We start from the raw sequence: 57,671 nt of genomic DNA on the forward strand, positions 1-57,671 counted from the left end.
TTCAGGAAATAAAGAATATTCTCGTCCACCTTGTCAACAATTCCTTGGCCCATGGGTTCTCACTTAGCCCAGAACCCGAATCACAGCTTCAAGATGACATTATTTCAATACAGATCGAACGCTTAAGTAATAGCGTCAAGCTCGTTTACCAAGATAATGGCAAAGGCATCAATCGACAGTTCATCCAGCTCAAGGCGCAGCAGCAGGGCTTGTTGGAGGAAGGAACCTTTCCTAGCGACCAAGACCTTTTAGAAGTACTGTTCAAACCGGGATTTTCTTCTGCGGATAGCTTGAGCCATCTCGCTGGTCGAGGGATTGGTATGTCAGCAATGAAGGATATAGCTGAGAAAATTGGAGCTACACTGAATATTCACACGACCAGCAGCACCAATCAGGCCATCTATTTTGCTATCCATATCAGACTAGCGAGGGATCACTACATCGATCGCGCTTCTCGGCAAATATCAGCTTGAATATAGCTCTAAACTGGTAGCTCAGCCTTTTGCAGATAGACGGTAATTTCGGTGCCAGAATCGTCACCGTACTGATCCTTGGGCCGGCTTTGGAAGTCATATCGACCAAGAAACGACTGGATCGAACGTAGTGCGATTTGGAGGCCAAAGCCTGTTCCTTTTTCGCCGTTAGTCCCTATGGTAGAACTAAGCTTTTGATTCTCATTGAGGTTCTGTAAAAGCTCTTCAGGGATTCCAATCCCCGTGTCTTTTATTGTTATTACTGCACGGGAGGCTGTTTCTTGCCAGCTAAGCTGTATGCTACTGCCTGGGTCGGTAAACTTGATTGCGTTGCTAACAAAGTTACCTAAGACCTCATTGACGAGAGTCGACTCAACGGCCTTCACGCAGATGTTAGGTCCACCGGAGATATCCAGTTCAACACCTTTTTCCTTAGCACGCTCAGCAAAAAGAAAGCGGATTTCCTCAGCAACCTTTTGCAGAGAAACGCTCTCTAAATCTACTGTCTCGTTACGATCGAGGTGAAGCTCATAATCTTTTACACCACTGATAATGCTTTCAATGATACCAGCACCCTTCAGTATTTTTCCTAAGAGGAAGTTTTCCGGGTCCCGTCTTTGCGCAGCGAAAGCTGCTCCTGAAACAAGAGATAAAGCATTGTTAATATCATGAGAGATAATTCTAAAAAGATGTCTTAGCTCTTCTGCAGTTTTTCTTCTAACCGATGCCTCGATCTCAGCGGCACGCCGCAAATGGTCAATCTCCTTAATGCGTGCCGCCAGGGCAAAAGCCATCATGATGAGTTGAGTGCAAAGCCCAATCATTATGAACAACTGGGTCCACTCGTTGAAGACAATTCCACCTTGCAGGGTGACAAGATATAGGAAAGCGAACCCGAAAAAGCTAATTTGTGATACTAGGTAGTAGAATGCGGAACGAGACCCTTGATAGGTTCGCATTGCCGACAATAGGATAAGTAGAACCAACCCCAAAAGAAACAAGCCATCAAGGCTGGCACGAACAAAACTTTGCCAAGGTGATACGGCGTAGAGAAGCGGTGTTATAAGTAAAAGCCCACAATAACCGAGTAAGGCTTTCCCAAACCAAGAATTGTTACCTGTAGTCCCCGTTAACATATCATAGGCAAACAGAAAAGCGGTCAGGGGAAAAATAAACCTAAAATATGGCAGATAGTATAAGGTGTCCGGCCCTAGGAAGTGGAGCGTTCCAATGGGAAAGTTAACGATCATCAATGCTGAGAAGGTATTGGTAGAAACGTAAAAAACATAAAAAAGATAGAGGCGATCCCCAAGACTCAGCCATAGAAACATTTTATATAGAGTCAAGGCAAACAGGATACCAAGCATCATCGCTATAAGTATAAGCGTACGTTGCTCCTTGTCCCTGAATGCATCCGACTTATCGGCAAGAAACCTCACTCCCATGGAGCTAAGGCTAGCTTGGCGGATGAGATACTCTCTAAAGCCTTCCTTGAGCTCAAATGCTGGGACACGGCTTTCCAGTACGTCGACTCGCTTAAAACCACCGTTCGGCTCTCGCACAAACACATCGAAGCGATCTAGGGCATTGTAGACACTGGCGACAGTCCAGGACTTGCTGTCTTGATTATCAACAGTCAATGAGACCCACACCCCGTGATCAAAATATTGGGGAGGAAGCCCTGGCTCCTGGAGCCCGACAAAGCGACCTTCATTTAAGGCGACTACGGCAGCATCTAATGAGAGAGACTTGGTTTCGATAAGATACCGAACCCCTTGCCCAATCTCGATGGAAGCCACACCAGATTCAGATATGACTACTTGTCCACGAGCTAATGTTGTCCAAACAGCTAATAAGCTGATGAAAAAGAACCTATGCATAATCGTCCGTAACTTGGCTGATCTTTGTGCCACAACGCACATTTGCGATTCGAAATGGAAGAATTATGCCAAAAAAACGAAATCGCCAGATTCAGCCGGGGTGTGCAAAGCCTTTTTGAGCTTATCGATTATGATTATCGCAATCCGAGTTATTTCGCAAGGAGAGGTCAAGGTCGAAGTGTTTTTTTGAAGGTAACGTTTAGACGAAGGAGATTGCGCGACCACAGGTCGCGCAACGTTAATTAAAATGAGATGGTTGCAAACTTCTTTTTCATAATGGGAACCTCCTGAGTTATCTTGTACTAGACTCTTCGCGTTGCCTCGGGCACCACCTTAGAAACTTTTTCTAAAAAGTAGAAACCCTCTACAAACCCAGCTATTGCACCTCACCTATTCAGGGGACTTTCCAAGGAACCACAAGAACGTGCCTATGGTGTTCTTTCCAGCTACCTCACAAAGTTCTTTCGAGTGGTAAGAGTCTTTGGCTCCCCGAAGGCACATTTGTACTTTTTAATAAAAAACCCTGGCCAGCCTCAGAGTCATTCACAAGTATTTCCAATAATTTGGCCTGATACCAGAAAAACGATTCACGATTTACGGCGCAGACACGATAGCAGCAAATATGTTTCTGAACTGGCGTTGACAGCCATCTCGCTTCGGAAACTGACCGTCTCTAATCCTTAAAAAAGACGGATGATATATCATTAACTGGTTCAGGAGGTCCGATGAAGCAGCTCCTTTCAGTCAAGCGGGAAGTCGAATCTTTCTTGACTCACATGAAATCGAAGAACCCATTGTACCATGCGCTGTTTTACCAGCCAGTATCATTAGAAACCTTGTCCGTCTTTACCACTAATCTGCAACGTCTAGTAGAACACACGCCCGTTCATTTAAAGCTTGCTATCGAAACTAGCGCGTCTCAAAACCGTGAGCCACTCCAATCCTTCTTTAGGGATAAGTTTCTTGAGGAGCAGGGCCACGACCAATGGGCTGCCAATGATCTTAAGCGCCAACAGACACTCGGCAGCAAGGCTCGTAATATTCCCATCCTGCCAAGCATGCAGGAGCTGATCGACTTCAATAGCGAAACGATCCTGAGTGACCCCGGCTGCTACTTGGCCTATATCTTCCTGGCTGAATATATGACCGTTCTGGGAACCCCGGATATGCTTAAATCACTGCAAGAAAATTCAAAAATCCCTCCCGACGCACTCACAATCCTTGGCAATCATGCTGAGCTTGATCAGAACCATGTGTTGAACTGGGAAAGTGAAATTGCAAATCTTGTTGATCTAAATCAATATGAGCCGCTTTTCTTAGACACAATCCGACGGGCGGCAAGCCGATACGAGCAGTTTTGCACAGATTGCTACGAGGTGAGCTATGACATTGCAGTTTAAAAAGGTTTTGCATTCCCAGCTTGCAGAGTGGACACTTGAGCCGCCCTTCGTTGAAACGGCGACGGTGTGCAATCTCAAGATCTTTGGAGTTGGGATGATAGCGAGCCATCCCAAGTTTGGCCAGGCTATAGGTGCAGCAGCCTCATTGCTTGAAACCCCAAGCAATCGCGCCTGGTTTGAGCTTTGCGAAAGAGCGGCGATACTTGAAGGCCTAGCCAAGGGTCCTGATGGGATTTTCCCCATTCGAGACATAGACGGGCATCTTCGTGAGATGCGCAGAGGCCGACTTGTTTTTGGTGACGATACCTACAACCAACAGAGCTTGAGCTTAAAAAAATCGAAATCAAATGGAGTCGCACTTTATAGCAATTGGCCTGAAGCTTGTCTGAGGGCAAGTTTAGAGCTTATGGAGCGCCATCACATTTTAGAATCTTGGCGGGGCCAGACGCTCCCTAAAAGGTGTATCCCTTCCTCTCTTGGTTCGCTGCACCCACTGCACGAGATATACGATCCGCACTACTATCTTCTAGGGCAAGATCATCTCACGACCACAGGCTCAATCGTTTGTACGGTGATGGTTTACTTCAAACCGAAGCCTTCATACAAATTTAAAGCCCCTTGTCTTTACGCCTTCGATTGCAGTGAATCCCTAGAACTTAGTTTTCAACATGCGGAACAAGAGCTACTCCAAAGACTCATTTTCTTATGGGGTGAACCGTTACCAAAAGAAGCTCCTCTCGTTTCCCCGGATGCTCAATTTCATCAAGACTACTATCTGTATCCTGAAAACACCTCGATCCTGGATGCGTGGCTAGCTGGTGAGTTTCTTACGGTCAAGACTGAAACTAAACCTGATTCATTCAACATGATTTTTGCCGATCTATCCAGTACATCCACCCCTGAATACCATGTGGCAAAAGCCATTTGCCCCGAAACCCACGAGCTCTACTTCGGGCTTTCAGAAAATTTTCCCCAGATCTACCGTAACAAGGCTCAGATGGTTCATCCCATCCCTTGATATATGGTTGATATTATGATCTTTTCGTCTTAGCTCCGGCGAGGACCTTGACCTTTGCATAAGGATTCAGGGTCCTTGCTTTTCTTCGTTTGCGTCTGCCGAAGGCCACCGATAGCTTTAATAGTACTCGGAGGCAGATTCACCCAGGAGATAAGATATGAATTTTAAAATCGTCGCATCGATTTCTCTATACCTGTCCTTCACACCTACTGGCCACTCGTCAGAGTCGTCTCTCCTGGATCAGGACTTCCTACAAGACAACGATAACATTGGCAATTTGGACAACCCAGATGCGGACATCGCGGCTAGAATCGTGGAGCAGGGAGCTGACTCAGTGACCCTGGAAGTCACCCTTAATGCCCCCTCAGATTGGCATAAGGCTAAGACTATCGGCCAGGCCGCGTGGGAGCTAACAAGCCTTCATTACAGTGACGTGGTCCTCAGCTTGGAAGACTCTCCGAAGCCCCACATCAAAACAGTTAGGGCCAAGCAAGGGGATCTGAATGCTATCTTCCGCGCTCTTGAGCAAGCGGAACTCTCTGTCTATCAAAACCAGGATCTCATCGCTCGATCAAATCTTAGCCCCACATGGAGATACTATCGCGTTTATGTGGACTCGCTCACAGCTTACGGGCCAGCTCGCATTCAGGAGATACAGTTTAAAGACGGCGGCTATTACCAAAGCAACCAGATGATTAACAACCGCACAGGAGTAGTCGCCGGCTACCGAGCGAAACTGAGCGCTTCGAATCACTCCATGAAGGAGTTGGCTTGGCAAGCGTTCGATGGTGTGGAGTCTCGTGGTGGCTGGGCCGCTCAGCCGGAATCTTTCCAAAAGCAAGCGCCTCACAACCAGATAAAACCAGTGTGGGTTCAAGTCGATTTTGGTGACGAGGGAGCAAATGTCAAAGGGATCGCCATCCGCTGTGCCTTTGATCAAGGCAGCAGCTGCGATGGCATTCATGTAGAAACTTCGAATGATGGGAAAAACTGGACTCGCTTACCTGGAGCCCAGTTTGAAAACATAGACGCGACTGATCTCTACCTCGCTAGCTTTGGCAGCTAAACTAAGCGTTTTCAATCGCTAAGGCTTCCCCTTTGATACCACCTTGGGGCTTACTTTTCGGCCCCTCGCTGTTGTACCACTTGGCGACAGCGATAAACAGAACCGACGCCACAAACATAGTTCCCGCAAAGAACAGGTAGTAGTCTGCACCAGCCAGCTTACTCGTTCCATCTTCGTTCTGAATGAAAAAGTTCACAGCCATCACAAACAAGTTACCAAGTGCGACTGATACTAGGTAAAGAGACATAATAAAGGATTTCATGGATTTTGGAGCTTGAGCGTAAGAAAACTCCAAGCACGTGATTGAAACGAATACTTCAGCCAGGGTGATCACTAGATAGGCTAGAAGCTGCCAGGCTATGCTAGGGGTTTGGCCAGCGGTGATCCATGATTCGATCAGAGCCGAGATCAAAAACGCAGCCACTGTCAAAAAGAAACCGATGCCCATGCGAGTCAAATAACCAAGTGGAATTATAGTCCGTAGAAAGGGATAGAGGCCATAGGTCACGAGAGGCGTTAGGGTGAGAATCAGAATTGGGTTCACAGCTTGAATCTGCGAAGGTAGCCACTCGATTCCCATAAAGTAGCGATCCATGTTGTCTGCTTGCAGAACCCAAGCAGATGCTGTTTGGTCGTAGAGAGCCCAGAACATCGCTACGAAACAGTAGATCACAGCTAAGCGAAGGATAATCTTCATGCCATCGACACTAAAAGTTTCTTTGAAAAACTGATTGCCGCTAGCAGGAACGTGGATGAAGGTCTTGCGTCCAGCATAGAAAAGCCAGGTAGCCAAAAGCATCAGGGCGCCAGGGACACCGAAGGCCAAATGCGGACCGTAGTATTCAAGTAGAAGTGGAGTAGAAAGCGTCGAAAGGAAGGCACCAACATTAATAGAAAGATAGAACCAACTAAATACTTTATCCATCAGGTGCTTGTTGTTCTTGCCGAACTGATCCCCAACGTGAGCGGAAACACAAGGTTTGATACCACCTGAGCCAATGGCAATAAGGGTGAGGCCGATACCAAGGCCTAAGCGCGTTTCGTCGATGGCAAGGGCGAGATGGCCAAGGCAGTAGACTATGGAAAGCCAGAGAATGGTTCTGTATTTGCCAAGCAACCAATCAGCCAGAATTGCGCCCAAAAGTGGAAATAAGTAGACTCCAGAATTAAAAAGATGGAAGTAGGCTTTGGCCTCTTCGGGAGACATCAAGTCCTTTGCACCACTAGAGTCCATCATGTACTTGGTCATGAAAACGACCAAGATTGTTCTCATGCCGTAGTAACTAAAACGCTCGGCTGCCTCATTCGCAATAATGAAAGGGATGCCCCGGGGAGCCTTGTGACTATCGTCGGGTACACTAGAATAACTTGACATGTTGACCCCATTCTCCTTGAGTGTGATTCCAAATAGCTCGCCAATATAGCTATATTTCCAGCGTCAATCAAGTTGTGGCAGGGAAAATGACCAGGTGTGTCATAAGAGTCAAGGGAAAGGTTAGCAAGGGCTTGAGAAAGCCCTTGTAATTAGGATAGCTTACTTTTCAAGATTCACCGTAACAGCTGCCAAGTGAGCTTTCAGCTCTGCCAATTCAGCTGTCATTTTTGCATAGTTGTCCTTTGAAGGCTTCTTTTTGGCAAGTACGACAACTGTTGCCGGATGTACCAGGAGATCTTTGGCATGGTAACAGCGGCTCTCTGCCTTTGGCAAAGCCTTGTCCTGGTGGTAGTCGGCTTCGATTTTATCAAGGTCCATGGACGTCAGTTTATCAGCAACCTTGAGAACAACTCCAAGATACTCTTCACACTGGTTATATTTCTTTGCAAACTTCTTCAAAATCGGCTGAGATTCATCCACTAGGTCTTGTGCAGCCTTTTTAATATCGTTGTGATCCGCTTTTTTCTGGATCAAAGTCATCGTCGCATCAAGCTTTTTTCCATAGCTGTCTGCCGCAGCCAAACTTTGAGAAGTAAATATAGACCACAGGGCAAAGCTCATTAGGGCTCTTAACATATTCCACGTTCCTTTCGTATTACAGCAACTCGCGGCTATAATTGGCCGCATGACTATCCGCTACCTTACTCCCAGTTAAACAAGAATTCAAAACATTCGTGAAGCCTTTTTGATCGTATGGTCGCGTCAAAAAATCAATCCTAAAGCAACCCACACCGGCCGCTTGGAGTCGCTCACGATAGTGACTGATGCTATAAGCCTGCTTTCCATAGACGATCGATTTACAGCTTTCATGGGCAATAAGAAACTGCTCGCCCTCATCATTTTCGACCTCTAGCGTACGATATCCGCAAACTTTTGCAGTCGGACAGCCGTGATGTAAGGCTGTTAAGGAACATGCTTCAGCAATGAAAAGCGGCGTATCCTTGTAAAGGATCACCTCGGCCTGTACCCCTATCTCTGGCCAAGACTGAAGCTTGGTCATTATGCTTGTTTCGTCATCTTCCACCGACAAACACACTCGCTTTAAGCCAAGAGCACCAAGCTCCTCGACCGCTGCCGTGTTAAGGCTATAGAGGGTAAAATCAGAGACCATGTCGCTAGTTTCGTAACCCCAAGCCTGGAGAGCACTCTTCGCCCCCACATTTCCCAGATCAAAAGCTCGACCACCCAGCTCCCAGTAAGCTGACACATAACGCTTGACAACTGCCTCATCCCAAGCCCTAAGAACGGTCGGAATAGCCAAGCGCAGGGTCGTACCCAGATGCTGCGCCTTCAGCCAAAGCTCCTTCATCAAGTCTTGAGGCTTACCGCTCAAGAAGGCTCGTTTGGGTTCAAATATAATTTCGGCGGGTGAGAACCCTGTGTCTAGTTTGTACTGGACTAGAAAATCCATATACTCCATACGGTCAATTTTAACTGTATAGCTTTCATCAAGAGCAGGGGGCAGCGAGCTTCGTTGCCTGCTCATAGCAAGGCGGCCCCCTTGAATCGAGCGTCGCGTATAGGTCTCTATACCCTTCTGGATCACAGTCCCTAAGTCCTGCTTCAATCGCTTGACTTGACTTCTTGGTAAAAACCAGTTTAGGTCACCCTCGACGGAAAGATTTGCATGCAAGTTAAAATCCCCAAAGAGGCTTAGAGATCGCTTTAAATCGTCTTCCAAGGTAGCAGCCTTTTTAGGTCTCTCTGCGGGCCAGGAAAACTGATGGGTCGCAAGTTCTTGACCGCGAAGGTGAGCTTTGAATCTTAACGTGGTTTCTCCATCGTGACTATCAGCAAATATATCAAGGTCAATTTCTTTCAAGGCCATGAGACGAGCTTCACGGGGTTTGGCTAAGGCTTCAGTAACTCGCTTCAGCTCGTTGGATCGGGTTTTAAAAATCGGATCGCCAACTTTAGGAAGGGGAACCTCATCGGGAAGGCTGATCGTCAGTCGCTGCCTTTTCTGGCCACGTGGAGCCTTCTTACCATTGATGTACATATCACGAACCGAGAATTGGCAAATTTTGTTTTCATACTTACGAGTTGCTTCACCCATATGGCCCTGCACCTGGGAGCCGTGCTGAGGCTTGGCGTGGAATGTCGCTGCTACAGGGTCAATGCGCAGGCCATCAAAACGCTCGATAGGCTCCATAGTGTCAAACACCACTTGCCGCCCCTTCACCTGGCTCACCTTGCCAACCTCTAGGCCACGATGAGTAGGGTTAGACAGATCAATAACGTTCTCATGATAGCGGCCATTCATAAAAAATGATGTGGTATCGCGATGAAAGCTAAAGGCCATATCTTTTTTAAAATCTCTCATGTAACTGCGATCCTGAGGAGCTGTATTGCGACCAAAAATCTCGTTTAGGCGCTTGCGATACATCCCCACCACCGTAGCCACGTACTGCGCATCCTTTTTACGACCTTCGATCTTGAGCGTGTCTACCTGAGCTTCAACCAGTCGCTCTAGATCTTGATTGCTATTAAGATCTTTCATGCTGAAAAGAAAACCATGGCCCGGCTCGTTCAGAATTTTGTAGGGTTTACGACAGGTGTAGGCACACTCGCCGCGGTTACCACTGCGGGCATCTTCCGCCCCTGAGAAGAAGCAAAGGCCGCTGTAGCTGTAGCAAAGGCTGCCATGGCAAAAAGCTTCGATCTCGACAGGTGTCTCAGCAAGCTCCTTGTGAATCAGTTTTAACTCTTGAATTGTAAGTTCGCGGGCTACAACGACTCTCTGAAAGCCCATAGCCTTCGCTTGGCGGACCCCATGAACGTTATGCACAGCCATCTGAGTCGAGGCGTGCATTCTTAGAGAAGGAAAATAGTCACGAACGATCCGCGCGACCCCTAAATCTTGAATGATAACTGCATGGATACCAACCCATTGAAGTTGGGATAGCCGTTCGATCAACCGATCAAACTCTATATCTTTTAGCAAGATGTTCAGGGTCACTAAAACTTTCATCCCCTGATCTTTGGCAAGGGGCACCAGCTCCTCAAGATCTTCTATACTGAAGTTTTCAGCACGGCCACGGGCATTGAATTCTTTAAGCCCCAAATAGACCGCATCAGCACCAGCATTTAAGGCTGCAAAGAACTGCGCACGGCCCCCTGCAGGGGCTAGTATCTCGGGCACTTTTCCTATTTGAACTGCCTTAGGTTCGTTTCTTTGCGTCACGATATGGTCCCTTTGCATTGATAAAGAAAGCACTGATGAGGTCTCCTGCTTTTAAAGTCAGGAGGAACAGTTTGCCCCGATATATCTTTAAACCCCTTAACAGTGGGGGCCATCTCGAAGCGAGCGTGATTGGTTGAAAAATATAAGGATCCCTCAGCAGAAAGCAGAGCCTGAACCTTTTCAAGAAGCCAAGGGTGATCCCGTTGAATATCAAATTCAAAGGCGTTTTTTCTTGTAGAAAACGAAGGGGGATCGAGAATGATGAGATCCCAGGTTCTCCCGTCTGCAATAGCATCATCCAAAAAAGCGAGAACATCAGCGACCAGAAATTGATGTTGGGGCGCTGTCAGCTCATTCAGGGCAAGGTTGTCTTGCGCCCACTGAATATACTTTGAGGATAGATCAACGGTCAGGCTATTGGTGGCTTCACCCTGCGCCCCATAGCAGGTAAACGATCCGGTATATGCAAATAGATTAAGTATCGACTTGCCTCTGGCCTGGTCGCGGACCATGGCGCGGGTTTGCCGATGGTCGAGAAACAAGCCAGTGTCGAGGTAGTCTCTTAGGTTCACGATAAAACGGAGCCCTTGTTCCGCAACTATGACTTGATGCTGGCTCTGGTCAAGCCGCTCGTAGCGCCTGGCCCAAGTGCCGGGGCGAGTCTGCCTTTTTTTAAGGAAGACCTTGTCTTCAGCCACACCTAAGGCTTCAGCTACGTAGCCAGCGACGGTTTCAAGCCAAGGAATTCCCTCGGTTTGTTGGCGCACATACTCGGCAACGACTAGGTTGCCGTCATACCAATCAACGACGGCACGTACCTCGGGGATATCCCAGTCATAAAGACGAAAAGCATCGGTTCCTTGCTTCTTAAAAAGCTTGCGGCGATGCTTAAAATTCTTGAGAACACGGTTGGCAAGCCACTTACCTTGCTTTTCCATGTCACTTCGACTATAAAATTCAGTCATGGAGGATGTCTCTAGTTGTCAGCGGGAAAGCACTTATTTACGAAGCGTATATATGAAGGATCTGCGCGGCGTTGGCAACGGCTTTCCGTTCTGGAAGAGGGGGCATGAAAACCCCAAGTTAGCCATGGATTCAAGGTAAGAGTTTTAAGCCCTATTTCGTCCAACCTCTATTCATAGCTAACCAGGGGAGGCTAAGAACCAAACTCCTTTTGATCCTTAAGCCAGTCGGGACTCGCTTATGAAGCTTGTACTTGTCCGAGTTCGTTCTTTTTATCTTGCAGCTCCTGCTGCAGATCCTGAAGCTGATCCTGCTTCTGATCTAGCTCATTTTCCTTCTGAGAGATGACTCCCTGCAAGTCCTTGAGCTTTACATTTTGAGCTTCAATTTTCGCTTGAACTGCTGCTAACTGACGATTCGCTTCACTCAGACCATCCTTTTCTGTGTTTAAGCTCGTCTCCAATTCCGCTCTTGTTCCCGTGAGTTCAGCAAGGCGCGCAGTCAGCTCATCAATCTTAGCTCGGGCAGCTTCAAGTTCCTTGCGTAGTTTATCATTTTCCGCAGTCAGTTTATCAACTTCACCTTGAACCTTAGTATTTTCAGCAGTTAGTTTACTAATTTCTTGATCTAAAGCAGCATTATCACTTTCAAGCTTATTCGCCTTAGCACAGGCAGCATTGTACTTCGTTGTGATATCTCCCAACTGCCCTTTCAGCTTCAAGATATTGGTGTCAGATTGCTTTTTGATACGATCAAGTTCAGCTTTGGCGGCTGCGATTTCCTTCGCTCGCACCGTCTTACGATCTTCAAGCTGCTTTTTCTCAGCCTCTAGCATTTGCTTTTGCTCGCCATTTTGCTCGTTATCGATTTGCACCTGAAGGCTAGCGATATCAGCCTCAACTTCGTTAAATTCATCTTCCTTGTCGCTTACCTGTCCCTCATAGACATTCTTGATGTCATTATTCATAACTTCTAGAGCATCAATCTGGCCTGCAAGTAGATCAATCTGCTGATTGGCTGTCGAGATACTGTCAGAAATCTCCGCCTTCTCCTCTGAGATGGCGCTTAATTTAAACCCAATACCTGTACTTTCAGGTAGTTCTGCTTTTGGAGCTCCACAGGCAGCCAAGAAAGCAATTGAAAGGGAAAGTGCTATATATTTCATCGTAAAAATCCTCGTTATCGTTTTTAAGAGTTCAGTTTCAATCTAACTACTAGGCACCCTGGTTTGCAGCTTGTTCCGCAGCTGCTTTTTCAGCGGCGGCTTTCTCAGCAGCAGCTCGTTCAGCAGCAGCCTTTGCAGCTTTTTCAGCGGCAATTTGCTGTTCAACTTGGTTGATTTCCTGCTGGGTCTGGCTGATCTTATTGTCGACAGAATCAATTCGACCATCAAGCTCATTGACTCGCTGTTCCATCTGCTCGATGATTCCTGCGATAGTTTCTGAAGTTGCTTCCGCAGCAGCCAATGCTGTTTTTACTTGGCTAAGAGCACTTTGGGTTGTAGCAATTTGATCTCTTAAAGCAGAGTTTTGAGTTTCGATTTGAGCAACTTGGCTTTCCAAGTTTGCAACTTCTTCCTTGGCCTTAGCTAGCTCAGCCTGAAGTTTTTCATTTTCAGTTCTGAGTGCAGCTGCTTTGGCTTTTATTTCAGCGTTAGCACGCTTAAGGTTATCTACTTTAGTCAGTAGCTCTTTGTTCCTAGTTTCAAGTTTAGTCACTCGCTGAGTTTCTGCATTGTAGCTTGTCATCATTGACTGGATCTGGGTATTGAGCTTTGAAACTTCAATATTTGCAGTCTGCTGGGCTTGATCTCTTTGAGCTTTTAGGTTTTTTAGCTCAGTTAACGCTGCTTTTTCGTCTTGCTTGAGGGCATCGACTTCTGATTGCAAACCAGCACGATTGTTAGTTGCATCCTGCAACTGCTGCTCAAGACGAGCAATCTCTGCCTGGGCTTGCTCAATTTCCTGCCCTTTAGTTGCAAGGTCGGTCTCATAAGCTGTTTTAAGCTCTGATTGGCTCGTTTCTAAAATTGATAACTGACTTTGCAATAGTTCAATGTTCTGAGTTGTCGTTTGGAGTTGCTGAATGGCATCTTCTTTTTCTCGTCTTAATTCATCCATATCACCCGATAGATCTACTGTTTTATCAGGTGATGTGGGATTGTTCCGACCACACGCGATTGCAAGAAGAGCAGTCAACGCAATACATATCATAGTTCTCATCATCAATTTCCTCGTCCCTTAGTTTGTCATTGCACCTTGCGTAATTGCAATGACTAGGCCAAGGCTGTAAGTCCTCGAAATAACAGGATGTCGATCGACGAGCAAAAGATCGCGACGGCAAAATTTTGAGTAATAAACTTATTAATATTAGTAGGTTGAAAGAATAATGACCTTTTTGTGAAGATATGACGTCATGTTTGGACCAGCGGCCAGTCAGCGACTTGCGAGAAGCTGCTCTGCAAATGAAAAATGTGAGCATATAATTTCCTACGCTTAACCGGTTCCGCTAGATTTCTTATTGGCGTTTTATATTTAAATCGGGTATCCCTCACCTTACACGGAGTTCTACATGATAGGTACGGGCCAACAACTACAACTCCAAGACTGCCATGGTAAAAAGGATGTTTAGCATGAAACTAATACTTAACATATTGCTTCTGATATCCGCATCGTCTGGCTTAGCGGGCAACGGCTCGACCGTGCACGATCCGTCAGCGAAAAAATCTTGGAAGATACCGCCAGAGAGACTAGATGATATCAAGGAGTCAATCGATAACGGCTGGGATTTATACATCGATGGACGAGCTATCAAACCGGAGCGTTTGGAAGGTAAGTTAAAACGCTTTAAGCTTGATGGATTATACCGTGATTGCAATTGTAGAGATCAGATTTCAATCCGCGTTAAGGCTAAGTAAATTATTTTACGTACGAAATCGTATGATGTCGGTTTCGATCAAGTAGCGAGAACCAAAAGGGATTCGAATTGGCAGCGGATTGCCTCTGCTCGAATCCCTTTTTTAGTGAGCATCGTACCATGTACGCCCTTGCCCCTGCTCTACAATGAGTGGAACCGGAAACTTCACAGCCTCCTCCATTCCCACTTTGATAATCGCTGCTACCTTGTCAGCATCATCCTGGTGACATTCAACTATCAATTCATCGTGAACCTGCATGATGAGATAGGCCTTCAATCGCTCTCGCTCTAGATCTGCGTGAATACGAATCATAGCTATCTTAATAATATCGGCAGCGCTCCCTTGAATCGGTGAGTTTACAGCAATATTTTCAGCCCGAGCTGCCACTGCCCGATTGCCATCAGCCAAGCCGGGGACGGGGCGACGACGACCAGTGATAGTGGTCGTATAACCATGAGTTTTTGCAGACTGAATCAAACCATCTGTGAAGCTTTTGATCCCTGGATAGGCAGCAAAGTACTTTTGAATAAAGTCCTTGGCCTCAGTCAGAGAAACCCCCGTTTCCTGAGCAAGCCTCTGGGGACCCATTCCGTAAAGAATTCCAAAGTTTACAGCTTTCGCTCGTGAACGGATGTTCACATCAACGTCTTCAGGTGCGATACCAAAGATCTTTGCAGCAGTGGCGGTATGAATATCCTCGCCGTTTTTAAAGGCTTCGATCAGATGGCTTTCATTCGCCATGCCCGCCAACAAGCGGATTTCCACCTGGGAGTAATCTGCTGAAAGTAACAAATACCCCTTCGAAGCAACAAAAGCCTTGCGGATCAGGCGTCCTTCATCAGTGCGCATAGGAATATTCTGTAGATTAGGTTTATCAGAACTTAAGCGCCCAGTCGCCGCCACTGTTTGATGGAAGCTTGCATGAACGCGATCAGACTGACTGTCTATATGCTGGGGAAGAGAGTCGATCCAAGTAGATTTAAGCTTGGTCAGCATTCGGTACTCAAGCACGAGCTTTGGTAGGGGATGAGCGGAAAGACTCGTCAGAACAGACTCATCAGTGGAATATCCCGTCTTGGTTTTTTTAATCTTTTTAACACCAAGCTCCTCATGGATCGCCAGATCGTCGAACATAATTTCGGCGAGCTGTTTGGTGGAGTTGATATTGAATTCCTGACCCGCCTCCTTATAGATTCTTTTCTCTAAACTTCGAACCTTCTTGTTTAGGTCTCTTGAGTAATCCATCAGATAAGACGCATCAATGGCTACTCCTCGAAACTCCATCTTGGCGAGTACAGGAAGGAGAGGCATTTCAATTTCATCTAAAACGCTCTCAAGATTCATCCGTCTAAGATGGCTCATCATCTCATTGTAAAGCCGAAGCAGTTGAGACGACTCCTGCCCTGACTCTGGAAGAACACCAAGATAGCGATCCAGAAGATGTTCCCATGACTGACGATTTTCGTTAGGATCAATGAGATATGCAACGACCTGTATATCAACAATCGGCAGCTCAAAGGACAAGTCTTCATTGTAGAGGGCTTGAGCGACTCGTTTCAAATCGTAGCCAACCTTTATATGATTACGATCACCAAATAAGGTGCTGATATAGGTCATCGATATGAGGCGTTCATCGCTATCTTGCGGTACTTCATAGCATAGATTCTGTTTCAGGTGACTGATCCAAATCTTTCGTAACCTTCGCGACGGCATGGTGTCACCATCAAATTCGACCCAGACACTAATTGGGCTTCCTTCTTGTAAGTTTGAAAGAAAATCAGCCATCTGATCATCAGTTACTGTGACTACTTTTGCAGATCTGCTAGCACGAGGTAAGCTCTTGTTCCTGTCGTCAACCTCCTTTCCTGTGCCCTCCTCGGGAGCAACTGCCTTAGTGATTTTCCGTGCTAGCCCTTTAAATTCCATACTTTCATAGAAATTCAAAATCTCGGGTCGATGAGCAACAGTCATGGCATCGCAAGCAAAATCTTTTAGTTTAAATGGAATGGGAACCTTTCGATCAATCGTGACAAGCTCCTTGGATAAGAAAGCATCACCCCGATAGTTCTCCAAACCGTTTCGCTGCCTTTTAGCAGTGATCTTCTCCAGGTTTTCATAAATCCCTTCAAGGCTACCGTAAGCCTCAATCAATTGCGCAGCGCCCTTTTCACCAATGCCTTTAACTCCTGGAACGTTGTCCGACGAATCGCCAATCAAGGCAAGGCAGTCGATCACCTGCTCTGGAGTGCACGAGAATTTTTTATAGACACCTTCAATATCAACAATTTCAATCCGATCGTTGCGTTTAGGAGCATAGAGAAAAACACGGTCGCTTACTAGCTGATAGAAATCCTTATCGCCCGAAACGATGTAGATATGAACTTTCTCAGATGCGAACTTACTAGCAAAGGTTCCGATCAGATCGTCAGCTTCGTAGCCTTTTTCTTGAATGGCATCAAAACCAAACCGCGTAATGAGATCGAAGATGTGGGGAATTTGGGCTTTTAAATCCGCTGGCGCTTCATCCCGATGGGCTTTGTAGTCCTTATAGATCTCGTGCCTGAAGGTGGGGCCAGGAGCATCACTCACGAATGCAAGATAATCTGGTTGCTCCTCCTGAAGCAGCTTGTTAAGGAACATGGCGCTGCCATAGATCGCACCAGTGGGCAATCCATCCTTACGAGATAGCTGGCTACTCCCCAGAGCAAAGAAGGTACGATAGGCCATTGCCATAACATCAACTATAAAAAAACGCTTGATTTTCGCCATGCTCATCCCTCCGAAATATATGACACTATTGTACCTTATTTGCCTTGCCTACGGGGATTCTAACCAATAATCAAATTTTGAATTATTACATCTAGATCATCTTCACTTTGGCTAGCTTCAGCCAGATAGGGGCTTCCCGACAACGGAGTAGGGAGGTTGCATCATGATTAAAAGTCTAAAAGTTGGGGTTTCAGGCTGGACCTACGATGGCTGGAAAGGCAGCTTTTACCCCCAAAGTTTAAAGCCAAAGGACCAACTTTCCTGGGCCAGTCGCAAGGTAAAAACCATCGAAATCAATGGGACTTTCTATCGCCTACAGAAGCCTTCAGACTACGAAAATTGGTACGATGATACCCCAGACGGCTTTATATTTGCGATCAAAGCCCCACGATATATTACTCATGTCTGTGGCCTAAAAGACTGCAAGACTCCGGTGGCGAACTTTCTCGCAAACGGCCTGTTTTGCCTTGAAGATAAATTGGGGCCCATCCTTTGGCAACTGCCACCTCAAGGTCATTTTGGCCCTCACGTTCTCGAATTTATGAAACATTTGCCGCAAGATGCTGAGCAAGCTCTTGCGCTAGCTCGGAAACACGATGACAAGGTAGCTGATCGAAATTATCTCACCATCTCGAACAAGGTCACCATCCGCCATGCCATTGAGATTCGCAACCCTAGTTTTATGAAGGACTCGTTGCTAGAGTGTGCAGTGGCAAACAATATCGCAATAGTTTATACAGAATCTGCGGAGCGTTGGCCGAACCCTGCCATCAGCACCGCTGATTTCGTCTATGCTCGTTTTCACGCTCCTGAAAGCCTCTACCCTGAAGGCTACGAACCAGATGATCTACTCGCCTTGAAGAAGGAGTTGACTAGTCTGGCAGAGACCAGGAAAGCTTCCGAAGCATTTGTTTTTTTTGATAACGGATTTAAGGACTCTGCGCCGCGGGATGCCCAGTCCTTTGCAAGGCTCTGGCACGATGAAAACCGGCAGGTCGTTTAACCTTGCCTTCCACTGGATTAGAGAACTAGGCCCCCCTTCGGAGGACCTAGGAAGAAACGTATGAGCGCCAGCAGCGCCTGCCCACTCCTTACGCTTGTATAAGAGGGTTTATGGTTAGGCTTTCACCATAATGGGCTTATCTTTTCGACCATCAAACTCAATCCCTAGAGCCTGAGCTACTGCACTGTAGATATCTTTTTCGTGATACTGAATCGCAGTATCTGGAGCACCTGTGGTGGGATCGAAGCCATGAGTCAAGCCTGTAGCAGGATCAACTGCTCCGTAGGCCCGGTTGCCATTGATCATTGGGGAGATAATCACGCTACCATTGTTGAGGTGGTGTCCACTACCACCACCAGCGACCTTATCCCGACCGAATTCGGTGGCGATATAGATAAGAGACTTATCCCACATCTTACCTTTGGCCGGATCTCCATCAATATCGGTCACCTTAAGAAGGTCAATCAAGCCATCGATGCTCTTCAGCATGTAGCTCCACATCGCATTTTGAGCACCTCGATGATCCACATGGGACCAGTCGAAGGCAATCGGCGAGTTTGGTGTTCCTGCAGCCGTTATCAATGGCGACTGGCTCGGTGAGATACTGAATGCATTCGACATTCCATTTTTTGCAGCAAGAAAGGCGAGGGCCATTTTTGCTTCGTAGGGATCGGTGTTCATGCCAGGAAATTTCTCTAGAACAACCTGCATATCCGCAGACACTTCAAAACCGAACTGACCCAGATTGTTGGCGGCAGGGTCCAGTAACATCAGCTTGCTGACCATATTGCCTTTTTCTAGATTAGTTACAATTTCATCTCGGTTTTTACGATAAGCATCAAGCACAGGATTGCCTTTGAAATCGCCATAGAATCGCGATACAGATTCAAGCTGCCCCCGTAGAGTTCGAGCACCAAGGACTTGCTGATCATTCAAGCTACTGATGCCCTTAAAGCCGTGAGTTGCAAAAGCAAACATTAATGGATCTGTAATAGGTTCACCCCGGGCAATGGCTGGGATGGTATCATCGTCACCATGGAGTGCGTAGCCACCACCGGATAGAGCTAGGTTCGGCAGAATACAGCTTTTGCCAAATTGCATGGCCGCTGCTTCCATAATCGTACGGCCACCGTTAACATTATCTCCTGTTACAGCACGCTTCGCAGCGATGATATGGTTCACACTCGATACTTCGTGGGCCATAACAGCAGTATCAGCGCCGTGCTTCTGCAAGAATGTAACCTGAGAGTAACCATTCCCTAAAGGAATCACCCCTTGAATTGAGTTATCAAGAGGGGCCACCCCAACCAGGCCTGAGCCGTTTGGTTGCACTGTAGTATGAGCAGCCACCCCCGAGTTAGGCGCTAAAAATGAATCGATAACGCTTGCTCCGCCTGTTGCACACACAACGAACACAAATTTTTTATCACCTGCAGCTTGGCCTCGAACACCCATGGGCAAAGCCATCGACCCAAGCGCAGCGGCGCTACTGGTTTTGATAAGAGATCGTCTTGAAAGTTTATTCTTAGTCATTTTGTTGTTCCTCAGCCCCAGTGTTATAAAAAGATGTTTTCTGAATGAGTGCCGATGGCGTAGCAAAGTGCTAGGGCAGCTTGCTCACCGTTACCAGCTGAACTCACAAAATTTGCGATCACATCGAGTTCTTCCTTACTTGGATCACGAGCCAAGAAGCGCTGGTAAAGCTCTGTCCCCTGGGCACGAGCTTGCTCAGCGGTAACACTTGCGCTACTAAGAGCAAAGTGCTTGAAAACCTCTGCTGTTCCTGCCTTATCCATGGCAATGCGAGTATTGCAGGCTGAAATGATCACACGATCTACGGCAAGAGCGGTTAGAACCGACGGTGCATCGGCACGTTCATACTGGCCATTGTCAAAAGGCTCGTTACCACCCAAAACTGTCAGATGAACCTTATCGATACAAGAGTGCTGCCCTGCTTCCACGCAGAGCTGTTCCTTAGGAACATTCAAAGCCGCTGCCACTCCAGATTCGAGCGAGCGATACCGCTTCCAAACCAAGGTTGACTTTGCCATGACTTTACGTTCTTCTGATGTTGTTTCGCTTTCACTATTTTGCGGGTCCCCTGCTGCTGCAGGCTCATTTTTTGCGGTTCGATTTCCTAGGCTGAACTTGCCTTTGGTACATGCTCCTAGAGACAGCCCTAGAAACAAAGCTGTTACAATTATTCTCATTTTACAACCCTCCCACCAAAGGCTTTGGTATCAACAAATTTGTGGATCATCTTATTCACTGAATATGCATCTTCTGGAAGACCTTCCCATAGAGCTTTGAACTCATCCGCTTCATGAGCAAATGGGTCACGAGAGAGTGCATAGTGAAAGATGTCTTTGACAAGATTTTTCTTAAACGCATCGGAATTTCTAGCGACTTCAGCCCACTCAAGGAGGTCATTCACTGGCTGGCCAAAGATCGCACCATCTGATTCCCAAGGCTGGCGACCTGCATTGTAGGTACCTATTGAGTTGAACAAGAACGCATTGACCGGGTCAATTCCGTTATAAGTTGAATATGCATAAGCAAGTGGATCTAGAGTACTGTGACAGACGGCACAGGCTGGCTGCGCGATATTCTTGTTATCCACATCCCTTGGTTCTCCTGGAACCGGTGTCAAGCCTTCACCCTTGGCTATATCAAGCCCAAGATAAGCCCGATAAACCTGAGAGGCGGTATTTCTTGGCAACTCCGCAAACATGGTGAAGTTAGAAATAAACCACTGGGTTGTCATCATACCTGCACGACGGTTCGCAGCAAGGGGCTGGCCACCAGCAATGACGATGCGCTCACCGAGGGTTGCACCTTCTTCTCGCCTTACGTTGCCTTCAATCTTTTCACCAGTTCGGCCATCTATGTGGTAGGTTGCAGAAAGTAGCTCGCGGGCATCGCGATCGCCAGTCATCACGTAAGAATAGAGCCAATAGTCCCAACGATAGTCACCGATCACAACATTGCCGCCGTAGCCGATGGTAGCAAGCGGCTGAATCTTCGCATCAGCAATTCGATGCAAGGCCTCATCCTTCCAGTAGGCACCTTCCAAACACTGAGTTAATTCATTATGGAGGAATGTTGCACCTTCTGCTTCCAACTGCTTCATATCTTGGTAGCTAGCTGAGGTTCCGCAAAACACAGACTTCATCCGCTTGTATGCTAATGCAATATCATACTCGACATTGATTTCACCAGCGGGCTGCACAGATTTATTTCCTGGCTCGCCGCCGTTTAGAATTTCGTCGATGTTGGTAGCCCCGTCTTGATCGCTATCACCGTCTTCGAGCTTATCTAGAGCAACAAGCAGGGATTCAGTAATGGTGCCGTCAAGCTCCATTTTGATGTTCTGACCGAAGTCATTAAGTGATGGTGGTCCGGCATGGCAAACACCACAGGACGTTGGTTTGTCAGCACAGGCTGTTGCTTTTGGATACTTCTGACAGAAAAGATCTGTTGCTTCGGTTGTAGCATACACCGATCCCGATGCCACGACGAAGCTGGTGGATAGCAGAAACCTCAAAACTTTTAACATTGTATTCCCCTCAAATCTCACTTGGCGCGCTCTACTTCGGTTGAAACAGGTGAAATCTTAAGCGAATAAAATCTCAGCCCAACCGCAAGGACGCAGTCCCAGATTAAGAAATCGGAGAAGATGTACGAGAGTTAGCTTTTGTCAAGTTCCATCCTAGAACCTAATCAATATATTACTTTTTAATAGTAACCTAATTTTATCTATCGACTGCTGTTACCACTGTTCTCCTCTTGATCGAAAAGCTGATCAAGGAAGTCAATGTCAAAGTCGAGTTCGAACTTATCCAGCTTGCCTGCATCGCTAGCCACCAGGCCGAAAACTTCGTCCTGTTGCTGCTGCGGAAACCCTCCGCCATGGCCTCCACCACCTGAGCTTTTCTTAGCAAAGGCAAAGGCTGCATAGGTGTTGCGTTCTTCAATCACAAACTCTAGAGCTACTGGCTCTGCTTCGTAGCTTATAGAAACTACGATGCCATTACCCCTCTGCTCTTCGGGAACAAAAAGCTGAAAGCTTCCTCCTGCCACCACAGGGGACGAAGCCAAACGCACAGCTGTTGCTGCAGCGCCATCATCTAGAATTCCATTCTTGCTATCAATAAAGTCTTCATCAAGTTCCCAAGCCACCACAAAAATAGGCTTCTGAGACTTGCTCATGATGGTGTTATTCGGTGCTGTGAAAAGAGTACCATCACCGTCGGTATCGGCATCGATCTGGCTCGGATCAACTAGATAGCCAGGGATTCCCTCATCATCATCAGAGGCCTTGCCATTGTCAGCCTGCAGCTCTTCTTTTTCGGGAATTACAATACTAGAGTCCTGGCTTTTTTTAGTAACCGGAGCCTGATCGCTAATCGCGAAGGAACTCTTGATAGTGTCTGCTGAATTCTGGGAACACCCAGCTAGCGTCATGATCCCGTAGAGACCGAGTACGACGAGTAAGTTCTGCATTTTATAACCCCCTCAGCCCTTACTATCGGCTATCACTTATAAAACCTTTAGTTGAGATTGACTGAAAAAAATTACTTCATAAAAATCCAACACTTGACTTCAAATGATTAAAAATTTTCTATAGAAAGTCGATGAAAATAGAAGCTTTCACTGGGTCGACAGGTCGAAAAATGGCAAAAGGACGCCGGATTGAGTGGCAAAGTAAAAATATTGATCACACCAAAAAGTTGATCAAAACCCATCTCGATCATGTAACAAATGAGCAAGGAACCCGCGGGCGATTTGAAGCCATCATGCGGGGTATTCGAGAACGAGAAGCCTCTAGCGATCCGAAAGACCTTTTGGAACTATATGTCTATATCATGTCAGCCCTGGTGCACCACAAAAATTGGGGTGGCTTGAGCCAACAGCAAATCAAAAAGATGGTAACTCTCGCCTACTCCATCTTACAGATGCAAGACATCCAACCCGAAACCTCGACCCTTGGCTTTCTCTATGGCGAACTACACATGGCCTTGAGCCAAATCTATCGAACCAGTGGAGAGCATTTTTCTGGGGCTTGGGAGCAGCAGGTTAGTCACCATGTTTCAAAGAAGAACCCCCCAGGCGGTGAATCCTACCAGGCATTGGCAAAAGCCATCCGGGCCTTTCGCTTGGGCCAAGTAGCTCGTGCCTATCGAGAGTATTTGTCCGTAGAGACAGCTGAGATTTCACGAAGTCAAAAAGAATCTGCAATGATAGGTCGAATTCGATGCTTACGCTTGGATCAGCGCTTTGATGAGGCCAAGGAACTCATTACCCAAATCGAGTCTGGAGCTGAACGATCAACTAAATTTTCCAGGGAGCTAACTTGGGAAGCGTTCTGCATCAAGGCGAGTCTTGAGCAAGATCTTGAACCGATGATCCAGTCCGTTCAGCGTAAGGGCAGCCACTACCAAGCCGTATATATCATGGAAGCTTATTTGTGGTCTCTCGCCTGGCCACAGCGGCAGTGGCTTGATCGACTTCCTAAAATGAGTACCATTGCCCGCAATAAAAAGCTTCAAGCAAAAGACCTAGGCTTTTTCATGAAAGCCGTTCTTTGTCTAGAGGAATGCTTAGACAGCAGTATTCCACTGGTCATTCGGATCAAGGCCCTAGGACAGATGCTTAAAGATTCGAACCAATTCATTGCCATTGACCGAGAGCTGTTGTTCTTTATCGCTTCGGCCAGGTGGCTAGCCAAAAGTCACTCCCCAACTCTAGCAGCTATCGTGCTGGGAGAGTATGAAGGTCTCTCGTCGAAAATTAGCCGAGGCGCATGCCTTGATGTATTGCAGGTTGCTGATGATCTTTTGCAGCGAAATTGGTACTTGCACGGTGAATCTTCTGGGGACTAGGGAGCACTTTGGTCACTCAACCAAAAGCTATACCCTTAGAAAGTTTTAGTTTTTCTCCCTAACACACCAGAAATAGCCGAGTCGATCGACGGCCTTCTTCCAGAAAACACTGTTAATTACTGTTTTTATTGATAACTTTCACGAAGAAGCCTAAAAATTGCGAACTCGGAGACCAAAACTCTATTAGCTTCCGATAGAAAAGCTAACATTCAAGAATAACGAACTATTTCCATAAAATCAGAGTTCTCCTAAAACAGATTAATTAATTTGTCGATACAGGTTTTAGACCAGGCACAAATTAATTTATGGGTAAGGAATCGATCATGGGAGTTTTAGTTGTCGACCCGAATGAGGTAGATCTGAAAATTATTTGCGACCTCTTGCATCAGTGGGGCTACCACGAGATATACGCTTTCAATTGCCTCGATGCTGCTGAAGAAAAATTAATGCTCCACCATTCCGATCGGGTGATGCAGGCCGTATTCGCCATCGACATCGCCATCATCGATGTTACAGGTGGAATTCCGTGCTATCGCATGATCGAGCGCATGCGGCAATCTTACCTTTATCAGGATGTGCCTGTGATTGCCATGAGTGAGCACTCAAGAGCGGAAGGGATGTCATCTTCGTTCGCCTACGGAGCCTCTGATTTTTTTAGTAAGCCCATTGAGGAATACGAACTTAAGGCACGAGTTCGCGCCGGGATTCGCTTGAAGTATGAAATCGAGCGTCGTAAGGCCCGCGAAAGAGAACTTATCGAAGCCACAAACCAACTTTCAGATCTGAACGAGGTTCTATCAAACCTATCTCTGATCGATAGCCTGACCGGGATTCCCAATCGAAGGTGTTTTGATAATACCGTCGATCAAGAATGGCGTCGCGCTGTCAGACAAGGTGGACACATCACCTTCGTCATGATCGATATCGATTTTTTCAAGCAGTTTAATGATACCTACGGCCATCAGATGGGAGACAAATGTTTGGTGGATGTAGCCAAAGCAATCAAATCCCAACTCCGACGCCCTGGAGACCTACTGGCTCGCTACGGTGGCGAGGAGTTTGCTATCGTACTCCCTCACACCTCGGCTGCTCAAACAGAAGGGCTTTGCCAGAGCATCCAGGAAGCAATCAAAGGGCTCATGATTCCCCATGAATCATCAAAGGTCGACAATCACATATCTATCAGTATGGGAATTGCATCGGCGCAACCATCGGCACAATTGCTTTCAGCGGAAGCACTCCTCAAAGAGGCCGACAGTGCGCTATACGAGGCAAAAGCCAATGGTCGAAATCGATTTGTTATTTCTAAAGACTTGAAAACCACAGCTTAATCGATGGTCTCCACGCCAAGTACCTGACGTGGCTTTGACTGCTGAAAGGTATCGCTAGATGACAGCTGCTCTCTGCCCTGGCTTAGCTGGCTATAGCCAGCATATAGGTCTCGAAATGCTGATTCACGAACGGGGAAATTGCTGCAATCAAGATTGTATTGGACTTCCGTCAAGTCATGACAGAATCCGCCCTGAAGTGCACTGAAGTACCGCGATTCAGACGGAATCGCCAGCTCACTCCCATCGTCAGATAGAAATTGAACTTTGACCCAAAGGTAATCACCGAGCTGCGCCGCTTGAAGGTAAACCGACCGAGGAGAAAGCTCTTCGTCGTGGTAGCGAAACACCTTATCAGTGCCGTAATCAATCCAAGCTTCCATAGCCATTTGGGTAGGTGCCTGAGGGTGGTCGCTGATAAATCTGGTCGCAGCCTGTTTGATGGCTCCCTCCAGCAAGTCGCTACCCGCAACGCGGTTGGCTGATAATGTGCAATTGACATCGTTGAGCTGCTCCACACAGTCTGGGGTAGCACTGTAGCGAAACTCGTTTTCACCGCGGAGATCGATCCCAAGCCCCGCGAGATCAAACCTAAATTGACCTGCGTCCATGGATGCCATCGAGAGGCTTAGACTTGGTTTTAGTTCGGCCATGTTTGGCCCGGCCCAGACGCGCAGGTTCATAGGATACACTAAACGAGAACCCGCGGTCCAAAACCCCATTGCGTTAACGGTATCGAATGCGTTGTAATCTGAGAAGGATGCACTTACAAATTGTTCTGTAGATTGAAGCTCAGCACTGTATTCTCGCACCCCCGCTCGATCGACGACCGACTCATGACAAAGCACCTTGAACAACAATCCGCTTTGGGAGTCATCTCCACCATCATCACAGGTCAATAAGCCGTCTTCGTCAAGATCCCCACCGTTGAGACCCATGATTTTGTCTTGTTGAACGACCCTCAAACGACATGCGTCCCCTAATAGCGCCTGGTGTGGCACATCCATATCGCGATCGAGGCAGGAGTCCTGGGCTGAAAGCTGCATGGAGCCGCTCACCGCACCAAGACTATGCATCTTTGTTCCGTATAAGCTTGGGATGTTATGATAGAAATCACCGTTCTCATCGACCAAAGCCGATCGACTCGGAGAATCAAGACGGCTTTCTTCAACTGTGCAGGCACCAAGAAGCAAACTGATACCGACCAAACTAGTCATACTGTAAGAAACCATGGATTCCCATCTCCCAAGAATTTCGCCTCCAACATCGGGCTCATAAGGTGATTCGGACAAAAAATCCTTAGCTCGAAACAATTTTAACTTTTTAGTATTTTGAGGGCTTTATCGGGGATCATTGTCGGCGACCAGGCTGTGGGTCAGCCTGGTCCTAGAGAAATCACACTGCTAAGTACAGATTTTCCATCGGATTACGTCATCGTCACGAATTCTTCCGCTGCAGTAGGGTGAATCGCTACCGTGTCATCGAAATCTTTTTTCGTGGCACCCATTTTTACAGCAACTCCAAACCCTTGCATCATCTCATCGAGACCGATGCCCATCCCATGGGCGCCGACAATCTTTTCCTCAGGTAAAAGGCAGATCAATTTCATGAGGGTTTTCGTCTTGCGCTCTGTTACGGCGTGGTACATATTGGTGAAGTTCGAGGTGTAGATTTTGATCCTATCGTCACCATACTTAGCCACGGCTTCCGCTTCGGTTAGCCCTACGGTTCCGATGGGAGGATGGCTGAAGATAACGCTGGGAACGTTTTCATAATCCAACCGTGCTGAATCCTTACCGTTAAAAAGTCTTTCTGAAAGCTGTCGGCCCGCAGCAATCGCCACAGGGGTGAGTTGCACATGGCCAGTCACGTCACCTACCGCATAGATTCCGGATTGGGTGGTATTCTGGAAGGGATCGACCTGTATGAAGCCATCATCGCCTAAGGCTACCCCGGCTTTGTCGAGGCCAATACTAGTGTTAGGATCGCGACCAATGGCCCATATCACCGCGTTCGCAGGGTGATCTTGCCCCTTATCATCATGTACTGTGAGACGACCAGCAGCTCCACTGACCTTTGATATTTGAGTTCGATAGTGAATCGAAATGCCTGCCTGAGTCATTTCTAACTGCAACGCTTCCGCCAAGGAGCGGTCAAAGTGCGACAGAACCCGATCTTTGCGAATGAATAGGTCAACTTGCGAACCAAGTGCATTCAGCACCCCAGCAAGCTCGACGGCAATGTAGCCACTGCCCAGGATACTGACTCTTTCTGGCAAATGATCCAGCTCGAAGAAGCCATCTGAGGTCATGCCAAGCTCAACTCCGGGGATACTTGGTAAGCTTGGCTTACCTCCAGTTGCGATCAAAATATGTCGGCCTTCGTATTCGCGTTCCCCAACGGCCACACGGTTGGGGCCTGACATTTGTGCCCAGCCCTGGACTGTCTCAATTCCAGACTTTTCAAGATTGCGGCTGTAAATATCATTCAATCGCTTGATGTAAGCATCGCGACTAACTTTGATGTGGTTCCAGTCGAAAGAAATATCACCCGTCTTAAACCCATATCCCGCAGCATCATGGAGACACTCTGCAATGGAAGCGGTATTCCACATCACCTTCTTGGGCACACAACCCACATTTACACAGGTTCCACCCAATGCCCCTCCTTCTATCAAGAGAACCTTGGCACCATAATTGGCGGCCCTTCGCGCACTGGCAATTCCTCCAGAGCCTCCTCCAATAACGATATAATCGAAGCTTTCCTGTGTCATTTTATTTACCTTATTTCAGATCAAGACCAACAGTTTAGCTTAGTCTCGAAGCTGGGAATGTCAAGGCTATGATCACCGCAACCACAATAGAATAAGGATATAAACTTTTGGGTAATGCTTGAGAGCTGCGATTGACTCTGCTTCCCTATCACCGAAAAGGAGATCGGCAGGTTTAGCTTGGGAGAGATCATGGTAAAGGGCTCGAAAGTTGTTCAAAAACCGCAGTCACAACAGGATGTTTGGCATCTTTGCAACCAAGCCATGTTGTTTGAGCTTGGCTTAAAGGGGGAACCAGACCTTGCAAGAGCCATCGAACTCTACCAACAGGCTGCCGCATTAGGAAGTCAATACGCTCAAGGCAAGATCTCTGAAATCGCCAAAAACTTTCCCGAGAAAAAGTTACAGCTCCTAAATGGTACGGTGGGCTATGACGTCCTAGTGGAGCAAGGCCTGGACCACGATCTCGACAACCTCGATCAAGCATCTGCTCAGCACGGCAACGAACTGAAGCAAAAGATACTCATTGTCGACGACTCACCGGACACCGTTTTGATTTTCAAGAAAATCCTTCAGTCCAGAGATGTCCGCGTTTTAACAGCCTCGAACGGCAAGGAAGCATTCCAAGAGGTGCGCGAGCATCCAGATATTGCATGTGTCTTCGTCGATCTACAGATGCCTGAGATGAATGGCTTTGAGTTTATCACCCTTATTCGCCGAATGCATATGCTTGAGGATATCCCTATTGTGGTGGAAACCGCCCATACCAGTCGCCCTTTGGTAAAACATGGCAAGGCCAAAGGAGTTTCTGCATGGGTCATGAAACCTATCGAGCAAGAAAAGATCCTTGATCTCGTCGATAAACTTCTTTGAGGCGTGCCATGAACTCCATCCTACAGCTGCGAAGAATCCTTATCGTCGCCCCAGGTGGAGCCTTTCTTCAGCAAGCGACCCAAGCATTTCAAGAACTCGGCTTCCAGAATATTGAGGCCGCCCATTCGGTGGAATCAGCATTTCACCTGTTGGAAGTGGAACCGTTCGATTGGATTTTTACCCCAATAGACCTCGACGGTAAGATCTATACGTTTCAACTTCTGTCCGTAATCCGGAAAACTCCCGTTCTTGGCAAGGTCAAGGTATCGATTCTTGCCAATCGCGACACGATGAAAGCTGTCGGTCGCTGTTTCGAACTTGGAGCCTTGTCATACCACAATATTCTTCTCAATAAGAATAACTTGCAGAACGAGGTGTCCGGCATTCTTGAACGAATGAAACATCTCAATCATGATTATCGGCTCGTAGCTGCAGATTACATTCGACTATACCTCGATGAAATGGAACACTTTCGCGATTTAGAGGCCTTTGAACTTGCGTTAATTCGTGAGTAGTCTGATATACCTATCATCGCAGTGAACCGTGATCTAAACCCCAACGATTTACCACAGCTACAGGAGATGGGAGTTCGATCAGCATTACGAAAGCCACTTTCCGAGGAACTCCTATATGAGAAAATTATTTGGATTTTCCAACAGGAGCGCGTGCCCAATACCCCAGATAGTTTAAAGCGAAAAGTCAGAAGAGCCTTGATTCATGAAGACCTCGACAAAGCGCAGTTTCTATTCAATCAATTTAGCCGGAACAGCCAAGTGATTCCCGGAGATGCCAAAAGCCTCGAAGCTGAGTTAGCCTTGGCTAAAGGTGAATATGAGCAAAGTAGAGATCTCGCAATCGAAGCGATGGCCCTAGGTCGCCAATACTCTCGAAGTCCTGCACACCCTCGGCACGAGCTTCATCCATCTGCAAGAATACGACGCTGGCCTCAAGTGCCTGGAAAGTGCTAATATCATGTCTCCCTACAATGTAGGACGACTATGCTCAATCGCTGAAGCTCACATGAATAGCAATAATCAAAAGAAGTATGAGGACTCCATCGCAAGGGCTCGGCGTATTAGCCCTGATAGCAAAGCAATAAAGGAGCTAGAAGCCAAGAACGCCTTGCGAGCAAATCAAACTGAAAAAGCCAGAGACTTAATGAATCAGCTACCATCTTTGAAAAATGTTGTGCGCTTTACTAATAATCGAGCCGTTGCCCTCATTCAGTGTGATCGGTTTCAAGAAGGGATCGAAGCATACAAGCAAGCGCTCGTAGCATTGCCCAGTAATAAAGTTGAGCTACGCTGCATTGTTCTTTACAATCTAGGCCTGGCCTACGCTCGCGCTGATAATCTTGAAGAAGCCCTTGCAACCCTGAAACAGGCTCTAATCAGCCAAGACAAGCAGCGACGAACACGGGTAAAAAGTTTGATGAAAAAAGTGCTCCACGCTAAAAAAAGCGGAGAGCCTTTACTTCTACCCAACGCAAAATCTGGCCATCCATTGACTAGCCAGGAGCAGCTTGGAGACCTTGACCAAGACATCGTGTATGCCATGTCTCTTGATCCTGGAGAGAGCTGCTGCTTTAGAATCTTTTTTCATTATCAATCAGAAGTCCCTCTGGAGCCGTATTTGAATCTAAAAAGACCCAAGTTCATACTTCGCGAGTCTATTAAGAAAGAATACGCGCTTGGCTTGGAAAAGCTGATGAAGGCGGGATAGGATCTTGCTATTTTGCAACCACTTGATGCATGGCTGCAAACTAGTGCCCAGTCAAGTTGAATTCTTGGCTAGGCTACAAGGAGACAGTATGTGCTGGGTACGGTGACGAGCAAGTGACAAAGTCAACAACGCCGAGACTTCAAATCGACTCGGCACTGGTATAGGAGAGCTTTTAGGCAGCTAGGCGCTGCGGTGGATGGCTTTCTAAGACACTCATCATCTTTCGAATCATTGGCTCTGGATGCTGTAAGTTATCGCCATAGCGACTCCTCAATTCCTCATATAGTAGGCTTTCACAATCTGTGTGATTGACAATTCTCTCATAGAAATCATAGATCTCTTCAGCCTGATTATTGGCGTAGTCAGCAGATACCTGAGCAAATTCATGATCCTTCAAATCCGGTATCACTTCGTCTTTCAAAAGATGGATTAGCTGTTTTTTCATCATCAAACCTTTCTTTACATCTTACCTAATCAGGTTCGGATGAGACCGCTGGGAAACTTAAAATTTGATCGGTGGCAAACTCTTACTATTCAGTAACTAGATCTAAAGAAAAACCCTCGACATCTCATATCATTACCAATTGAGGGTGTTCAGTCGCTCATCAATCGGCTTTCACAAAGCCATCCCAACGTTTCATATAACTAATAAACGACGAACCAAGCGCTTGCTCCCGAAGATAAGACTCGCTAAACGGAGGCTCCGCAGGCTGATAATCAGCATCACCAGCAAGATGAGGCCAATCAGGGTTACCGATCGCAACACGACCGAGAGCAACAAGATCCGCACCACGATTCTTAACATCTTCCGCTTGCTGAGGTCGGCTGACTTTACCAGCGACCATAAGTGGTACTTGGCCATCGACTGCGCCAACAAAAATATCTAGCAAGGACTCACCGGGACGCTGCTCGGAATCCTTAAAAACATCCCAAAGGGAAACATGTAAAAAGTCTATGCCATCGTCGATAAGATCTTGAGAAAGGCGCAGGCTTTCGTCAAGAAGAAGTCCACCCTGCCCCGGATACGACTCTGGGCTGATCCGCACCCCCACCAAGAAACTAGAGCTAACTTTGCCCCGAATCCCGCGGACAATTCGCCGGTAGATACGAGATCGGTTCTCATAGGAGCCACCCCATGAATCTGACCTTTGGTTGCTGGTATCCATAAACTGAGTCAGCAAGTAGCCGTGAGCCCCATGAACTTCAATGCCGTCAAACCCGGCTTTTTCAGCACGTACCGCCGCAGCAATAAAGCCTTCAATGATTCGCTCAATGGTGGCCTCCGACATAGGATCTGCACCGTCAGGGAGATTATCACTGGGAGCATGGGCGATCGCCGACTGCGGTGTCAGCCCAGTTAGTTTTTTGGGGGAGCGAATTCCGCCGTGATAAATTTGTACCACCCCTAAACTGCCTTCGTCACGAATTCCCTGAGCAGCAGACTGAAGCCCTGGCAAAAGCTCGTCAGCGAAGATTCCCATTTGGCCAGGCCAACCCTGCCCCTCTTTCAGCACATGTGACGCACAGGTGATGACCATTCCGAAACCCCCTTTAGCACGACGACGGAGCCAAGCGATTTCATCTTCACTCACCCGCCCATCCTCATGGCTTTGAGTATTGGTCATCGGAGCTAATGCTATTGCATTAGCCATGGTCACCCCATTTTTAAACTTAAATTGCTGCTTAATGTTCATAACGACTCCTAAATCACTTGGCAGGATCACTTAAGGATCAAGTCCTAGCACAAGGGACTGCAAGAGTCACTGACTCAACTTTTAAGGATTTTTGGGATGCCCCCTCGGGTGGAGCGCTGGCTGATTTCATGAAAGTCTAGGGGGAGCTTAGCACCTTTCAATTTGACTGGCTCAAATGGATCAACATCGCGAGGAAGGTAAGAGTCCAGAGGCGCACGATCACGACGAACGCGGTCTTGCTTGCGCTCGGCCAGTTCCCTCGCAAAGTGTTTAGAAAGCACTTGTACGATCATATCCTCAAGAGTGCTAGCTGATTTGGTCTTACTCAATCGACTTTGAAGGCATCGTTTGAGATCTTCCGGCAACTCCACCAGAAACAAATCTCCCGTAAACCTGTCGATTGTCTTGCTCATCGCCACTCCTTAACTTGGTAAACTTATTCAAGAGTAACAAACTTCGCCACGAGGGACAATCGGCACTGGTACTTGTGTCAGACCTTGGAATCAAGTAATCATGTCGTCTCGAAAGCTTGTCCAAGAAGGGAGAACCATGTCACTTTCTGAGTTACTGGCGGAAATACGCGAGCAAACAAGCCCTCAAATGTGGTCGAAAGGTGTCGAATTGAGTCGTCGCGATGCTGTCACCGCTGATGACGATGGCGACGGTGAGGTTAGTTTACGGGTGCTTGACCGCGGCCTGGGACGCAGTGCTCAAGTTCAGCTTTGGCCTGATGACCTAGATTGGAACTCCGACTGTAGCTGCAATGCAGACCCCTGCTACCACGTCATCGCTGCTGCAATAGTGCTTAAGCAGTCGCGGGATCAAGGGGTGAGCCTCCCGAAATCGAAAACTGCTTCTGGAAAAATCGTCTATCGTTTTCAATCCACCAGCCAAGGACTGTCCTTCCATCGCTTTATTAAGACCGACGAACAAGAGACTCCGCTAACGGTGCCATTGACAACAAGTCGCGGAACGCGAGCTGATATCGATCTTTCACCAACCAAGGCTGATTTGGGAATCGACGTCGCATTAGGTCGAACCTTGCAAGGAATTATAGAGGGTAAGGTTTTCGAAAAGATGAGCCCTTTTTTAAAAAATATTGAAGACGTCTACCTTGACGGCAAGAAAGTAACGGTTAGTACAGAGCCGGTCGGCCTGATCGTTACCATTACCGATCAGGGCACGGGGGTCTTTATGAAAGGTGGTCTCGATCCGAGGATTGAAACAGCATTCAAAAACAATATTGCTTTGATCAAAGACTCCCTGCATCCCATTAAGGACTTCAAGCTTCTACCTGGAGAGTATAAAATTCTCAAAAGCGGTAAATTTTTCGCTTCCAGTGAGTTGATCAGCCTCTCAAGTCAGATCCTACCAGGGCTCCGGGAAAAAGTTACCGTCGATAACCAAGCTGGGAATCTACCTGAACTCAGCTATGATACCCCCCGCCTTGAAATGGACTTAAAAACTGTAGGGGATCGTCTCCAAGCAACACCCTATATCGTTTACGGTAGTCCGGCGATTGCAAGACTTCAAGGAGATGAGTTAGAAACGTTCGGCACCAAGGTTCCTGTGCGAAACCAAGATGCCGAACGAAAACTTCGCGATCAACTATCCCGCGAGCTGGGCTTAGAACCGGGACAAACGAGATTGTACTTTGGCGAGCAGGGCGTTAAATATCTTGAAACTATCAAATCTTGGCGTGGCGACCTGAAAGGTCAAGGGGAAAAAGACTTCGCGTTAAAACCTGCCTTGATTCCTTCCCTATCTCTGACTGGAAACGACTTTAATCTTAGCTTTTCAAGCTCAGATCAGGGAGGCAGTGAAGTATCGCCAGCAGCAGTTTTTAGCGCATGGGAAAAGAATCAGTCACTTGTGAAGCTTAAAACTGGTGGTTGGGCACCATTGCCTGCGGATTGGTTGCAGAAATACGGGCAAAAAGTTCTAGAGCTACTGATGGCCAAGGAAGGTAGGGCTGAATTGCCGAAGACGGCGATCCCCAGCTTGGTTCGCCTTAGTCAGGATCTAGGCCAGACCCCAAGTGCCGAACTTTTGAGGTTCAAGGAAACCCTGGAAAACTTCGAAAAGATACCAGCCTCGCCGATGCCTGCATCATTAAACGCTGATCTTCGCCCTTATCAAGTTGATGGCTACCATTGGCTTTCGTACCTTAAACAACATCAACTCGGCGCTCTTTTAGCCGACGACATGGGCCTTGGCAAGACCTTGCAAACTATCGCTATACTTGAGGGTCGCTGCTTGGTTGTCGTGCCAACCAGCGTCATGACCAACTGGAAAAAAGAGCTGAGCAAGTTCAGGCCTCAGCTCCGGGTGAATATTTACCATGGCCCCCAAAGACGCTTCGAACCCAAAGCTGATGTGACGATCACGTCCTACGGCCTACTTCGGCTAGATATTGAAACCTTCAAAGCAAAATCGTTCGATATTGTAGTCTTAGACGAGGCTCAATGGATTAAAAATCCTGATAGTCAAGTGAGCCAGGCTGCCTTTCAGTTGAATGCTTCGTTTCGGGTAGCGTTATCAGGAACTCCCGTAGAAAACAGCCTTGAAGATCTCTGGAGTCAATTTCAGTTCCTTAATCCAGGACTATTGGGCAATCGCCAGTACTTTAAAGATCAATATGTAAAACCTATTCTAGATGGTCAAGCGGGAGCCTCAGCCTATCTTCAGCGTAAGATCAAGCCATTCCTTTTACGCCGAGTAAAAAGAGATGTTGCCAAAGAGTTGCCACCAAAAACAGAAAAAGTCTTATACACAGAGCTTTCTGAGACCGAGCGACAAATTTATGATGCCCTTCGTGCGGCAACACAAAAAGATATTGTTGAGAAGCTCAATGCTGGTGGCAGTGTGATTGAAGCACTCGAAGCTTTACTTCGGATGAGACAGGCGTGCTGCCACCCATCCTTGCTACCTCAGCAGCAAGCGGCTAGCTCATCCAAGCTTAACCTTTTGCTAGAAACCCTTGAAACAGCACTGGCAGAAGGCCATAAGGCGCTTGTATTTTCTCAATGGACAAGCTTTCTCGATCTTATGGAACCGCGATTTAAGGAAGCGGAGATACCATACCTTCGCCTGGATGGAAGCACCCGCAATCGAGGCACAATAGTAGACGCCTTTCAGAAGATCGATGGTCCTCCCGTACTAATGATGTCATTGAAAGCAGGAGGAGTGGGCTTAAACCTTTCTCAAGCTGACCACGTTTTTATTATGGACCCTTGGTGGAACCCAGCTGTGGAAGACCAGGCTGCAGACCGCGCTCATCGTATTGGGCAGGAAAACCCCGTTATGGTCCATCCTGTTGTGGCTCTGGATACAGTCGAAGAGAAAATCTTGGAGCTTCAGGCTCAAAAGCGCCAGCTTGCAGAGGCTGCAATCGGTGGTGGACAGGGAGCCCTCAAGATGACCCGAGACGATATCTTAGGGCTTTTTGAATAAAGACTTATTCCACACAGCAAATCATAGGCTTCGCCGCGGGTGAACAATCATGTTCCCCACGGTCAAGCCTGCAACTAAAGCGACCGCTACAATCACAAGATTGAATGTTGATGCCATGGTTGCCATGACATCATGCTCAAACATGAATGTCAGGGATTGAAAGCCAATGCTCCCCGGAACCATGGGAATTAGGCCAGGAATCAGGACCGTAAGCGCAGGCCGATGGAGATACCTTGCAAAGCCATTACTGAATGCTGCAAGGCAGGCTCCGCCCCAAAAAACACCCAACTCGCGACCGAATATATAGGCTCCTAACTGAGACGAGTAGTAGCCAAGACAAGCACCGATGATAACCCAGATATAGTCTCGACGCAAATTGCGGAATAGATACGAAAACGACAATCCTGAAAGAAGAAGAAGAAAGATTTCCGGAACTAGGAAGTCTGGCTGCCCTTCGATCGAGCTGACGGGGATATTATGAATACCCTTTGCAGCTAAACCTCCCACGACTACACCAAAACTGATTTTAAGAAGCTCGGCTGCGGCTCCCATCAGCCGGGCAGTGCCAGCGAGCCAGTTATTCGTAGCGATCTCGGAAAGAGCAATGGTAAGCGATAGGCCAGGTATCAGCACAATCAAGCTTGAAAGAATAATCCTGTTCACGGTTAGATCAGGGAAAACAGAGATCAAGAGCAGGGCCAAGAAGGAGACCACAAACGATATTAAGAACTCCTTGACCTGTGAAATATTAGGGATCAACGCGATGATTTCGCCCATGATGGCTGCAACAAACCCAAGGACTCCTACCACAGCGAGATCGAGCCAATCAAAAACCAAAAAGCCACCAAAGCCCAACGAAGCTACCATAAAAAACAAAATACGAATGAGGGGATCAAACCGCCCCTCTGGAATACGATTGATCTTGCGAATTTGTTCGATTCCAGCTTGCATATTCATGACACCATGAGTGACCTTATCACCAACATCATCGACCAGAGAAAGCTTGCCCAAATCGATACCGCCAGGGGTGACTCGCTGGAGTCGTGACTGCCATTCCCCATCAATCTTTACAGAAGAAATAATCGCGGTAGGAGTGACAAAGAATTCATATTCATCACAGTATTTCTGAGCCAAGCCAAAGAGTGCTGCTTCGATATGATGAGCGGCTGCGCCATAGCGATGAAGAGACCGACCAACAAGAAGAATAAATTCGAGAGGCTCGCTATAGCGGCTCTTAGTATTCAGCATAATTTTTGTGTCACCTACAAGTCAAAACAGGGCAAAGAGCCCCATACTAACGAGGATAGCTTCTAAATGATAGGAAGATTACTCAAGGAATTTTACACCCAGGCGCACGACATGCTCATCGAGAACCTTGACCCAAACAATTTCGGAACGTAAAGGAGCCATATGCCCCACTTTCATCCGACAGACGCTGCCTTTTTCAAGCCCAACCGAATCAAGACACACGATACTGCAACCTCCCAATGGAGATTCCTCTACCACTAATGCTGCGTAGGAGAACGTAAAATCACCCTCAAGCTTGTGATCGATTTGCACGTACTCATTGTCATCAGGTGCTGCACGAATGTATCGTCGTCTCACTGCCTGGCCACTCATGGTATCCTCCTTTAAATTCTGTCGCCGCAAATATTCCTTCGGTAAATATTTGCTTCAACCCCATACAAAAGGAGCAGTTTCTTATGCTGAACTATTGCGAAATATGGGGATCTTAAACAACGGTTGCAGAATTCAACTTGTTAAGTAGCTATAATTTTGAGCTATTTCGCTTTTCTTTATCTTTCTGAAAGATAAGTCGATTTCTTAATTATCTTAGATGGAGTTTGGTTCTAACTGCTAATTTAGGTGTTGAAATGAATATGGTATTTATTGACGACGACTTGGAAATCTTACACGTGTACGACAGCTATGTTTCAGATCTTCCAAAAGAGCTTAATTTTCACGGCCAATATCTACAGGATAGCCGCAAACTTAAAGATCCTCAAACAATGATGCGATTGGTTCTCGCTGCTGACGCGATTTTTTGCGATCTAGCCATGCCGGAATTCGACGGTCGCGAGATGCTCGACATCGTGATGGATGTACGACAACATCTACGGAAAACTATCCCATTTTTCATTGTCACTGGGGCCTCACCTAACTACTGCGCGTTTGATGATACTGGTTGGGGCAAATTGGTGAAGGCAGACGATGTCTTAACTAAACCACTTTTGTTTGATGATTTTAGCGAAATTCTGGCTAAACACGGCTTAATCAAGCCAAAACCAATCAATTCAACAAGGCTCTTTAGTGCCTCTTAATTAATCTTTTTTGCGAACCAATAGTTGGCCTAAATCACGGATTCGATTAAAAATTATTGAATTTCGGAGGGGGATATTTTAAGTATTTGAAGCGCAAGGAGGCGACTAATGAATCAAGTTGATTACATTTTACTTTCATCAAAGTCCTCTCACGAGGCTCTCAAAAGTCTGTACAATTTTCAAAAGCAGAAACAACCGACCTTTAGTTTGACGATACTCGGCAAGAAGCTAGGTATCAGCTCCAAGGGTCACATCTCTGATATGATCAGAGGCCGTCGATCGATCAGTCGTAAGCACTGGTCAGTCTTGAGTCAAGTTTTCGATCTGTCCGAAACTCAGACTCACTACTTTCACTGCTTGCTAGAAAAAGATCACAGCAAGTGTGCTCAGCAGCGAAGCTATTTCGAACGACAATTACAGTCGCTCGAAAGCATGATTAACAGCCGCTTCGACTCTCGCACGCTACCAAAGGTCGAAGCACCTACTAAATCAGCTATTGAAGTGATTGAGGCATTCAATCTTTTCAATGGCCGACCAAGCTTTCGCGACCTACTTGATTATTTCGGCCGGCATCGTTACCGAGAGATCGAAAACACCCTGAGCTTTCTGCTCGAAAAGGATTTCGTTCAGGAAGTCAATGGAGTCTACTTCCAAAGCCAGCGAAGCCAGAGCATTCAGGAAGCACTCGATTCAGAAACGGACTATCTCAAGGCTAGCTTCATTGAAGGTTGTGAACAGATCGATCAGTATGAGGATCGTCCCGATCAAGCCGTTTTCACCTCTGAAGTACTCTGCTTGTCCCAAAAAGATTATCTAGACTTGGTACAGGAAATGAAGGCCTTTCTCACAAAGGCTAAGCAGAAGACCAACCAAGGTGAAGCGGATCAACTGGTGAAGGTGAATCTTCAACTCTATCCGCTGGGTATGAAGATATAAGTAAACCCTGCCAGTTCTACCTAGATAAAAGGGTGAGGTGGCAGATTAGGTCAAGAAAGGGATTACTTGGGCTAATATACCAATAATACGAGGGAATTTATTCGCTAATACGCGATCAATTTCGAGAGTCTATTTTTTCTTAGACTCTAAGGCTCTTGCTAGTCGGTGATATTGCTCCCGCTTCAGAAAGTTCTAAAGAATATCGTACCTTCGCCGCTAACAAGGTGGGTGCTAGGCACCTTTAGGGAACGAATTTGGAGAATCGTTCTATGGCAAAAAAGCAAGACACATCATCCCTGGCATGCCTCGGCCTATATCAATGGCCTCCGCAAAGCCCGCAACCTAAGTTGACGCCAAAACTAGATGCCAAAGTAGACGTCTGTGATTCTACAGAGATGATACTATGTCGGTTTTGGCTCGACCGCGCATCTTACAACCTATTACATTTACGAACCATCGAAGACTCTTTCACCTGGGATCTTGGCGAAATTTATAATATCCAGTTCCTAGTGCAAAAAGGCATATGGACAAAAGTAACCGTTCGCGTAGCTTACACCAATAAGCGAACCAAACGTATTGGCTTACGTATCCTCAATTGCCATGGTATGTTTAAGCACCATATTGGCCAGCTTTTATTTGAGTACAACGACCGCTGGACCCCAAAACAGCTCTACAAATTGCAATTCCCCGTTTCTTCTATCAAGGATGCTGTCGTCTTTAAAACCGTTTCTTCGTCGCAGGAATACGACGCTGTGGTGAACCTTCGTACCAAAGCCTATGCTTTAGAAGGAAAGATTCCCAATGTAGACGATCAGCCTCAGGCCATGGGCGATGAGTTTGACGAGCGATCGATTATCGTGATTGCAAAACACGGCACTAGAGTCGTTGCTAGCTTAAGGCTAATCATCACCCAAGCTAACGAACCTTTTGAGCATGAACACTCTCTAGTCATCCCCCGTTACTTCCCTAAGAAGCAAGACATCATTGAAATCACCAGGGTTTGTACCCATCCAGACTACCGAGCAGGAGACCTGTTGGAAGGCCTATTCCAATACTCATCATACCTCGCCATGGCTCATAGCCGTGACTGGATCATTGGTAGCTCTACCGACCAACTGTTATCCCTTTATGAAAAACTTGGTTTTCAAACCGTTCCTGTTTTTTTCGAACACAGAGACTTCAAAGGCCAAAAGCACACTTTGTTTTTCGCCAACAAGCACGATATCATCTTTGGTCGGCAGGTTAATCCTGTGGTCTGGACCTTAATGTACCAAGAGATTTATGAATTTGCCAAACAGATGGGCTTCCTAGGCCCCGCCTTACCGATTGATGAATTGCGGATCAAGGTCTACCAAGCTGTAGGGAAAATCGTTCGTTGGGTGAGAAACCAGCAAAAGCAAAGGCTGATGGCGAAGTTCAGTATGAACGAAGGTTAGCTCTACAGTCGTATCTTGTGATCCACACCATAACTAACAGCATAGAAAGAACTTAAGAGCTTCTTTTCAATTGATGTAACTGATAGTGCTTCCGCTTATCTTCGTACATCAGCTCATCTGCGGCGCGCAGAATCCCATCAGGAGAAAACTGGCAAGTGCTGGCTAACCCCACACTGACAGATACTGGCATCTCGATTTCTTGGCCGGCCTCGGTATGAAAGTGCAGCCTCATACTCGACTCCCGATTACGGATGCGATAGAGAAGTTTGCTAGCATCTTTAGTTTCTGGGCAAATAATCACAAACTCATCACCTCCCAATCGACAAACCACATCCGTGCGACGGCAGGTTGTTTTGAGAAGATTCGCAACTTTGACAATGAGGTTATCCCCCTCTTTATGGCCATAGTAGTCATTCACAGTCTTTAGGCCATTCACATCTACGAGTAAAACACTGAAATGCAAGTCAGGATATTCAGTATTAGTGCGTATATGCCGCCGGATCTCTCGCTCGAAGTAATTCCTATTGTAAACACTGGTAAGGTTATCCGTATGTGCCAAGTGTTCGAGCCGCTTGGTTAGTGCAAGGTTTTCGGCACAGCTTGTAACGAGGGCTAAGAACAAAGAAATCGTCTCCACGGCCTCCGGCCCCATTTGAACTCCAATAAAGAGTGCCGTTCCCACGACTTTATCCGCCGAGCTGATCATCGGCAAGGAAATCAGAGACTCGACAGGATAGTGATGACCAGACTCATCGTTGAAAACTGATAGTTTCAAGGAGTTCAAAAACTCATCATTGAGTAGTTTCCTATAGTTATTAGCCATGAGCTGCTGGGTATCTTCAGCAATGTTTGTGTACACGGCCTCTCCAAAGCGGTGGGTCCCTTGATCAGACAGGATCATCATCACACCACAGTCCTGAAATAGCTCTTCAAACTGGTCAATGGCATACTCTAAAAGTTCGCGAACATCTTGGAAGTGGGGAAGATTGGTACTGGACTCCAGCAATGTCTGAAACACCAAATTCTTACGAACCAATTGGCGATTCGATTCAGCAAGAGCCTTCTCTTTGTGTTTTGTAGTTTTTAGAGCATCATTGAGCTTATGCTGAATTTCATCCTTTAACTGCTCTGAGAGAAAGGCATTAACATCAGAGATCATATTCGATCGAAATACAGTTGCAGCACCAAGGCTCATAGTAATCGCGCTAACTATGAGGTGCGTTTCTAGGCCAGTGGCTAACAGAGTTGGAACTTGAACAGCATGAATCAATCCCAGATAGCCCAGACTCTTCAGTAGATCCATACGCGCCATCACAGTCGTCAAACAAGGCAAGAGAAAGGCGTAGAAGTAAGGGGTTGCCGGGTGCCACACCATGGCTTGAGCCTGCATGATACTGAAGAGGAATCCAGCAACCAATACTGGGACTTTATAGAATCGCGAAGAACTGAAACCTTCGTGAAACGTGAGTGCCAACCCAAAGAGCGAGAATGCGGTTAGGCCGAAACGGTAAGCGATCCAGACTTCGATAGGGGATTTGCCAAGGGGCAGATCTATGAGCACGAAATGCAGGACATAACCGATGGCTGTAGATATAAAGAGCCAGCGCGCAATATTACGAAAACGCTTCTTCTCTAACTCAAGCCAGTTTGCTTGCCAGCTGGGCTTCGATATCCGAAGTGTTGGCACCAAAAAAGACAAAGCTTTCCTGAACCAGCGATTCGATGGTGGATTCATGAACTATCGTTTCCCACTAAAGCATTAGAGAATGTTGAGGAAAGCCTCTTGGTTCCCCCTGAGTTCGTATCGGATCGAGATACTTTTTCTGAAGAGTATGAGGCTCCCAGACCGGGAGCCTCTCTAAAAAAGCAGAAATTGCTAAGAGAAGACTAGAGCTTAGGGCCCGAAGCGACAAGCGCTTTACCGGCTTCGTTATCGGTGTATTTTTTGAAGTTGTCGGTGAACATTTTCGCCAACTTTTCTAAAGCCTCATCGTAAGCACCTGTATCTGACCAAGTTGATTTAGGATTTAGTAATCCTGAAGGCACACCCTCAATACCTTTTGGTATTTCGAAACCAAAGATTGGGAATGGCTCGTACTCGGCTTTTTCTAGAGAACCATCAAAGATTGCATCAATAATTCGTCGAGTTACTTTCAGGCTCATCCGCTCACCAACGCCGTAGCCACCGCCACTCCAGCCAGTGTTCACGAGGTAAGCATTGGCGCCGTGCTCGCGCATCTTAGCTGCTAAAATATCGCCATACTTCGTGGGGTGTAAAAGTAAGAAAGGACCACCGAAGCACGGGGAAAATGTAGCAGTCGGCTCCTTCACTCCTAGCTCTGTACCCGCAACTTTCGCTGTATAGCCACTGAGGTACTGATATTGTGCCTGCTCCGGAGTGAGTTTAGCAACTGGCGGTAGAACACCAAAAGCATCGCAAGTAAGGAATATGACATTCTTAGGGTGCTGGCCCTTAGACACTGGCTTCACAATGTTATCGATATGATAAATTGGGTAAGAAACCCGAGTGTTCTGAGTCTTCGAGGTGTCGTGGAAATCTACCGAGCCATCATCTTTCACAACCACATTTTCAAGCAGTGCATCACGTTTGATAGCATGAAAAATATCTGGTTCGTTCTCTTCGGAAAGGTCGATGCACTTCGCGTAGCAACCACCTTCAAAGTTGAAGACCCCGTCCTTGTCCCAGCCGTGCTCGTCGTCACCGATCAGTGATCGCTTAGGGTCTGCCGACAAGGTAGTTTTTCCTGTTCCCGATAGCCCAAAGAACAAGGCAGTGTCGCCATCTTTGCCGTGGTTCGCGCTGCAATGGAACGAGCCGATTCCTTTGAGTGGTAGAAAGTAGTTCATCATTGTGAAGATACCCTTCTTGATCTCTCCACCATACCAAGTTCCACCAATGATGGTCTGTCGCTGCTCGATATTAAAAGCTGCATAGACTTCAGACCTTAGGCCGTCTTCCTTATGGTTATCGTAGCCTGTCTTGCAGGAATCAAGAATGGTCCAGTCGGGTTTGAAGTTCTTAAGTTCCTCGTCAGTGGGACGGATGAACATATTTTTAGCAAAATGTGCCTTCCATGCAACTTCAGTGACCAAACGAATGGACAAACGGGTCGCTTCGTTGGCTCCGCAAAATACGTCCATCACGTAAAGCTTCTTGCCGTTCAAGCGATTGAGGGTGTTTGTCTTAAGCTTATCCCAAATATCGGGAGAGATAGGGTGGTTATCAGAACCAGTGCCTGACCACCACACGTTGTTCTCAGAGTCGGGATGCTTGACAATATACTTGTCTTTTGGAGATCGCCCCGTGAAGCGGCCCGTGTCGACAGAAACGGCACCCAAGGATGTAAGGGTTCCCTTTCCGAAGTCATCGCCATCATACTCTGTTTCGTGTTGGAACAACTCATTGTAAGAAAGATTATAAAAAATTGTTTCGGCCTCGGTGATTCCTAAGGAATCTAATCCAATGTCTTTGAGTTGATCCTGTACATTCGCCATTTACCTCTCCTAATAGCTAGGTCGATCATATCCATTTCGTGAGCTAACTAGCAGAACCGGGAAGATGAGTCAAAACTTTTAACCGAACAAAATCGACAAAAATATCCATGCCCTGGACTCCTCTACGGAAGCTGCTCCCTTCTTCATTAGAATGCCCTTTCCCGCCTGATATTTCTAGCCCTTAAAGTGGTGTAAAAAAACTAGAGCCTCCTTAAAAAGGAGGCTCTTTTCTCGATAAAACTTTGAAATTTTGTTACGAGACTTGGTTTGTTACAAGATCCCAAGGTTCAGGCTGATCAAGGTCTCGAAGGTTGGCCGAAGAGTCAAATTTCACAACACCGAGCGACGCTAGACCGAGACACATCGTATAGCCCCAATCAACTTCCCACCAACGCATGGAAAACTTCGCAGCTCGGGGGTAGCGATGGTGATTGTTCTGGTAGCCTTCACCTGCAACCAGCAATGCGACCAAAGTATTATTCTTCGAATTATCGTGGGTGTTGAAGTTTCGATACCCCAAAGCGTGCCCCATGGAATTCACCATCCAGCCCTGAACAGGATGACTCATAATTCCCAAAAAGTAAGCTGATCCAAGTAACCAGCCTACCTGCCAAGTCAGGATCAAGCCGATGGCTCCATGGAGGACGTATGGCAGATACCAAAGTCCTCGACGATTCATCCAACTCACTTCAAAGTCTAAGTCTTTTACCACGTTGCAGTACTCAGGATCACGTTTGATCAAGCCCCTGAGAACTGCCTTATAAGAGAGCAGCTGTTGGTAGGCGATCATAAAGAATCCCTTATGCACAGGGCTATGAGGGTCCTTGGGAGTATCTGAATATCGATGGTGCAGGCGGTGCATGCAGCTCCAGCCCTTCGGATCAAGCCCAGTGATCCAACCGCCAGTTGCCACCACAAAGCGTCTCACCCCATCAGGCAACTCTAAAGCTTGGTGTGTGAGGCCTCTATGATAGAAGACGGTGATGTAACAAATGTTCAGCAGGTAAGCAAAAACGAATACAAAAAGACAAAGTAACCAGTAGGCATCCATACAAATCTCCTCACTAACACAATATTCCGGGATGTCCATTCGAGCATGACGATACTAACGTTGATAGCTCGGTTTGGTTGTAAAGAAAATGTAATTTTCATACATAGCAAAATATACTAACCACTTATAACGTAAGTAGCTAGTTAAATTTCCTTTTATCACAGCTTTACCGCCCCAAGAAACCCTTTATTTTCCGGCCTTTGTCGGCTAACTTTAGGCCCTCACAGATCTTCACGGGGGCAAGCATGGCAAACCGCAACATTCAGCACCTTACACTGGGGAGTGACCTCCCCAAAGCACCAGAATTTGAATCTGGCATTCGAAGAGCGCCATCGCGACTCTATAAATTAAGTCAAAAAGACACAAAACTTGCTCTACGAAACGCACTTCGCTATCTGCCTCAGGAGCTTCACGAAACAATGGCTCCCGAGTTTATGGCTGAATTAAAAACTTACGGTCGCATTTACGGCTACCGCTTTCGGCCACAGGGCAAGATCAAGGCCAAGTCGATCGACCAGTACGAGGGTCAATGTCTCGCTGGCAAGGCGTTTCAATTGATGATCGACAACAACTTAGACTTCGACATCGCGCTTTATCCTTACGAGCTGGTAACCTATGGGGAAACTGGTCAGGTTTGTCAGAACTGGATGCAGTACCAGCTGATCAAACGCTACTTGCAAGAGTTGCGCGATGATCAAACCCTTGTCTTATACTCCGGCCATCCACTTGGTCTGTTCCCCAGCCATCCGCAGGCACCACGGGTGATGACAACCAATGCTCTGATGGTAGGAATGTTCGACAACCCAAAAGACTGGCATCGAGCCGCTGCCATAGGGGTAGCAAACTACGGCCAAATGACAGCTGGTGGCTGGATGTATATCGGCCCCCAGGGCATTGTTCACGGCACTTACAATACTATTAGCATTGCGGGCCGCCTAAAGCTTGGGATTCCCCAGGATCAAAACCTAGCAGGTCGACTTTTTGTCACCAGCGGTCTCGGCGGTATGAGTGGCGCACAAGGTAAGGCGGTGGAGATTGCTGGAGCTGCCGGCATCATCGCTGAAGTCGATGAATCTCGCATTCAAACTCGCCTTGACCAAGGCTGGGTGCAAAAAGTAACCAACGAACCAAAGCAAGCATTCGCTTGGGCTGATGAAGCCAAGAAGGACGGTCAAGGCTGTGCCATAGCATTTCATGGCAATATTGTTGACCTTCTTCAGTATGCGGTAGAGCACAATCAAAAAATTGACCTACTCTCGGATCAAACCAGCTGCCACGCTGTTTACGACGGTGGCTATTGCCCCGTTGGCCTTAGCTTCGACGAGCGGACGCGGCTTTTAGCCGAAGACAAGGACCGTTTTGAGTCTCTTGTGAATGAGACACTCCGCCTGCATTTTACAGCCATCAAACAACTCACGGAACGAGGCACCTACTTCTTTGATTACGGAAATGCTTTTATGAAAGCTGTTTTTGATGCTGGAGTTAAAGAAATCGCGCGAAATGGAGAGTCTGAGGAGGATGGCTTTATCTGGCCAAGCTATGTGGAAGATATTCTTGGCCCAGAACTGTTTGACTTCGGCTACGGACCTTTCCGATGGGTTTGCTTGAGTGGCAAAGAATCAGATCTTGAAGCAACCGACCAAGCAGCGGCTGAAGTCATCAAGGGTCTAAGGTCTGAGCCCCGATACCAAGACATAGACAACTATAACTGGGTGAAGGATGCGATGAAGAACAGGCTGGTGGTCGGCTCCCAAGCCCGCATCCTTTATCAAGATGCCTGGGGTCGACGGGAATTGGCATTGAAGTTCAACGACATGGTGCGGAAGGGCGAGGTAGGCCCCATCATGTTAGGTCGCGATCATCACGATACAGGCGGAACGGATTCTCCTTATAGGGAAACCTCCAACATCAAAGATGGCTCCAATATCATGGCAGATATGGCAACCCAGATCTTTGCTGGAAACGCGGCGCGAGGCATGAGTTTAGTCGCTCTCCATAACGGCGGTGGCGTTGGCATCGGTAAATCCATCAACGGTGGCTTCGGACTTCTGTTGGATGGCAGCACTCGTACCGATGATATTATCCAAACGGCTATGCCCTGGGACGTCATGGGTGGTGTGGCGAGACGAGCTTGGGCTGGCAACCCCAATTCCATAAGCACCAGTGAAACCTATAACCAGCAGGAGGGGGGTCACATCACGTTGCCTTTCATTGCTGATGAGCACCTCATTGACAAGACCGTGAGTGATGCCCTAGCAAAACCATAAACCCATGTGAGAGGCCTGACGTCAGTCCTCCAATGAGCGGCGGTACTTTTCCCGCCGCCATTTAGCCATTTCCTCTTTGCTAGGCATCTCAGGCTCCACGCAGTCCGATGGCCAGTAAAGTGGCTGATAACACCACCCATAGACATATTTAGGATCATCAGAGCTGGCACAAGAGACCAGGCCTATACCTACTAACATGCATAGTAGTTTCATGGAACCTCCCCTTGTAGGATATCGGTCGCCCAAGGTCCTAGAGCTCGGCAAATTCAGCCTCTTGTCGCTCATTAGACGTCTACTTAAAAAAAATTTTACTCCCTGCGATAAATAAAGGTAAACTACGGCATCTGCTTGCTAAAATGAGATGGTTTTATGGATAAAGTAATCCCCAAAACCTTACGAAGAATCGAGACCTATCAATCGTCTCTTTACAAAAGTAGCGTCTTGTCTCGGTTTCAGAAGATGACGAAAGGTAAGCTTACGCTTCAGATTGATGGCGACGATTATAACTATACGTTTGGCTACGGAAATCGGGTCAAAGCACAACTTCGTATCAAACACTTAGACTTTTTCCAAAGGCTATTAAAGTCAGGGGAGTTGGGGTTCGGAGAGTCCTACGTCGATGGTTACTGGGAGTCAGAGGACATCGTTGAACTCATCAAGTGGTTTTTGATCAATTATCACCAACCAGACCAAGGGTCTTCGGAACCATCGTTATTTCTATTTCTTGAAAGTGTCCATAAGATCCAAAATTTCTTGCATCAGAGTCGCTATAGCAGCTTCGACAAAAATATTAGCTTTCACTACGACCTTGGCGCCAATTTCTTTTCCTACTTCCTTGACGAATCCCTCACCTACTCCGCGGCTTTTTTTGGGTCTGCCCCGATTTGCTTAGAGGAGGCCCAAAGGCTTAAGAATCGTCGGATCGGAGAACAACTCAAGATTGAACCAGGGGATGAAGTCTTGGATTTAGGCTGTGGCTGGGGGTCTCTCACATTCTACCTAGCCTTGACTTATGCTTGCCATGTTACTTGCGTAACCATTTCAGAAGAACAGTTCCGATATGTCGACGCGAGAGTCAAAGAGCTAGGGCTCGAAGATCGGGTCACGCCTTTACTCATCGACTTTCGCGACGTCAGCGGTCGATTCAATCACATTGTATCCGTGGAGCTTACCGATTCATTGGTTCAGGGAGATTTGCCCATTTTCTTTGAAGTCTGTGACCGTGTGCTGAAACCCCGTGGTCGGATGGTCCACCAGGTATTGGTCGGCCCTGAATCTGTTACCCTCGACCAAAGCCGTGGAGACTGGGTCCACAAGTACATCACTCCTGGGTCCTTGACCCCCTCACTTTCTCAAGTCATCCAGGCCGCCAATCAAAAATCAGAATTTCATGTGGTAGCCCTCCATGATATGGGTCTTGACTACAGTAAAACCTTCAGGATCTGGCGCCAAAAATTTATTGAGAATCAGCAAATCTTTGAGAGTTTAGGATACGATGATCGTTTTCTGCGCACTTGGGAGTATTTTCTTTCCTATGCAGAGGCTGCCTACTCAATGGGAGCTGTGAGCTGTGCTCAGATTACGATGAACCGACTTTCCGATCTGCGAAGCTAGGTCCCCTTTGAAGCCGTAGCTTTTTCGCACTGTCTTCCAAGCGATGCTATAATAGGAGCAACCGATCGCAAAATGCCAGATATCGCCCCAATGGAGACCCATCGGCCATGGCTAAAAATCAGCTGAAGCAGACTCTCAGCCAATACAAAGTGATTATTCTAGCCGACAGTGACACATCTGCTCGAATGCTGGGCGATACCTTCGGCAATCGTGGGGCGAGTCACCAATCTTTCACAGATATTGAAGAAGCTCGGGATGCAGTCAGAACTCAGCCAGTGGACGTTTTTCTTTGTATGGAAAAAGGCTTCAATCGGGAAGACATCATTCACCTGGTAGAAGATGCAAGGGCAGTGAGGCCAGGACCGCGCATTATTTGGACCATCGGAGGCGAGATTGTGCCTCTCGCTGATGGCGTGACTCCATATCCGTTCAAGCCGTCTGATCTGCTAAAGCCCGTGTTTTTTTCCCTGAAAATTGATGAGGAACTCTATGCCAGCGCCTAGCCTCACCGACAAGAACTCTAATGTCGTCATCATCGACGGCTCTGGAACCCTACGACCAGTTGTCGGTGGCATCCTGCGCGATCTAGGCTATCGTAATGTCTTCGCGTTAAAATCCTTGTCTGAATATCTGTCTTATCCCAATAAATATCAGGTAGCTTGGATCTTAACGCACCCCTACATAGCCGACCCTGTGACAGTCTTTCACCTACTGAAGATATGTCTTCAAGATCCTAAACTTCGCTATCTACGGATCACTGTATTTTTCGATGACTCCGAGCAATACTTGATTCCATTTGCCTTCAGTCTCGGTACGATGTCGTTTCATGTGGGAACTTTGAGCCATAATTCCATTCGCAACGATTTGAAGGAAGTCATTAGCATGGCGCGGAGCGATCGCAGCGATATTGCCATTGCAGCTCGTTTCTTTCGCAAGTATCTTATGAGCCGAGAATGGTACATGGATCGCCTAATGATGGAGCAGATGCTCTTAGAGGGCGTGGATCAGTCCAGTGAACAACTATTAAATACTGCAGAAGCCTATTTCTTAACTGGTCAAGAGCAAGAAGGGGTCAGTTACCTATACGAAACCCTGATGTTTGATAATAGCCAAGAGGAGCTGATCGAACGTATGGCCAACCGCTATATGGGAAAATCTCTCAAGGAATGTCGCAATCCCATTAAAAAAGATACTTGTGTCGTGATTGACTCGGATGAAGCTGTGCGTAAACCCATCGCTGAAATTTTATCGAAGCTCGACTTTCGTTCGGTAATGGAATTTGAAGATGGGCTCTCCGCCCTTGAATTTTCACGAAAGTATAAGAACATTGATCTTTTTGTGACCGAGTGGAAGCTCAAGGAGATTCCTGGCCCTGCATTTATCCAGATCGTGCGCCATGAGCTTGAAGCGGACATCCCTATTGTGGTTTGTTCGTCGCTACTCAAAGACAAGGATGAGATTCTCCTAAAGGAAGTCGGTGTCAATAAGGTGATTAGTAAACCGATTCAAGCCCGTAACTTCATCGCCTCCATTCTCTCGGCCCTTAAAGAGAGTCAATATCCATCGGAACTAAGCTCCAAAGAGAGGGAGTTTCGCCTTAAACTCAAGAGCGCTCAAACTCAAAAAGCCGAGTCTATACTCAACAGCCTGCTCGTCGACTCTAAAGTGCCACGGGGTAAGAAGGTTCTGCTACAAGGGGAATTTGCCCTCCATGAAGGAAGCTTTCAAGAGGCTAAGCGTCTCGGCCAATTAGCAGCTCAGATCATGGGCTATGGTACATTTGTTCTCAACCTACTTGGCAAGGCATGCTTAAAACTTGGCGATCACGAAAATGCCTTAAATTACCTTGAGAAAGCCAACTCCCTATCCCCTCAAAATCTAGAAAGGCTGTGTGCGATTGCTACCGAGCAATCAGCAGTAGGACGTGACGATGACGCTCGAAAAACCATGGGCCAAGTCTTAGAGGATGCTCCAAACGCAGCGTTTGCCAAAGAGGCTCAGCTTTCCATCGCTGTTCGCCAAGGTGAGCATCAAGAGGCTAGCAATCTCCTTGGGAATATGGACAGCAGCGACAGTCTTATATCGTTTTGGAATAGCCAGGCAATCTCTCACGTCAAACAGCAAAACTTTCTGCAAGGCATCGAGATCTATCAAAGGGCCCTTCGTAACCTGCCACCTGGCTACAGCGATAACCGTAGCTTCGTGCGATACAATGTAGCTCTGGCATATACCCGCAGCAATCAGCTAAAAAAAGCTGCGACATATCTTGAAGCCGAGGCAGCAATGACCCATTCTCCAGTTCACAAAAAAGTCTGTTCCCTACTTAGTAAGGTTCTGAAGTCATTAAAAACAGGAGAACCTATCCAACTTCAAGGGTCTGAGGTCAATATCGAAGAAATTCCTAGGCCATCAAAAAACTTCTACGAAGTTGTCAACAGCCCCATTCCGCCCGGCGGACGCTTTCTTTGGGGCCTTTATTCTCCCGATCAAGCGTTCCCTAAAGAAATTATGTCAGCTTTTGAATCCGATGAACAAAGTCAGGCCAGCTAAAATGAAAATTGCATTGCTTATTCCGTGTATCCTTGTGTTGTTGCCGAGCAGATCCTTTGCATCACTCACTGGTCAGCGTGTTCATTTCACAATCCACGCCCAGGACTCTCAAGAGAAAGTCTATGAGGGGTATGAAGATATCGCCACCACTGCCGGGCAGCTCAATAAAAAGGCGGTCTATTACGACCTTAAGAAGCAAGAGGTTATGCGCGAGGAGGTTACTTACAACTATAAGGACTTGACTCTTCTCTATTATAATTATGAGAATCTCCTTACAGGAGAAACCACACTCGTAAAAAATGATTCAGGAACCCTAAACATTCGCTACCGTCCAGGCAAAGATCAAAAGGAAAAAACTGGCGAGCTTAAATGGCAATCTGACTTCATACATGGCAAATCGTTTCATGAACTCATCGTCAGAGAGTTTGCCAAACTGGAGCAAGGCGAGAGCCTCAAGTTCGCTTTGGCTCTCCCCTACCGTTTTGAAACCATTGATTTCCGCATTGCCCCCGAGGGGAGAGCATCGGACAAGGATGGGACTATTCTTAAACTATCACTTGCTCCCCAGAGTTTTTTTATCCGTCAATTTGCCCCTAAAATGAGTTTTACCTATCGCCCTGGCAGCCCTCCCAAAATATTGACGTACTCTGGACCTACTGGGTTGCCCATTGATGGTGAGAAGGGTCAGCAGGTGATCGTGAAGTTTAACTACTAGGAGAAATTCGGTTTCTTTGCCCGCAAAGGTTCTCAAGTTCTTCTAGGCGCAATTAGGATTAATAAAAAACAGAACTTGAAAACGAATACATTTAATAGCTATATCAATCAGCCCCTACAGAATCGACTCTATCAGATAAGTAAAAGTTTTAGCGGTGTGCTCTCTGGCAACCACATTAATAATCTAGCTAATCTTGTTCTAGACCAGAAGAAAAGGGTTATAGGATATATTGGTAATAGCCCTCTAGATGAACTGAAAGAAGGTCGTTTCGTCGACATCGTTCAACGGCCAAGTAGCACAGGCAGCCTACTTGAACCCTTTTTGTATGGCCTCAAGCTTGATAGTTCTTTGATCACTCAAACGACCTTGGTACAGGAAATCCCTCGCAGCTTTGGACGTACGTCTCTTAACCAACCAACATCTCACTATGGTCAATCTCTGATTTTGGGTGACGCAGAAAGCACATTATTCCAACTCAGTGACTTATATAGCCTCATGGCATACCAGGTTTCAAATCCAGACGGGGATACTATACCAGAGATTTCATTGCACAAAGGACAAATAACAAAACAATCAGTCGGCTTCAAGATGAGCCTCGGAGTGTCTTTCCTAACGATTGAAGCGATGCAAGAATTCATACGCCCAGGAGTGGAAGCTCATTGGTAAAAGTTTCTAGGGGGGCAAAATATTGCTTGTAAAACAGGGACAAGTCTTGGATTTCGCGATACCTGGGCCATCGGTGTCAGCCTTGAGGTTACTGTGGGTGTTTGGGTTGGCAATGCTGATGGCACTGGTCGTCCAGAACTCACGGGAATAAAGCAAGATGCCCCAATTCTATTTCAGGCTCCTCATTCTCTTCCTGACCAAAAATAATTTGATATTCTTTGTTTTAAGAGGAGAGGCGTCATCGAGGATGGTTTCAAAGCTTTCACAAAACAGCCCTTCCTCACAATTGCGTGACGTCTAATAGTGTAAAGATCTACATTTCACAGGCATTCTTGGAGGCTATACGCGTAATAAATATGGCTGTGAGGGTAGGTGCAAGTGCCTTAGAACGCTACTCCAAGGCCAGCCAATTATCAGTGCCCATCTATTCTAACTCTTCTATTTCTTAATTAAAGTGACATCCTCAGAACTACTTTGATAGCGTGCTTCAATAGCATTAGGTTTCATCTTTATCACTTTTAAACTCTCAGACCTGAACTCAACTAGCCCATTTCCACTTCTCAAATAATCTCGGTGGATTGAGTCAAACACTTTCGCATTTATAGCCTCAACATGCCTAGCGAAACCACCGCCGCCAGTTGTTTCGCGGGCATGGGCAGAAAACATGACTAGCAATAGACTAATTACTATAAAACTCTTCATTTCATCTCCTCTGAAAAAAACACATCGCCCAGTATGTTAAGGTTCACAACGACTTCCTTTCCAGGTGTGGGGTTGTCTCGAACTCTTGCGATCTCGTCCACAAAAGCCTTCCCTAATTGCTTTATCTTCAGGAAATCTTGCTCACTCATCGATCCAATGAAGTGATTATAGAAGGAGCCTCGGCCAATATTCTCGATGTCAAAGTTTCTTGCTGACATTTCAATATGACTTAGAACAACCTTTGGATTCGAGAGGTAAAGGTTTTTAGCCTTTATTTTGCCATCGATTTCTTGAAGCAACCCTGTTTCAAGTAAATACTCCAATCTTCCTGCTCCTGTCAATTGTCCGTGCAGGGTCTCGATTCTCTCTCTCGTTGTTCCTTGCTTTCCTGTCGCTTCCAGAATGATCTGCTGATCTAGATCGCACAGATCCAGCGTAGGTTTTTTCTCAAAACCAACAAAGGGCCTAATAAATGAAGCCATTGGTTGATTGTTCTTTTCTAATATAGAATATATTTCTTTTAGATTGAGGAAGACACCTAAGATAGGGAGAATCGTCTTCTCGACAGAAGGCTCGCCCACGTCTTTTTGTACAATCCTGCGAATTGTCGAGTAGCTTACTCCTGAACGCCTAGATAAGGTACGGAGTGATCTACTGGGGTGCGCTTCGACATAGGAGGATATCGCATCAGCAACGTCATCAATCAACATAATTAGGCCCTGTCAGTAAGGAAATTCTTCTTGGGGATAAAATAGCATGGTGAGTACTAATCCTAGAGACTGCAAGTATCTACTCAACTTCAGCGACTCTACTCCAACTTAACGATTCTAGCTACCCGCCAAGACTACTTATCGATACTTTAAGGATACTATCGCTCTCCACACAGCCCAATCTAAGATTCTCTAAGACATCGGTATGTGCGCCTTCTAGCTTTCCATTTAAGTACCTAATGCAATCTAGGTCCTCCCAATGATCATCAAGCTTAGCTGACTCCAAAATGCCTGTGACTTTTTTGGCCACCTCAAGGTTATTTGCCATATATGCTGCTCCATAGTAAGCAAGTAAGAAGCGACTATCACCAAACAGCTCAGGGAACCTTTCTCCGATTTCGGAGTAGGCGCTTAATTGGTCAAGATTTTCTCCGTTAAGCTGTCTAAGGTTTATCTTTGTTAACAAGAGGAAGGAAAGCTTGGCGACTTCTCCTGAGTCTTTGGCTTCTTGAATGAGCTGATCTATATTCTCTTCAGTGATTTCTAGATCGCCCCCAGTAATCAACCCTTTATCAACATATTCATCAGTCTTTCTAGCAATATGATTCTCCCGACCCTTCTTCGAAGCTGATTCCACTTTATCTTCGGCGGTTGGCGGTAGCATTTCAACTAGATCTCGTTTTTGGTCTTCCACTTGTTGACGGGGGGAGTGAGTAAGGGGCTTCTCTTTACTATTCTGAATATCGAGTGTTTCCAACATCGGAGAGGGGGCTCTCCCAATTTGGTCGTCCGAATTGAAATGATAAACTGCGAACACCCCGCAGACTAGGACAATCAATAAAGACCAAGTTCTACTTTTCATCTGATATAGCTCTTATCAAATCACTTGCCGGTATCGCTCTATTACCAGCCTTGTAAAATTCTTGCTGACCACAATTGTCGCCACAAAGCATTTCGAATACCTCCTCACGAGATTCGTACCTCTTTCTTTCAAAAGCTGTTTCAGAGTTGTTTCTTACTGGGCCCTGTCGGTGCAAGCCAACAAATTCATTAGAATCAGCACTCACCAATAGCCCACCCGAACTTCCTGAAGAACTGTCGCAATCATGATAGAGAATCTTGCCTTTTTTCCAAGAAGTACAGTTCGTTGATTTGAATAAAGGCATTCCTTGAAAATGTGAGTAGAGAACGACATCGCCACCTTTAAACTCCCCTCCATTTGCTGAGTCAAGTAAACCAGGTCGCCCAGTCACCGAAATTCTCACTAAAGCCATATCAACATCTTTATCGTTCAATAGAACTTCTTTAAAGTGAAAGCCATACTCTGGAACGAACGACTTTCTCGACAACTCGCCCTTATAAGTCATAGTATTAAACTTCGAGGGAAACTCATCAATATTATCATCAATTTTCGCTCTTAAAGACCTAAATTCCAGGTCGAAATAGATACTAGAGATATCAGCGGGAATACAGTGTGAGTTAGTTGCCACCAGGTCGTCTTTTATAAGGACAGCAGAACAGAAAGGCAGAGATGTCTCAAACTCTGGGAAATGATGCCAAAGAACACCTACCCTTCGACTAAAAGGGTCCTCACTTTCGGGTGTAACAAATTCACCTTCAAGCTCGTCGAAAATTGTATCTAGTCTAGACGTAGAGGTTGATTCACCGCACCCAGTCATAAATATCACTGAGAGACAAATAATAATCGCAAAACTCATTAGGCCACTCATAAAAGCTTGGGCAATCCATGAGGACCGCCCCTATTTCGTTAAATTCCGCAACTAATTGTTTTCGAGACTCCTTTCTTGGCTAGCTGCACCGCTATCTTTTGCCAATCTGTTGGAATAGAAAATCCTGTGCATGTCACCTTACAATCGCAAGGCTGGTAGTTCTTATTGAACGCAAAAACGTAGCAGTTTGTGAGCACCTCATACTTCGCTGCCTCTCCAACGAATATATTTGTCGTAAAGAGAGCAGACCTTCTAGGGTGCTTAGCAATACAACTCCCCCAAACTTCATCCACACCGTCGTCCAAACTGTTAAGCTGACTAGATATCTCTTGTTCGGCTTCAGCTTGAACACTTCCATAGCCAGCAGTTGATACAGTCACTACAAAAATTAACGTAGATAGAAGAAACTTCGTCATCATATTTCCTATTAGTATTATGTTATAAATTTCCTTGGTGAAAGAAACTGATCATGAGAGGAAAGCTAACTTCAAGCAACTAAGCCCCTGACTTAAGTTTCTTCACAATAGCTCCTACATTCTCTCGCATTAGAAGATTGTGGCGATCAGAGTAGAACGTGATATGTTCGATAAGCCTTTCTGGAATCTTTTTCGTCTGAACGATTTCTTTCCATTCATTAGGCCAATGGACCGCCAGAACAACACCAAGCTCCACCTTGTCACCTATGAGGGACTTTTTAAGATCTTCGGATTGCTGGCCTTGAATCGATTCACGATACAAGACTGTCTTTACGACTTCAATAGCTCTTGCTTCTATATCATCTTTTACGGGAAATTTCTTAGATAGCAAGGTACCAACATAAGAAATCGCATCCAAGCGCTCCCTCTCTTTTGACAAGTTCAGCTCGCCAAACTCGCTTCTCGTAAGAACTTTTTCGCTAAATTCGACAAGGCCTGGATCGTCGATTATAGACAAAAAAGCCGACTTATCATTTTCAGAAACTAATGGCTTATCCAACAAGTCTAGAAATTGTTCGTAGGCCTCAGATGGCTTTCTAAGCGTTCCTTCTAGCTTAACTAATGGCTCTGACACTTTACTGTCTATAGTATCTGGACGATTCTCAGATTGGCTGGAATCCCCTAACACCGTCCCCTGAGTCGGATCTTTAGTAGATGTCTTCGAGGTTTTATCGATACTACCGACGTTCATCTTCGTCAATTCGACCGTTTCCCGAGAACCAAAGACCTTCAGCATTGCCAGCAGGCTGGCAACAGCCATCAATAGAATAACTATACGAGATCGCTTCATAAACTACCTAAAGGATTACAAAAGATCATACAAACTTTACTGCTGGCGGCTGGTAGCCGGCAACTATCAAGAACAGGCTGAATATCTACTAACTCTGAACTTTCAGTGTCTAACAGAACTGGAAAAATTACTTTTTCTCGTTCTGTGCCATCATCTGCATTCTTGTAGAAATCTAATGTTCTCTCAGAGATGATCTCACACTTACGAAGAGCTTTCAGTCTCGTGTGAGCTGCATCGTTCGAAATACTCTCGATCGTACAACTGTTCACGAGAACAGGGGCGCAAGGCTCGACTTCGACAGGAACCAGATTTGTTGGCTCCTCCTTGTCATTGTTGTCTTTGCTTTCTTTTCCGCACGAAG

At 46.6% G+C, this 57,671-nt stretch carries 52 protein-coding genes (2 of these 52 cut by a window edge); 22 read left to right on the plus strand and 30 right to left on the minus strand.

The window, feature by feature from the left end; genetic code table 11:
• Window positions 1-473 carry the 3' portion of a 7TM diverse intracellular signaling domain-containing protein gene (locus tag B9N89_RS24925; RefSeq protein ID WP_132323854.1) on the plus strand. 2,368 nt of this gene lie to the left of the window's left edge, so only the last 473 of its 2,841 coding nucleotides appear in the window; its start codon lies off the left edge, out of view; its stop codon occupies window positions 471-473.
• A gap of 8 nt (window positions 474-481) precedes the next feature.
• Here the strand turns inward: B9N89_RS24925 and B9N89_RS24930 are convergent, their stop codons facing one another.
• Window positions 482-2,272: a sensor histidine kinase gene (locus B9N89_RS24930; protein WP_165931733.1), complete on the minus strand. Its 1,791-nt coding sequence runs from the start codon at window positions 2,270-2,272 to the stop codon at window positions 482-484.
• Between the two features lie 806 nt (window positions 2,273-3,078).
• On the opposite strand from B9N89_RS24930, the gene B9N89_RS24935 reads away from it, so the two are divergent.
• The 3 genes from B9N89_RS24935 to B9N89_RS24945 all read left to right on the plus strand — a co-directional run bounded on the left by B9N89_RS24935 (window position 3,079) and on the right by B9N89_RS24945 (window position 5,837).
• Window positions 3,079-3,753 carry an iron-containing redox enzyme family protein gene (locus B9N89_RS24935; RefSeq protein WP_132323858.1) on the plus strand — a complete coding sequence of 225 codons (675 nt, stop codon included), beginning with the start codon at window positions 3,079-3,081 and terminating at the stop codon, window positions 3,751-3,753.
• Window positions 3,737-4,771, plus strand: coding sequence for a YcaO-like family protein (locus B9N89_RS24940; RefSeq protein WP_132323860.1), 1,035 nt, complete (start codon window positions 3,737-3,739; stop codon window positions 4,769-4,771). The genes B9N89_RS24935 and B9N89_RS24940 overlap by 17 nt, the downstream gene beginning before the upstream one ends.
• A 157-nt stretch (window positions 4,772-4,928) precedes the next feature.
• Window positions 4,929-5,837 carry a discoidin/SUN/FTP domain-containing protein gene (locus B9N89_RS24945; protein ID WP_132323862.1) on the plus strand — a complete coding sequence of 303 codons (909 nt, stop codon included), beginning with the start codon at window positions 4,929-4,931 and terminating at the stop codon, window positions 5,835-5,837.
• A 1-nt stretch (window position 5,838) separates the two neighbouring features.
• Here B9N89_RS24945 and B9N89_RS24950 read toward each other — a convergent pair whose 3' ends face one another.
• The 6 genes from B9N89_RS24950 to B9N89_RS24975 form a co-directional block, all read right to left on the minus strand.
• Window positions 5,839-7,212, minus strand: coding sequence for a POT family MFS transporter (locus B9N89_RS24950; RefSeq protein ID WP_132323864.1), 1,374 nt, complete (start codon window positions 7,210-7,212; stop codon window positions 5,839-5,841).
• Between the two features lie 159 nt (window positions 7,213-7,371).
• Window positions 7,372-7,848, minus strand: coding sequence for a hypothetical protein (locus B9N89_RS24955; protein WP_132323866.1), 477 nt, complete (start codon window positions 7,846-7,848; stop codon window positions 7,372-7,374).
• A 19-nt stretch (window positions 7,849-7,867) separates the two neighbouring features.
• The gene (locus tag B9N89_RS24960) at window positions 7,868-10,489 is read right to left on the minus strand and encodes a U32 family peptidase (RefSeq protein ID WP_132323868.1); all 2,622 of its coding nucleotides are present in this window, start codon (window positions 10,487-10,489) and stop codon (window positions 7,868-7,870) included.
• Entirely contained in the window at window positions 10,453-11,421 is a 969-nt protein-coding gene (locus B9N89_RS24965; protein WP_132323870.1) for a class I SAM-dependent methyltransferase, read from the minus strand. The genes B9N89_RS24960 and B9N89_RS24965 overlap by 37 nt, the downstream gene beginning before the upstream one ends.
• A 236-nt stretch (window positions 11,422-11,657) precedes the next feature.
• A complete protein-coding gene (locus tag B9N89_RS24970; protein WP_132323872.1) occupies window positions 11,658-12,584 on the minus strand; it encodes a coiled-coil domain-containing protein in 927 nt (308 codons plus the stop codon).
• Between the two features lie 49 nt (window positions 12,585-12,633).
• Entirely contained in the window at window positions 12,634-13,641 is a 1,008-nt protein-coding gene (locus B9N89_RS24975; RefSeq protein ID WP_132323874.1) for a coiled-coil domain-containing protein, read from the minus strand.
• A 410-nt stretch (window positions 13,642-14,051) separates the two neighbouring features.
• Here B9N89_RS24975 and B9N89_RS24980 point away from each other — a divergent pair, with 410 nt between their 5' ends.
• Entirely contained in the window at window positions 14,052-14,336 is a 285-nt protein-coding gene (locus B9N89_RS24980; protein WP_132323876.1) for a hypothetical protein, read from the plus strand.
• A 102-nt stretch (window positions 14,337-14,438) separates the two neighbouring features.
• Here B9N89_RS24980 and polA read toward each other — a convergent pair whose 3' ends face one another.
• On the minus strand, window positions 14,439-17,105 hold the full coding sequence (gene polA / locus B9N89_RS24985) for a DNA polymerase I (RefSeq protein WP_159455618.1): 2,667 nt from the start codon (window positions 17,103-17,105) through the stop codon (window positions 14,439-14,441).
• A gap of 163 nt (window positions 17,106-17,268) precedes the next feature.
• Between polA and B9N89_RS24990 the strand changes: the two genes are divergently transcribed.
• Window positions 17,269-18,108 (plus strand): DUF72 domain-containing protein, encoded by an 840-nt coding sequence (locus B9N89_RS24990; protein ID WP_132323880.1) that lies wholly within the window; start codon window positions 17,269-17,271, stop codon window positions 18,106-18,108.
• Window positions 18,109-18,222: 114 nt separating this feature from the next.
• Here B9N89_RS24990 and B9N89_RS24995 read toward each other — a convergent pair whose 3' ends face one another.
• The 4 genes from B9N89_RS24995 to B9N89_RS25010 all read right to left on the minus strand — a co-directional run bounded on the left by B9N89_RS24995 (window position 18,223) and on the right by B9N89_RS25010 (window position 22,611).
• Window positions 18,223-19,641 carry a DUF1501 domain-containing protein gene (locus tag B9N89_RS24995; RefSeq protein ID WP_132323883.1) on the minus strand — a complete coding sequence of 473 codons (1,419 nt, stop codon included), beginning with the start codon at window positions 19,639-19,641 and terminating at the stop codon, window positions 18,223-18,225.
• Between the two features lie 23 nt (window positions 19,642-19,664).
• Window positions 19,665-20,318, minus strand: coding sequence for a hypothetical protein (locus tag B9N89_RS25000; RefSeq protein WP_132323885.1), 654 nt, complete (start codon window positions 20,316-20,318; stop codon window positions 19,665-19,667).
• Window positions 20,315-21,664, minus strand: coding sequence for a DUF1585 domain-containing protein (locus tag B9N89_RS25005; protein ID WP_132323887.1), 1,350 nt, complete (start codon window positions 21,662-21,664; stop codon window positions 20,315-20,317). The genes B9N89_RS25000 and B9N89_RS25005 overlap by 4 nt, the downstream gene beginning before the upstream one ends.
• A gap of 200 nt (window positions 21,665-21,864) precedes the next feature.
• On the minus strand, window positions 21,865-22,611 hold the full coding sequence (locus B9N89_RS25010; protein ID WP_132323889.1) for a hypothetical protein: 747 nt from the start codon (window positions 22,609-22,611) through the stop codon (window positions 21,865-21,867).
• Window positions 22,612-22,742: 131 nt separating this feature from the next.
• On the opposite strand from B9N89_RS25010, the gene B9N89_RS25015 reads away from it, so the two are divergent.
• Window positions 22,743-23,990, plus strand: a complete 1,248-nt coding sequence (locus B9N89_RS25015) for a hypothetical protein (RefSeq protein WP_132323891.1) — start codon at window positions 22,743-22,745, stop codon at window positions 23,988-23,990.
• A 323-nt stretch (window positions 23,991-24,313) separates the two neighbouring features.
• Complete coding sequence (locus B9N89_RS25020; protein WP_159455619.1) at window positions 24,314-25,321, plus strand: GGDEF domain-containing response regulator; 1,008 nt, start codon at window positions 24,314-24,316, stop codon at window positions 25,319-25,321.
• Here the strand turns inward: B9N89_RS25020 and B9N89_RS25025 are convergent.
• Together B9N89_RS25025 and gor are read right to left on the minus strand one after the other, a co-directional pair.
• Window positions 25,318-26,535, minus strand: a complete 1,218-nt coding sequence (locus B9N89_RS25025; protein ID WP_159455620.1) for a hypothetical protein — start codon at window positions 26,533-26,535, stop codon at window positions 25,318-25,320. The two genes, B9N89_RS25020 and B9N89_RS25025, sit on opposite strands and share 4 nt — an antisense overlap.
• A gap of 209 nt (window positions 26,536-26,744) precedes the next feature.
• Window positions 26,745-28,091, minus strand: coding sequence for a glutathione-disulfide reductase (gene gor, locus B9N89_RS25030; RefSeq protein ID WP_132323897.1), 1,347 nt, complete (start codon window positions 28,089-28,091; stop codon window positions 26,745-26,747).
• A 189-nt stretch (window positions 28,092-28,280) separates the two neighbouring features.
• Here gor and B9N89_RS25035 point away from each other — a divergent pair, with 189 nt between their 5' ends.
• Genes B9N89_RS25035 through B9N89_RS25050 form a run of 4 tightly spaced genes read left to right on the plus strand, consistent with a single transcriptional unit; the run spans window position 28,281 to window position 30,683 of the window.
• Window positions 28,281-28,961, plus strand: coding sequence for a response regulator (locus tag B9N89_RS25035; protein ID WP_132323899.1), 681 nt, complete (start codon window positions 28,281-28,283; stop codon window positions 28,959-28,961).
• An 8-nt stretch (window positions 28,962-28,969) separates the two neighbouring features.
• Window positions 28,970-29,476, plus strand: a complete 507-nt coding sequence (locus tag B9N89_RS25040) for a response regulator (protein ID WP_132323901.1) — start codon at window positions 28,970-28,972, stop codon at window positions 29,474-29,476.
• Between the two features lie 21 nt (window positions 29,477-29,497).
• A complete protein-coding gene (locus B9N89_RS25045) occupies window positions 29,498-29,929 on the plus strand; it encodes a hypothetical protein (RefSeq protein ID WP_132323903.1) in 432 nt (143 codons plus the stop codon).
• Between the two features lie 52 nt (window positions 29,930-29,981).
• Window positions 29,982-30,683 (plus strand): tetratricopeptide repeat protein, encoded by a 702-nt coding sequence (locus tag B9N89_RS25050; RefSeq protein ID WP_159455621.1) that lies wholly within the window; start codon window positions 29,982-29,984, stop codon window positions 30,681-30,683.
• A 172-nt stretch (window positions 30,684-30,855) separates the two neighbouring features.
• Here B9N89_RS25050 and B9N89_RS25055 read toward each other — a convergent pair whose 3' ends face one another.
• From B9N89_RS25055 to B9N89_RS25065, 3 genes are all read right to left on the minus strand, one after another.
• On the minus strand, window positions 30,856-31,131 hold the full coding sequence (locus B9N89_RS25055; protein WP_143478265.1) for a hypothetical protein: 276 nt from the start codon (window positions 31,129-31,131) through the stop codon (window positions 30,856-30,858).
• A 157-nt stretch (window positions 31,132-31,288) separates the two neighbouring features.
• Entirely contained in the window at window positions 31,289-32,377 is a 1,089-nt protein-coding gene (locus B9N89_RS25060; protein ID WP_132323909.1) for an NADH:flavin oxidoreductase, read from the minus strand.
• 74 nt (window positions 32,378-32,451) lie between these two features.
• Window positions 32,452-32,790: a hypothetical protein gene (locus B9N89_RS25065; RefSeq protein WP_132323911.1), complete on the minus strand. Its 339-nt coding sequence runs from the start codon at window positions 32,788-32,790 to the stop codon at window positions 32,452-32,454.
• A gap of 100 nt (window positions 32,791-32,890) precedes the next feature.
• Here B9N89_RS25065 and B9N89_RS25070 point away from each other — a divergent pair, with 100 nt between their 5' ends.
• A complete protein-coding gene (locus B9N89_RS25070; protein ID WP_132323913.1) occupies window positions 32,891-35,830 on the plus strand; it encodes a DEAD/DEAH box helicase in 2,940 nt (979 codons plus the stop codon).
• Window positions 35,831-35,851: 21 nt separating this feature from the next.
• Here the strand turns inward: B9N89_RS25070 and B9N89_RS25075 are convergent, their stop codons facing one another.
• A complete protein-coding gene (locus B9N89_RS25075; protein WP_132323915.1) occupies window positions 35,852-37,078 on the minus strand; it encodes a threonine/serine exporter family protein in 1,227 nt (408 codons plus the stop codon).
• 78 nt (window positions 37,079-37,156) lie between these two features.
• Window positions 37,157-37,450 (minus strand): hypothetical protein, encoded by a 294-nt coding sequence (locus tag B9N89_RS25080; protein WP_132323917.1) that lies wholly within the window; start codon window positions 37,448-37,450, stop codon window positions 37,157-37,159.
• Window positions 37,451-37,704: 254 nt separating this feature from the next.
• Between B9N89_RS25080 and B9N89_RS25085 the strand changes: the two genes are divergently transcribed.
• The 3 genes from B9N89_RS25085 to B9N89_RS25095 all read left to right on the plus strand — a co-directional run bounded on the left by B9N89_RS25085 (window position 37,705) and on the right by B9N89_RS25095 (window position 40,523).
• On the plus strand, window positions 37,705-38,151 hold the full coding sequence (locus B9N89_RS25085; protein ID WP_132323919.1) for a response regulator: 447 nt from the start codon (window positions 37,705-37,707) through the stop codon (window positions 38,149-38,151).
• Between the two features lie 108 nt (window positions 38,152-38,259).
• Window positions 38,260-39,087 carry a TIGR02147 family protein gene (locus B9N89_RS25090; RefSeq protein ID WP_132323921.1) on the plus strand — a complete coding sequence of 276 codons (828 nt, stop codon included), beginning with the start codon at window positions 38,260-38,262 and terminating at the stop codon, window positions 39,085-39,087.
• Between the two features lie 269 nt (window positions 39,088-39,356).
• Window positions 39,357-40,523, plus strand: coding sequence for an N-acyl amino acid synthase FeeM domain-containing protein (locus B9N89_RS25095; protein WP_132323923.1), 1,167 nt, complete (start codon window positions 39,357-39,359; stop codon window positions 40,521-40,523).
• 52 nt (window positions 40,524-40,575) lie between these two features.
• Here B9N89_RS25095 and B9N89_RS25100 read toward each other — a convergent pair whose 3' ends face one another.
• From B9N89_RS25100 to B9N89_RS25110, 3 genes are all read right to left on the minus strand, one after another.
• Window positions 40,576-42,258, minus strand: a complete 1,683-nt coding sequence (locus B9N89_RS25100) for a GGDEF domain-containing protein (RefSeq protein WP_132323925.1) — start codon at window positions 42,256-42,258, stop codon at window positions 40,576-40,578.
• Between the two features lie 152 nt (window positions 42,259-42,410).
• Window positions 42,411-44,039 carry a phosphoenolpyruvate carboxykinase (ATP) gene (gene pckA, locus B9N89_RS25105; protein ID WP_132323927.1) on the minus strand — a complete coding sequence of 543 codons (1,629 nt, stop codon included), beginning with the start codon at window positions 44,037-44,039 and terminating at the stop codon, window positions 42,411-42,413.
• A gap of 253 nt (window positions 44,040-44,292) precedes the next feature.
• Window positions 44,293-45,090, minus strand: coding sequence for a fatty acid desaturase (locus tag B9N89_RS25110; RefSeq protein WP_159455623.1), 798 nt, complete (start codon window positions 45,088-45,090; stop codon window positions 44,293-44,295).
• Window positions 45,091-45,335: 245 nt separating this feature from the next.
• Between B9N89_RS25110 and B9N89_RS25115 the strand changes: the two genes are divergently transcribed.
• A complete protein-coding gene (locus B9N89_RS25115; RefSeq protein ID WP_132323931.1) occupies window positions 45,336-47,357 on the plus strand; it encodes a urocanate hydratase in 2,022 nt (673 codons plus the stop codon).
• 21 nt (window positions 47,358-47,378) lie between these two features.
• Here the strand turns inward: B9N89_RS25115 and B9N89_RS25120 are convergent, their stop codons facing one another.
• Entirely contained in the window at window positions 47,379-47,570 is a 192-nt protein-coding gene (locus B9N89_RS25120; protein WP_132323933.1) for a hypothetical protein, read from the minus strand.
• Window positions 47,571-47,726: 156 nt separating this feature from the next.
• Between B9N89_RS25120 and B9N89_RS25125 the strand changes: the two genes are divergently transcribed.
• The 5 genes from B9N89_RS25125 to B9N89_RS25145 all read left to right on the plus strand — a co-directional run bounded on the left by B9N89_RS25125 (window position 47,727) and on the right by B9N89_RS25145 (window position 52,902).
• Entirely contained in the window at window positions 47,727-48,971 is a 1,245-nt protein-coding gene (locus B9N89_RS25125; protein ID WP_132323935.1) for an SAM-dependent methyltransferase, read from the plus strand.
• 107 nt (window positions 48,972-49,078) lie between these two features.
• On the plus strand, window positions 49,079-49,474 hold the full coding sequence (locus tag B9N89_RS25130) for a DNA-binding transcriptional response regulator (RefSeq protein WP_132323937.1): 396 nt from the start codon (window positions 49,079-49,081) through the stop codon (window positions 49,472-49,474).
• Window positions 49,449-51,521: a response regulator gene (locus B9N89_RS25135; RefSeq protein WP_132323939.1), complete on the plus strand. Its 2,073-nt coding sequence runs from the start codon at window positions 49,449-49,451 to the stop codon at window positions 51,519-51,521. The genes B9N89_RS25130 and B9N89_RS25135 overlap by 26 nt, the downstream gene beginning before the upstream one ends.
• Window position 51,522: 1 nt before the next feature.
• Window positions 51,523-52,236, plus strand: coding sequence for a hypothetical protein (locus B9N89_RS25140; RefSeq protein ID WP_132323941.1), 714 nt, complete (start codon window positions 51,523-51,525; stop codon window positions 52,234-52,236).
• A gap of 75 nt (window positions 52,237-52,311) precedes the next feature.
• The gene (locus tag B9N89_RS25145; protein ID WP_132323943.1) at window positions 52,312-52,902 is read left to right on the plus strand and encodes a penicillin-binding protein 1C; all 591 of its coding nucleotides are present in this window, start codon (window positions 52,312-52,314) and stop codon (window positions 52,900-52,902) included.
• Window positions 52,903-53,340: 438 nt separating this feature from the next.
• Here B9N89_RS25145 and B9N89_RS25150 read toward each other — a convergent pair whose 3' ends face one another.
• From B9N89_RS25150 to B9N89_RS25180, 7 genes are all read right to left on the minus strand, one after another.
• The gene (locus B9N89_RS25150) at window positions 53,341-53,604 is read right to left on the minus strand and encodes a hypothetical protein (RefSeq protein WP_132323945.1); all 264 of its coding nucleotides are present in this window, start codon (window positions 53,602-53,604) and stop codon (window positions 53,341-53,343) included.
• Window positions 53,601-54,314 (minus strand): hypothetical protein, encoded by a 714-nt coding sequence (locus tag B9N89_RS25155; RefSeq protein WP_132323947.1) that lies wholly within the window; start codon window positions 54,312-54,314, stop codon window positions 53,601-53,603. Before B9N89_RS25155 ends, B9N89_RS25150 begins: the two co-directional genes overlap by 4 nt.
• Window positions 54,315-54,435: 121 nt before the next feature.
• Window positions 54,436-55,074 (minus strand): hypothetical protein, encoded by a 639-nt coding sequence (locus B9N89_RS25160; protein ID WP_234996159.1) that lies wholly within the window; start codon window positions 55,072-55,074, stop codon window positions 54,436-54,438.
• A 91-nt stretch (window positions 55,075-55,165) separates the two neighbouring features.
• Window positions 55,166-56,032, minus strand: a complete 867-nt coding sequence (locus tag B9N89_RS25165) for a trypsin-like peptidase domain-containing protein (RefSeq protein ID WP_159455625.1) — start codon at window positions 56,030-56,032, stop codon at window positions 55,166-55,168.
• Between the two features lie 50 nt (window positions 56,033-56,082).
• Window positions 56,083-56,460: a hypothetical protein gene (locus B9N89_RS25170; protein WP_132323953.1), complete on the minus strand. Its 378-nt coding sequence runs from the start codon at window positions 56,458-56,460 to the stop codon at window positions 56,083-56,085.
• A gap of 79 nt (window positions 56,461-56,539) precedes the next feature.
• Complete coding sequence (locus tag B9N89_RS25175) at window positions 56,540-57,310, minus strand: hypothetical protein (protein ID WP_132323955.1); 771 nt, start codon at window positions 57,308-57,310, stop codon at window positions 56,540-56,542.
• Window positions 57,307-57,671 carry the 3' portion of a hypothetical protein gene (locus B9N89_RS25180; protein ID WP_132323957.1) on the minus strand. 43 nt of this gene lie beyond the right edge of the window, so the window shows 365 of its 408 coding nt (coding positions 44-408); its start codon lies off the right edge, out of view; the stop codon is at window positions 57,307-57,309. The genes B9N89_RS25175 and B9N89_RS25180 overlap by 4 nt, the downstream gene beginning before the upstream one ends.

The sequence above is a fragment of the Pseudobacteriovorax antillogorgiicola genome (genome assembly GCF_900177345.1).
In the GTDB taxonomy this organism is placed as follows: domain Bacteria; phylum Bdellovibrionota_B; class Oligoflexia; order Oligoflexales; family Oligoflexaceae; genus Pseudobacteriovorax; species Pseudobacteriovorax antillogorgiicola.

Bases quoted from the DNA above. Each gene is read 5' to 3' on its own strand.
- B9N89_RS24935 (WP_132323858.1), top strand. From the start codon at position 3,079: ATGAAGCAGCTCCTTTCAGTCAAGCGGGAAGTCGAATCTTTCTTGACT.
- B9N89_RS24940 (WP_132323860.1), top strand. From the start codon at position 3,737: ATGACATTGCAGTTTAAAAAGGTTTTGCATTCCCAGCTTGCAGAGTGG.
- B9N89_RS24945 (WP_132323862.1), top strand. From the start codon at position 4,929: ATGAATTTTAAAATCGTCGCATCGATTTCTCTATACCTGTCCTTCACA.
- B9N89_RS24950 (WP_132323864.1), bottom strand. From the start codon at position 7,212: ATGTCAAGTTATTCTAGTGTACCCGACGATAGTCACAAGGCTCCCCGG.
- B9N89_RS24955 (WP_132323866.1), bottom strand. From the start codon at position 7,848: ATGTTAAGAGCCCTAATGAGCTTTGCCCTGTGGTCTATATTTACTTCT.
- B9N89_RS24965 (WP_132323870.1), bottom strand. From the start codon at position 11,421: ATGACTGAATTTTATAGTCGAAGTGACATGGAAAAGCAAGGTAAGTGG.
- B9N89_RS24970 (WP_132323872.1), bottom strand. From the start codon at position 12,584: ATGAAATATATAGCACTTTCCCTTTCAATTGCTTTCTTGGCTGCCTGT.
- B9N89_RS24975 (WP_132323874.1), bottom strand. From the start codon at position 13,641: ATGAGAACTATGATATGTATTGCGTTGACTGCTCTTCTTGCAATCGCG.
- B9N89_RS24980 (WP_132323876.1), top strand. From the start codon at position 14,052: ATGAAACTAATACTTAACATATTGCTTCTGATATCCGCATCGTCTGGC.
- polA (WP_159455618.1), bottom strand. From the start codon at position 17,105: ATGGCGAAAATCAAGCGTTTTTTTATAGTTGATGTTATGGCAATGGCC.
- B9N89_RS24990 (WP_132323880.1), top strand. From the start codon at position 17,269: ATGATTAAAAGTCTAAAAGTTGGGGTTTCAGGCTGGACCTACGATGGC.
- B9N89_RS24995 (WP_132323883.1), bottom strand. From the start codon at position 19,641: ATGACTAAGAATAAACTTTCAAGACGATCTCTTATCAAAACCAGTAGC.
- B9N89_RS25000 (WP_132323885.1), bottom strand. From the start codon at position 20,318: ATGAGAATAATTGTAACAGCTTTGTTTCTAGGGCTGTCTCTAGGAGCA.
- B9N89_RS25005 (WP_132323887.1), bottom strand. From the start codon at position 21,664: ATGTTAAAAGTTTTGAGGTTTCTGCTATCCACCAGCTTCGTCGTGGCA.
- B9N89_RS25010 (WP_132323889.1), bottom strand. From the start codon at position 22,611: ATGCAGAACTTACTCGTCGTACTCGGTCTCTACGGGATCATGACGCTA.
- B9N89_RS25015 (WP_132323891.1), top strand. From the start codon at position 22,743: ATGAAAATAGAAGCTTTCACTGGGTCGACAGGTCGAAAAATGGCAAAA.
- B9N89_RS25020 (WP_159455619.1), top strand. From the start codon at position 24,314: ATGGGAGTTTTAGTTGTCGACCCGAATGAGGTAGATCTGAAAATTATT.
- B9N89_RS25025 (WP_159455620.1), bottom strand. From the start codon at position 26,535: ATGACTAGTTTGGTCGGTATCAGTTTGCTTCTTGGTGCCTGCACAGTT.
- gor (WP_132323897.1), bottom strand. From the start codon at position 28,091: ATGACACAGGAAAGCTTCGATTATATCGTTATTGGAGGAGGCTCTGGA.
- B9N89_RS25035 (WP_132323899.1), top strand. From the start codon at position 28,281: ATGGTAAAGGGCTCGAAAGTTGTTCAAAAACCGCAGTCACAACAGGAT.
- B9N89_RS25040 (WP_132323901.1), top strand. From the start codon at position 28,970: ATGAACTCCATCCTACAGCTGCGAAGAATCCTTATCGTCGCCCCAGGT.
- B9N89_RS25050 (WP_159455621.1), top strand. From the start codon at position 29,982: ATGAATAGCAATAATCAAAAGAAGTATGAGGACTCCATCGCAAGGGCT.
- B9N89_RS25055 (WP_143478265.1), bottom strand. From the start codon at position 31,131: ATGATGAAAAAACAGCTAATCCATCTTTTGAAAGACGAAGTGATACCG.
- B9N89_RS25060 (WP_132323909.1), bottom strand. From the start codon at position 32,377: ATGAACATTAAGCAGCAATTTAAGTTTAAAAATGGGGTGACCATGGCT.
- B9N89_RS25065 (WP_132323911.1), bottom strand. From the start codon at position 32,790: ATGAGCAAGACAATCGACAGGTTTACGGGAGATTTGTTTCTGGTGGAG.
- B9N89_RS25070 (WP_132323913.1), top strand. From the start codon at position 32,891: ATGTCGTCTCGAAAGCTTGTCCAAGAAGGGAGAACCATGTCACTTTCT.
- B9N89_RS25075 (WP_132323915.1), bottom strand. From the start codon at position 37,078: ATGCTGAATACTAAGAGCCGCTATAGCGAGCCTCTCGAATTTATTCTT.
- B9N89_RS25080 (WP_132323917.1), bottom strand. From the start codon at position 37,450: ATGAGTGGCCAGGCAGTGAGACGACGATACATTCGTGCAGCACCTGAT.
- B9N89_RS25085 (WP_132323919.1), top strand. From the start codon at position 37,705: ATGAATATGGTATTTATTGACGACGACTTGGAAATCTTACACGTGTAC.
- B9N89_RS25090 (WP_132323921.1), top strand. From the start codon at position 38,260: ATGAATCAAGTTGATTACATTTTACTTTCATCAAAGTCCTCTCACGAG.
- B9N89_RS25095 (WP_132323923.1), top strand. From the start codon at position 39,357: ATGGCAAAAAAGCAAGACACATCATCCCTGGCATGCCTCGGCCTATAT.
- B9N89_RS25100 (WP_132323925.1), bottom strand. From the start codon at position 42,258: ATGAATCCACCATCGAATCGCTGGTTCAGGAAAGCTTTGTCTTTTTTG.
- pckA (WP_132323927.1), bottom strand. From the start codon at position 44,039: ATGGCGAATGTACAGGATCAACTCAAAGACATTGGATTAGATTCCTTA.
- B9N89_RS25110 (WP_159455623.1), bottom strand. From the start codon at position 45,090: ATGGATGCCTACTGGTTACTTTGTCTTTTTGTATTCGTTTTTGCTTAC.
- B9N89_RS25115 (WP_132323931.1), top strand. From the start codon at position 45,336: ATGGCAAACCGCAACATTCAGCACCTTACACTGGGGAGTGACCTCCCC.
- B9N89_RS25120 (WP_132323933.1), bottom strand. From the start codon at position 47,570: ATGAAACTACTATGCATGTTAGTAGGTATAGGCCTGGTCTCTTGTGCC.
- B9N89_RS25125 (WP_132323935.1), top strand. From the start codon at position 47,727: ATGGATAAAGTAATCCCCAAAACCTTACGAAGAATCGAGACCTATCAA.
- B9N89_RS25130 (WP_132323937.1), top strand. From the start codon at position 49,079: ATGGCTAAAAATCAGCTGAAGCAGACTCTCAGCCAATACAAAGTGATT.
- B9N89_RS25135 (WP_132323939.1), top strand. From the start codon at position 49,449: ATGAGGAACTCTATGCCAGCGCCTAGCCTCACCGACAAGAACTCTAAT.
- B9N89_RS25140 (WP_132323941.1), top strand. From the start codon at position 51,523: ATGAAAATTGCATTGCTTATTCCGTGTATCCTTGTGTTGTTGCCGAGC.
- B9N89_RS25150 (WP_132323945.1), bottom strand. From the start codon at position 53,604: ATGAAGAGTTTTATAGTAATTAGTCTATTGCTAGTCATGTTTTCTGCC.
- B9N89_RS25155 (WP_132323947.1), bottom strand. From the start codon at position 54,314: ATGTTGATTGATGACGTTGCTGATGCGATATCCTCCTATGTCGAAGCG.
- B9N89_RS25160 (WP_234996159.1), bottom strand. From the start codon at position 55,074: ATGTTGGAAACACTCGATATTCAGAATAGTAAAGAGAAGCCCCTTACT.
- B9N89_RS25165 (WP_159455625.1), bottom strand. From the start codon at position 56,032: ATGAGTTTTGCGATTATTATTTGTCTCTCAGTGATATTTATGACTGGG.
- B9N89_RS25170 (WP_132323953.1), bottom strand. From the start codon at position 56,460: ATGACGAAGTTTCTTCTATCTACGTTAATTTTTGTAGTGACTGTATCA.
- B9N89_RS25175 (WP_132323955.1), bottom strand. From the start codon at position 57,310: ATGAAGCGATCTCGTATAGTTATTCTATTGATGGCTGTTGCCAGCCTG.